This is a genomic window from Prevotella sp. P5-50 (genome assembly GCF_002251295.1).
Classification (GTDB): domain Bacteria; phylum Bacteroidota; class Bacteroidia; order Bacteroidales; family Bacteroidaceae; genus Prevotella.
The window spans coordinates 1-57,671 of sequence record NZ_NPJA01000053.1 but is presented as its reverse complement, the minus strand read 5'-3'; the positions used below and the strand labels follow the sequence as shown (position 1 = coordinate 57,671).

At 47.1% G+C, this 57,671-nt stretch carries 39 protein-coding genes (1 of these 39 running past the window's edge); 16 read left to right on the top strand and 23 right to left on the bottom strand.

All coding sequences use genetic code 11. The annotated features are described in order from the left end of the window. From CIK88_RS11880 to CIK88_RS11850, 7 genes are all read right to left on the bottom strand, one after another. A protein-coding gene (locus CIK88_RS11880; protein ID WP_094436690.1) for a CotH kinase family protein crosses the window boundary here: on the bottom strand, window positions 1-422 show its 5' end (the start). 2,032 nt of this gene lie to the left of the window's left edge; only the first 422 of its 2,454 coding nucleotides appear in the window; it begins with the start codon at window positions 420-422; its stop codon lies beyond the left edge, outside the window. A gap of 117 nt (window positions 423-539) precedes the next feature. Further along, complete coding sequence (locus CIK88_RS11875) at window positions 540-2,891, bottom strand: TIM-barrel domain-containing protein (protein ID WP_094389790.1); 2,352 nt, start codon at window positions 2,889-2,891, stop codon at window positions 540-542. Further along, window positions 2,891-5,248 carry a glycoside hydrolase family 2 TIM barrel-domain containing protein gene (locus tag CIK88_RS11870; RefSeq protein WP_094389780.1) on the bottom strand — a complete coding sequence of 786 codons (2,358 nt, stop codon included), beginning with the start codon at window positions 5,246-5,248 and terminating at the stop codon, window positions 2,891-2,893. The genes CIK88_RS11875 and CIK88_RS11870 overlap by 1 nt, the downstream gene beginning before the upstream one ends. Window positions 5,249-6,279: 1,031 nt before the next feature. Then, entirely contained in the window at window positions 6,280-9,282 is a 3,003-nt protein-coding gene (locus tag CIK88_RS11865; RefSeq protein WP_094389779.1) for a TIM-barrel domain-containing protein, read from the bottom strand. A gap of 37 nt (window positions 9,283-9,319) precedes the next feature. Continuing rightward, on the bottom strand, window positions 9,320-12,400 hold the full coding sequence (locus CIK88_RS11860; RefSeq protein WP_158214684.1) for a two-component regulator propeller domain-containing protein: 3,081 nt from the start codon (window positions 12,398-12,400) through the stop codon (window positions 9,320-9,322). Between the two features lie 135 nt (window positions 12,401-12,535). After that, complete coding sequence (locus CIK88_RS11855) at window positions 12,536-13,561, bottom strand: LacI family DNA-binding transcriptional regulator (RefSeq protein WP_094436686.1); 1,026 nt, start codon at window positions 13,559-13,561, stop codon at window positions 12,536-12,538. Window positions 13,562-13,823: 262 nt separating this feature from the next. After that, a complete protein-coding gene (locus CIK88_RS11850) occupies window positions 13,824-14,882 on the bottom strand; it encodes a DUF3810 domain-containing protein (protein WP_254046898.1) in 1,059 nt (352 codons plus the stop codon). 508 nt (window positions 14,883-15,390) lie between these two features. On the opposite strand from CIK88_RS11850, the gene CIK88_RS11845 reads away from it, so the two are divergent. Both CIK88_RS11845 and CIK88_RS11840 read left to right on the top strand, forming a co-directional pair. Further along, window positions 15,391-15,927: a DUF3237 domain-containing protein gene (locus tag CIK88_RS11845; protein WP_094436684.1), complete on the top strand. Its 537-nt coding sequence runs from the start codon at window positions 15,391-15,393 to the stop codon at window positions 15,925-15,927. A gap of 44 nt (window positions 15,928-15,971) precedes the next feature. Beyond that, complete coding sequence (locus CIK88_RS11840) at window positions 15,972-16,559, top strand: epoxyqueuosine reductase QueH (RefSeq protein ID WP_094436682.1); 588 nt, start codon at window positions 15,972-15,974, stop codon at window positions 16,557-16,559. 186 nt (window positions 16,560-16,745) lie between these two features. On the opposite strand, the gene CIK88_RS11835 is transcribed toward CIK88_RS11840, so the two are convergent. From CIK88_RS11835 to CIK88_RS11800, 8 genes are all read right to left on the bottom strand, one after another. Further along, window positions 16,746-17,357 (bottom strand): polysaccharide deacetylase family protein, encoded by a 612-nt coding sequence (locus CIK88_RS11835; protein ID WP_094389773.1) that lies wholly within the window; start codon window positions 17,355-17,357, stop codon window positions 16,746-16,748. Between the two features lie 37 nt (window positions 17,358-17,394). Then, window positions 17,395-20,772, bottom strand: a complete 3,378-nt coding sequence (locus CIK88_RS11830; protein ID WP_094436680.1) for a DUF2723 domain-containing protein — start codon at window positions 20,770-20,772, stop codon at window positions 17,395-17,397. Between the two features lie 89 nt (window positions 20,773-20,861). After that, on the bottom strand, window positions 20,862-21,314 hold the full coding sequence (locus CIK88_RS11825; RefSeq protein WP_094389771.1) for a YqaA family protein: 453 nt from the start codon (window positions 21,312-21,314) through the stop codon (window positions 20,862-20,864). Continuing rightward, window positions 21,290-22,228 (bottom strand): hypothetical protein, encoded by a 939-nt coding sequence (locus CIK88_RS11820; RefSeq protein ID WP_144007329.1) that lies wholly within the window; start codon window positions 22,226-22,228, stop codon window positions 21,290-21,292. Before CIK88_RS11820 ends, CIK88_RS11825 begins: the two co-directional genes overlap by 25 nt. Before the next feature lie 16 nt (window positions 22,229-22,244). After that, window positions 22,245-23,513, bottom strand: a complete 1,269-nt coding sequence (purD, locus tag CIK88_RS11815) for a phosphoribosylamine--glycine ligase (RefSeq protein WP_094436678.1) — start codon at window positions 23,511-23,513, stop codon at window positions 22,245-22,247. Between the two features lie 39 nt (window positions 23,514-23,552). Then, the gene (gene serB / locus CIK88_RS11810) at window positions 23,553-24,785 is read right to left on the bottom strand and encodes a phosphoserine phosphatase SerB (RefSeq protein ID WP_094389768.1); all 1,233 of its coding nucleotides are present in this window, start codon (window positions 24,783-24,785) and stop codon (window positions 23,553-23,555) included. Next, a complete protein-coding gene (locus CIK88_RS11805) occupies window positions 24,782-27,010 on the bottom strand; it encodes a DPP IV N-terminal domain-containing protein (protein ID WP_371591593.1) in 2,229 nt (742 codons plus the stop codon). The genes serB and CIK88_RS11805 overlap by 4 nt, the downstream gene beginning before the upstream one ends. Beyond that, window positions 26,997-28,550 (bottom strand): class I SAM-dependent RNA methyltransferase, encoded by a 1,554-nt coding sequence (locus CIK88_RS11800; RefSeq protein WP_094436674.1) that lies wholly within the window; start codon window positions 28,548-28,550, stop codon window positions 26,997-26,999. The genes CIK88_RS11805 and CIK88_RS11800 overlap by 14 nt, the downstream gene beginning before the upstream one ends. A gap of 127 nt (window positions 28,551-28,677) precedes the next feature. On the opposite strand from CIK88_RS11800, the gene CIK88_RS11795 reads away from it, so the two are divergent. The 9 genes from CIK88_RS11795 (at window position 28,678) to CIK88_RS11755 (ending at window position 39,238) form a co-directional block, all read left to right on the top strand. Continuing rightward, complete coding sequence (locus CIK88_RS11795; protein WP_094436672.1) at window positions 28,678-29,940, top strand: HAMP domain-containing sensor histidine kinase; 1,263 nt, start codon at window positions 28,678-28,680, stop codon at window positions 29,938-29,940. Window positions 29,941-30,276: 336 nt separating this feature from the next. Further along, window positions 30,277-31,134, top strand: a complete 858-nt coding sequence (locus CIK88_RS11790) for a hypothetical protein (RefSeq protein WP_094436670.1) — start codon at window positions 30,277-30,279, stop codon at window positions 31,132-31,134. Then, entirely contained in the window at window positions 31,109-31,825 is a 717-nt protein-coding gene (locus tag CIK88_RS11785) for an HAD family hydrolase (protein ID WP_254046277.1), read from the top strand. Before CIK88_RS11790 ends, CIK88_RS11785 begins: the two co-directional genes overlap by 26 nt. A gap of 12 nt (window positions 31,826-31,837) precedes the next feature. Continuing rightward, complete coding sequence (locus CIK88_RS11780; RefSeq protein WP_094389764.1) at window positions 31,838-33,166, top strand: inositol-3-phosphate synthase; 1,329 nt, start codon at window positions 31,838-31,840, stop codon at window positions 33,164-33,166. Continuing rightward, window positions 33,150-35,759: a DUF5686 family protein gene (locus CIK88_RS11775; RefSeq protein ID WP_094436668.1), complete on the top strand. Its 2,610-nt coding sequence runs from the start codon at window positions 33,150-33,152 to the stop codon at window positions 35,757-35,759. Before CIK88_RS11780 ends, CIK88_RS11775 begins: the two co-directional genes overlap by 17 nt. A gap of 277 nt (window positions 35,760-36,036) precedes the next feature. Next, the gene (locus tag CIK88_RS11770; protein WP_094436666.1) at window positions 36,037-36,792 is read left to right on the top strand and encodes a head GIN domain-containing protein; all 756 of its coding nucleotides are present in this window, start codon (window positions 36,037-36,039) and stop codon (window positions 36,790-36,792) included. A gap of 80 nt (window positions 36,793-36,872) precedes the next feature. Next, a complete protein-coding gene (locus tag CIK88_RS11765; protein WP_094389761.1) occupies window positions 36,873-37,598 on the top strand; it encodes a sugar phosphate nucleotidyltransferase in 726 nt (241 codons plus the stop codon). 27 nt (window positions 37,599-37,625) lie between these two features. Continuing rightward, window positions 37,626-38,579 (top strand): CDP-alcohol phosphatidyltransferase family protein, encoded by a 954-nt coding sequence (locus tag CIK88_RS11760; protein ID WP_094436664.1) that lies wholly within the window; start codon window positions 37,626-37,628, stop codon window positions 38,577-38,579. Between the two features lie 11 nt (window positions 38,580-38,590). After that, window positions 38,591-39,238, top strand: a complete 648-nt coding sequence (locus CIK88_RS11755) for a response regulator transcription factor (RefSeq protein ID WP_094389759.1) — start codon at window positions 38,591-38,593, stop codon at window positions 39,236-39,238. On the opposite strand, the gene CIK88_RS12440 is transcribed toward CIK88_RS11755, so the two are convergent. The 5 genes from CIK88_RS12440 to CIK88_RS11735 all read right to left on the bottom strand — a co-directional run bounded on the left by CIK88_RS12440 (window position 39,197) and on the right by CIK88_RS11735 (window position 44,333). Further along, window positions 39,197-39,346: a hypothetical protein gene (locus tag CIK88_RS12440; RefSeq protein ID WP_158214683.1), complete on the bottom strand. Its 150-nt coding sequence runs from the start codon at window positions 39,344-39,346 to the stop codon at window positions 39,197-39,199. The genes CIK88_RS11755 and CIK88_RS12440 overlap by 42 nt on opposite strands. 429 nt (window positions 39,347-39,775) lie before the next feature. Continuing rightward, window positions 39,776-40,879 carry a cytochrome d ubiquinol oxidase subunit II gene (locus tag CIK88_RS11750; protein ID WP_094436662.1) on the bottom strand — a complete coding sequence of 368 codons (1,104 nt, stop codon included), beginning with the start codon at window positions 40,877-40,879 and terminating at the stop codon, window positions 39,776-39,778. A 47-nt stretch (window positions 40,880-40,926) separates the two neighbouring features. After that, window positions 40,927-42,489, bottom strand: coding sequence for a cytochrome ubiquinol oxidase subunit I (locus CIK88_RS11745; RefSeq protein ID WP_094436660.1), 1,563 nt, complete (start codon window positions 42,487-42,489; stop codon window positions 40,927-40,929). Between the two features lie 77 nt (window positions 42,490-42,566). Next, entirely contained in the window at window positions 42,567-42,782 is a 216-nt protein-coding gene (locus tag CIK88_RS11740; RefSeq protein ID WP_094389756.1) for a DUF4492 domain-containing protein, read from the bottom strand. Window positions 42,783-43,046: 264 nt separating this feature from the next. Next, window positions 43,047-44,333 carry a GTP-binding protein gene (locus CIK88_RS11735; protein WP_094436658.1) on the bottom strand — a complete coding sequence of 429 codons (1,287 nt, stop codon included), beginning with the start codon at window positions 44,331-44,333 and terminating at the stop codon, window positions 43,047-43,049. Window positions 44,334-44,463: 130 nt separating this feature from the next. Between CIK88_RS11735 and rhaD the strand changes: the two genes are divergently transcribed. Continuing rightward, window positions 44,464-45,273 carry a rhamnulose-1-phosphate aldolase gene (gene rhaD, locus CIK88_RS11730; protein WP_094389754.1) on the top strand — a complete coding sequence of 270 codons (810 nt, stop codon included), beginning with the start codon at window positions 44,464-44,466 and terminating at the stop codon, window positions 45,271-45,273. A 460-nt stretch (window positions 45,274-45,733) separates the two neighbouring features. Here rhaD and CIK88_RS11725 read toward each other — a convergent pair whose 3' ends face one another. The 3 genes from CIK88_RS11725 to CIK88_RS11715 form a co-directional block, all read right to left on the bottom strand. Continuing rightward, the gene (locus CIK88_RS11725; protein ID WP_094436656.1) at window positions 45,734-46,189 is read right to left on the bottom strand and encodes a transposase; all 456 of its coding nucleotides are present in this window, start codon (window positions 46,187-46,189) and stop codon (window positions 45,734-45,736) included. A gap of 390 nt (window positions 46,190-46,579) precedes the next feature. Further along, on the bottom strand, window positions 46,580-47,281 hold the full coding sequence (locus CIK88_RS11720; protein ID WP_254046594.1) for a peptidylprolyl isomerase: 702 nt from the start codon (window positions 47,279-47,281) through the stop codon (window positions 46,580-46,582). 101 nt (window positions 47,282-47,382) lie between these two features. After that, complete coding sequence (locus CIK88_RS11715; RefSeq protein WP_094436654.1) at window positions 47,383-48,627, bottom strand: aminoacetone oxidase family FAD-binding enzyme; 1,245 nt, start codon at window positions 48,625-48,627, stop codon at window positions 47,383-47,385. Window positions 48,628-48,790: 163 nt separating this feature from the next. On the opposite strand from CIK88_RS11715, the gene rbr reads away from it, so the two are divergent. The 4 genes from rbr (at window position 48,791) to CIK88_RS11695 (ending at window position 56,277) form a co-directional block, all read left to right on the top strand. Beyond that, window positions 48,791-49,330 (top strand): rubrerythrin, encoded by a 540-nt coding sequence (rbr, locus tag CIK88_RS11710; protein ID WP_094436652.1) that lies wholly within the window; start codon window positions 48,791-48,793, stop codon window positions 49,328-49,330. A 202-nt stretch (window positions 49,331-49,532) separates the two neighbouring features. Beyond that, window positions 49,533-51,761 carry an exo-alpha-sialidase gene (locus CIK88_RS11705; protein ID WP_254046897.1) on the top strand — a complete coding sequence of 743 codons (2,229 nt, stop codon included), beginning with the start codon at window positions 49,533-49,535 and terminating at the stop codon, window positions 51,759-51,761. Window positions 51,762-52,703: 942 nt separating this feature from the next. Further along, the gene (locus tag CIK88_RS11700; protein WP_158214682.1) at window positions 52,704-55,256 is read left to right on the top strand and encodes a BspA family leucine-rich repeat surface protein; all 2,553 of its coding nucleotides are present in this window, start codon (window positions 52,704-52,706) and stop codon (window positions 55,254-55,256) included. A 766-nt stretch (window positions 55,257-56,022) separates the two neighbouring features. Next, window positions 56,023-56,277: a hypothetical protein gene (locus tag CIK88_RS11695; RefSeq protein ID WP_094436646.1), complete on the top strand. Its 255-nt coding sequence runs from the start codon at window positions 56,023-56,025 to the stop codon at window positions 56,275-56,277. Window positions 56,278-57,671: the final 1,394 nt, after the last annotated feature.

The window sequence follows — 57,671 nt, the reverse complement described above, 5'->3', positions numbered from 1 at the left end:
TCTGTTTTGCGTCCATAGGCAATATTAGGCGCAGGCTGTTTTTTCATTTTGGTCAGTTTATCGACCACTTTATTGTTTTTGAACAGATAGATTTCGCCGTTCTTTCCCGACTCAAGGCGGAAATCAGTATGCATACCCGATGCCGCCTTGTCGCAATAGATGAGTACGCGATATCCTTTGTTGATAAGTGATGCCGGCAAAGCCCATGCCTTTTGAGCATCAGTGGTAAGTCCGATACTGTAGTTAGAAAGCTGTTCGCTACTTTCGCCATTGTTGTATAATTCCACCCACGAATCAGGAAATTCGTTCATGTCGTCCATGATACAGTCGATATTAGACTGCATGACTTCATTGATGACCAGTTGTGCGTGCATCGGTGCCGCCATGGTCATGGCTGCAAGTGCCACCCATATTGTTTTCATAGCATGTACCTATAATTGATAATAAAGCGTTATCGTATATACCAAAGAGGAATTGTAGTTATAAAAAATACCGGGTAATGAAACATTGTTGATGTTCATCCCCCGGCTCATGAATAGTTATTTCTCGATATGTTGCAGTTCCTTATCGCCAGGGCGGAACAGGAGTCCTGTACATTTGGTAGCATCGGCCTTATAGGCTTTCAGCTCGACCTTGTCCCATTTGATATCGCCTGTGTTTTGTGCGACAGGTACATGGGGAATGAGTGATCCATCCTTGACGAGGATGACGCAGGGAATCTCAGCAGTTGGGATAGTCTGATAGCCCCCCTCATAGACTTTTCCTGTCTGATAATCAATCCACTTTCCACGGGGCAGATATACGGTGCGGCTTTTTCCAGTTTCGAGCATTGGAGCAACAAGAATCTGCGAACCAAACATATACTCGTCTTCCACAAACCATGCACCTGGATCATCGGGGAATTCCACGAGCAGTGCACGTACCATAGGCAGTCCGCGCTCAGAGCAATCCTTTGCCTGTGCATAGACATAAGGCATGAGTTTGTATTTCATTTCTGCCGACTGGCGGAATGCTTTGGTAAAGCTTTCGCTGATGAGCCAAGGTTCGGTAGGAGGTGCTCCATGGGCACGTGTATGGCTTGAAAGGAATCCGAATGGCAGCCAACGACGGTAGAGATCGTCGGGACTCTTGGTGACAAAGCCACCCATGTCATGACTCCAGAAGGAGAATCCGCTGAGTCCGAATGACAAACCGCCACGGAGATCGCCCAACATACCTACGCTACCAATCTCGTTGGTAGCAGCATCGCCACCCCAATGGAGCGGATAGCGCTGGCTTCCAGCCCATGCGCTGCGAGCCCAGATGACACCTTCATGGTCGGGAGTATTGTCGCGCACAGCCTGCCAGAGTGCTTTGTTGTAGCGCAGGGGATAGAGGTTGTGCTCATAGAATCCTGTTTTACCGCTGGCATAGATGCCATCGTATGGTGCAGCCTCACCGAAGTCACACTTGATAGCGCTGACTCCTTGTTTGATGAGGTTAGCGATTTTGCCTTGATACCATGCTACGGTCTTGGGATTGCTGAGGTCGAGCACCGCATCTTCATAGCTCAATGTTCCGTTGCCGTTGTGTACAGCCATGCCGCCATCAACGAGTTCACGGAAGTAGCGGTTCTTCGGTGTGAAGTAGGGCAACTGCCAAAGACAGGTATGGAAACCGTCTTTCTTCATCGACTTGAGCATGGCTACTGGATCTTTGAAACGATCTTTGGCAAACTCATAGTCGCACTGCCAATCTACGCCAAACCATCCTGTATCGAAATGGATAACATCTGATGGTATCTTGTTGGCACGGAGTTTACGGGCAATGTCGAGTCCTTCCTCCTGAGAGAAATAGGTGATGCGGCTCATCCATGTGCCGAAAGTCCAGAGGGGAAGCATAGGTGACTTACCAGTGACGTCGGTATAAGCATTGAGCACGTCTTTCGGTTCACCGAAGAAGATGAAGAAGTCCATCGTTTCGTCGCCCATAAAGAGGCGCTGTGCACCGATGTAAGAGGCACCGAAATCAGCTGTTGTAGGTGCCGAGGTGTGCATGAAGATACCATATCCCCGATTAGAGAAATAGAAAGGCACGGGTTTATACATGCCATCGGTCTCTGGTCCTTGTGGATCGACTACCGAGATTTGCACTTTCTGTCCTACTTTGTTGAGCGATGTGAAACTTTCGCCGCAACCGTAGATGCGCTCGTTTGGTGAGAGCATCAGTACGGGATTGATGCTGCGCGAATTGTCTGAACCGCGTTTGATAAAGTTGAAGGGCAGGAGTTTCACCTGTGTACTGTCGTTATCGATGATGTGGCGGGTCTGCGTGAGCAGTTTGCCCTGTCCGTCGCGCAGCACGATACGGAACGGATACTTCTGTATTTCGAGTGAACCGTTATTGTTTTTATAGACAATAGCTTGGTCGGTAGCTTTCACGTTCCAGCGTCCACGACCGTTTTTAGCCTGTTCGCCAGTTTGCTGTGCAATAAATTCCGGTGAGAACATGGGGTCGTTGGCATCGTCCATTTTCGGCTCGATGGGTGAAGTGAAGATGGTGACACGAAGTGTGCGGTTGTCTATTTTCTGCACTTTGATGCGCAGGTTGGGGTCGTTGTCATACTGTGTGTCGGGGAAATCGAGCATCTTCATGCGCACAGGCCAATAGCCATTGAGGTTGAAAGCCTGTCGCGGTGCGAGACGGTAGCGTTTCCAGTTGAGCAGTCCTTCGCCCTTGTTGAGGTCGAAGCCAGCCAGACTGTCAGCCAGAAAATAAGTGTTGGAGAGGTCAGAGAACTCGCCCGACATATCTTTTGCCTGGCATTGCAGATACTGTACACCTGCCGATGTCTGTATCTGCGCAACGGCTGCCATAGGCAGGAGCGCTGCTGATAATAAGATTTTCTTCATCATAATTTGATAGTTGCTGTTGGTAGTCCGTATGATTTAGCAGTCAGCGTGCCATGTCCGTCGAGTACGACGAAGCATCTGCCGAAGAATGCTTTGCGCTTATTGTCCTTGAAGCGTTCGAGTGATGTCTGGTTTCCGTTATCCACACCGATGATGGTGGCATCGGTATCGAAAAACACTTGGTTCTCTGCCCAAGGGCATCGGTTGCCGTTCTCATCAACCACTTCCACCTTGACGAAGGTGGTGTTTTTACCTTGATAATCGATGCTGAGTTGCAAATGATGGGGCTGTCCGGCAGTATGGATAGTCTGCTGGCGCACCTCTTTACCGTCTTTGCGTGCCACGACCTTCACTTCTCCGGGTTCAAAGGTTACGCGCCACATCACATGATACTGGTGGCTATCTGCCTTGCGGCGCACGCCATGACTCTTGCCGTTGATGTAGAGTTCCACTTCGTCGGCTTGATTGTAGTAGCACCACATATCGATTTGTTCGCCATCGAGCCAGTTCCAATGGGGGAAGAGATGCAGAACAGGGCGATTGGTCCATTCGCTCTGATACATATAATAGACATCTTTAGGCTGACCAGCCAAGTCGATGATGCCGAAATAACTGCTGCGAGCAGGATAAGAATAAGGTGTGGGTTCGCCGATATAGTCGAAACCGGTCCATATAAACTGTCCACCGACATAGGGAGTATGCTTCACCACATCCCATGTTTCCTCGTGAGTACTGCTCCATGAGGCATGCATGTTATCGTAAGACGAGCATTTGAACGAAGGATCGGTATAGGGCAACCACCATTCCTTAGGTGCTTTGATGACAGAGTCGCTGGGCATGGTGTAAAATCCCGTTGTCTGCAGGGCTGAAACGCTTTCGGTCATGATAAACGGACGACCGGGGAAATTCTTGGGTACATCCTTAATCCACTGATGATGATAGTTGAAGCCTACAATATCGAGTGCCTTACCCTTGAACAGGTGGTTGTCGGGTGATGGTTCGTTACATCCTGCGGTGATGGGACGTGTCGTGTCGTAGCGACGCACAATGTCAGCCAAATGGTCTGCCAACAATGTATTGACGCTGGTTTCGCCATCCTTGGCAAGGGTCGAAGCATCGTGTCCGGCATTGAGTATGAGGTTGGCTTGCTCAAGAGTCAACGTATCAGCATCGGCAGACGACCACTGTTCGAGCACCTCATTGCCGATGCTCCACATCAGTATGGAGGGATGATTGCGGTCACGCAGTATCAAGTCGGCAAGGTCGCGCTCGTGCCATTCGTCGAAGAAGCGTGCATAGTCGTTTTGAGTCTTACGGCGGCGCCACATGTCAAACGACTCGTCCATGACGATAAGTCCCATGGTGTCGCACATGTTGAGTAGTTCGGGAGCAGGCGGATTGTGTGATGAACGAATGGCATTCACACCCATTTCCTTCAGTCGCACGAGTTTGCGGTGCATGGCATCTTCGTTGACCACAGCACCCAAACAACCGAAATCGTGGTGTTCGCAAACCCCGTTGAGCTTCATGTTCTTGCCATTGAGCCAGAAACCTGTCTTGGCATCGAAGCGGAACGAGCGGAATCCGGTGTTGGTCCACACCTCATCGACCACTTTTCCACCTACCAGCACTTGCGTGCGTACCTTATAGATATAGGGGTCATCAACCGACCACAGATGGGGACGGCGCACTTTCAAACCAACTGCTCGTCCTTGGGCATCAAACACTTGGTTGCGCACCTTATAGGCTTTGCCCTGACTTTCCACATCAGCAGTCACGGAGATACGTCCGTCGGGATTGGCAACCACATGCACTCCCCAGTGTTTCACATGCACATCGGCGGTTTTGGTAAACCACACATGGCGGTAGATACCGCATCCGCTATACCATCTGGAATTAGGCTGATCGCTATTATCCACACGCACAGCCACCACGTTGCGACCGGCTATGAGATAAGGTGTGATGTCGTATTCAAACGAGCTATAACCGTAAGGGCGGTAGCCCACTTCCTTACCGTTGATATAGACACGGGCATTCATATACACTCCGTCGAACTCAATGAAGTAGCGTTCTCCTTGTTTTTTCTGCAGATTGAAAGTCTTGCGATACCATCCAATGCCGCCAGGAAGTGCTCCCCCACCCGCTCCTGATGGGTTAGAACAGAGAAAATCACCCTCCACAGCCCAATCGTGTGGTAGGTTTAGTGCACGCCAATGCGTATCATGATAATCGGTTTTTGACATTTGTGCCGAGTCTGCCAGCACAAATCGCCATCCGTTGTCAAAGTTCTGGCGGTCGCGTGCCTGTGCGGTCAACATACAGCCAATGGCACATGCCAGAATAAAGAATCTATACATAAGAAATTAGTATTGGTAAATCGTTGGGCAAAGTTAGCGATTTTCAGCAAGAAGACAAAGGCTTTCTGTCATTTTTTTACCTCCACCCAACGGCAACTGCTATGATTTTTCCAGCAAATTTATGAAGATGGATGGAAATGAGAACTTTCATTACCAGAAAACAACTTCTGTCTATCGTTGTATTAAGCATCATTTTAATTTGAATCTGCGCTTAACCATACGGGGCTGTTGAATGATATTGAGACGAATCAAGGATGTAGCGCACCAAAGGAGAAATCTAACAAAAACAGATCAATGAGCATCGGCGAACTTCCTTTATATTATGTGCGCGTATATGCGCACGCGCACGCGACGTCATAAAATTCGACCACTCGACCACCAGAATCAGATAAGTAACTACAGCACAACACCATAACGGGTGGTCGAACCTTCTGTTTTTTAGATTTTCGACCACCATTCGACCACCCCTGCAACGCCCTGAGGATACAAAACATAAACAATTAACTAACGCCATGAAAGGACAAAAGTAAAGCGTGATCCTATTTCCCTTATAAAAAGCTATCGTTTATCAACGTTTTTCCAAACCTTGATAATCTTTTTATCCAACGTTGGATAATACCCTTATCAAACGTTGGATAATACTTTTATCAAATATTGGATAATACTTTTATCAAATATTGGATAACATCTTTATCAAACGTTGGATAACATCTTTATCAATCGTTGAAAAGATCTTTTTCAAACGTTAGACAATACTTTTGCAAAACATGGGGTAATACTTTTGCAAAACATGGGGTAATACTTTTGCAAAACATGGGGTAATACTTTTGCAAAACATTGGAAATGCCTTGGCAAAATAACGGGCAATATCTTGTACATGGTAAATGGAACATTTAGGCAACTTGTATATAGAAGAAGGGCGATGTCAGTACGATGGTTATGCAGGTGGTCAATGGGTAGTCATTGGGTATTATATAAGACAAGAAGGGTGTGCCGTATGGCACACCCCTCCTATTGCAATATCTTTAAAATCAGAGTTTCACGCTAACAGCCTTACCGCTGTACTGCACCATTTTACCCTCAGGATTGTCGAGGTTGAGGTCGCGGGGCTGGTCTTTCTTCACGAGTACTACATTGAAACGACGGTTTTTCAGCATACCCTTGAAAGCACCATTGCGCTTGCCGAAGCTGACAGTTTTGTCGGCATCGTTATAGGCAATCTCGATGGTGGCATACTTACCCTTCTCGTAGTTGTAGTTGGTTCCCTCGTCTTCGTAGAGTTGGAACGATCCGTCCTGACCCTCATAGACATAGAGATTGATGAGTTCGGCAGGTTTCTCGTCGCACCACTCCATGGCAGGACCAAATGGAATGATGGCACCTTCACGTACGAAAACAGGAATCTTCTCGTAGGGTGCATCAACTACCAAATGCTGACCACCATCATAGTGTTCGCCAGTATAGAAATCATACCAACCACACTGTTTGGGGAAATATACGCTACGGTTGCGAGCCTTGTAGTAGCCAACAGGACAAGCCATGAGCGCAGGACCAAACATCCACTGGTTGCCGATATTCTCCACTTCCTTATCGCCATTGAAATCCATAACGAGTGCACGCATCAGCGTATAGTCTTTGAAGTGAGCCCATGCAGCCATGCTGTACATATAAGGCATCAAGCGATAGCGCAACTGGTCGTAATAAACAAACGACTTATAGGCAGGATGATTGTCGGGAGCGATGTTCCAGATTTCGCGAGTAGGCCACTGACCATGCGAACGGAACAAGGGGATGAAGGCTCCAAACTGATTCCAGCGAGCCTGGAGTTCACGCCATTCCTTCAAATCTTCGTTCTCTTCACCTGTTTCGTTGAAGAGTTTCTGAGCCGCAACATAGCGGTTTTCTACACAGAAGCCACCTTGGTCCATTCCCCAGAAAGGCACACCCGACATAGAATAGTTGAGTCCGGCTGTCATCTGAGCGCGCATATCCTCCCAACGGGTGCCGATATCACCACTCCAAGTGGCTGTAGAATAGCGCTGTTCACCAGCGAAACCGCTACGGGTGAGCAGGAACACACGAGGTTCGTTGGCTTTACCCTTCCATACCGAACGCTGTCCGTTGTAGATAGCATCGGCATTGACGGTAGAATAGGCATTGAAATATTCGGTAGAAGTGCCGAGGGCAGTAGGTCCGCAAAGTGCTTTGCGATACCACATCGGAGTGCAGTCGCGCACATTAGGCTCTGAGGCATCCATCCACCAAGCATCGATGCCAGGCACACCATTCTTATTAAACTTGCTATAGAGATGGTCGTCCATCTGTTTCCAGAACAGTTTGCGAGCTCCCTCATCATAGGCATCATACATCGAACCACGGAAGCCAAGCCAGTCGTGGATATCGTCCTTGACAGCCTGACGATACATCCATCCCTTCTCGTCGAGTTCCTTATAGTGTTCGGTGGTGTCGTAGAACTTAGGCCATACACTAATCATGAAGCGTCCGTGCATAGCGTGAACAGAGTCGAGCATAGCCTGTGGGTTGGGATAACGGCTTGCTTCAAAGTCGTGAGCACCCCAATCGGGCAGATTCCAGTAGTTCCAGTCCTGCACGATATTGTCGATAGGAATGTGGCGACGACGGAACTCTGCGAGGTTATCCTCGATGTCCTGACTGCTCTGATAGCGTTCGCGGCTCTGCCAGAAGCCGAGCACCCATTTCGGATAGAGCGATGCTTTTCCTGTCAAAGTGCGATAGCCGCTGATGACATCATCGAAATTCTGACCTGCAATGAAGTAGTAATCCATATCGCGCGCCATCTCGCTCCAGATACTGAGTTGCTCACGCTCTGTCTTATTGCGAGGTTGTGAGACACGCAGTCCGCAATAGGAATCGCCACCATCGGGTTGCCACTCAATGCGCAACTGTGCCTTCTTACCCTTGGTCAGTTCGGTGCTAAACTTATAGCTGTTGGGGTTCCATGCGGTACGCCAACGCTCAGGCACCACCTCCTTGCCATCGATATACACCTTGATATAACCGGCATAGTAGAGGATAAACTGATAGAGTTGCTTCTCATTCTTGCCAGCCTTGGCACAACGACCACAACATTCAGGCTCGATAAATCCTTCGTATGTCACAGTGGCACCTTGGAGATTGAAGCCCTTGGGGAGGTTCTTCAGACCACCATTATCGGTCTTGTTGGCAATTTCTGAAGTTGGAGGACAAGCATACTCATAATAGATGCTATCCTCATCGCGCACCAGTTTCTTACCATTCTTATCGACGTAGGTACCAGTCAGATGACCTTCTTTACCGCGACGGTCGTAGAGTTTGAAGGCACGGTTCAGCTGCAAATAGTCGTTGGGATTGCCAAAGCGGCAATAACTGTAGCTGTCCCACAGGATACCATAGTTCTTGTTGGAGAGTACGAAAGGAATAGAGACCTTGGTGTTATATTGGAACAGGTCTTCGTTTTTACCTTTCATATTAAATTCCTCAGACTGATGCTGTCCCAATCCATAGAAGGCTTCATCGGAAGGACTGTCGAAAAGCATCTGCCAAGTCAGTCCGTGCTTCATCTCTTCGGTCACTCCACCGATGTTGCGTACTCCGTATTCGCGCTCAGGGACTGTGAAGTTCTGGAATTTCTTGCCATCCTTAGCCTCTTTAAGCAGTTGTTTTCCTGTGGCATCAAAAAATACGATCGCACCCGTTGCCTTATTGACTACGGCAGTCACATTCTTCGCTTTGACTATTACAGACTGCTCGTCCTCACTTATCGTATAGTTTTTTTTTGCGGGAGCTATCTGCGGTACAATCATCAGACTGGGTTTCTTGACAGGTAATGCACTCTCGGATGTGGCGCGCACACGGATGATGTTGTCGTTCATCACCTCAAGACAGATAACTTTGGCCTGACCACCATCGGGTTTGACCATGACCTTGTTGCCATTCTGCTGCACTTCTGCTGCAGCCATTGTCAATGCGGTCATTGAGAACGCACCGACCATGAGGGTTTTAATAATATTCATTTGATCATTTAGGGTTATTATATACTACTTTTTTCAATTATTTTATTTCATCGTCAGCATGGTCGTCGTCCATAATTTCAGCTTCTTCCACCATGCCTTTTGCTGGCAAGTCGATCACCATGATGGTTCCGCCACCAGGGTTGTCCTTCACTTCGATGGTTCCACCATGTGCCACTATGATGTCTTTGACAAGAGCGAGTTCGAGTTCGTCAACACCTGCTGTATGGTCAAACATATGTGGTTTATACTCATCAGCCACTCCGATACCATTGTCAGCCACTTGGATCTGTACGTTACCATTGTCCTTTCGAATGAGCCCAACACTAATGTGGCAGTTCTTGGCGGCAAATTTCTGTGAATTGGTAAACAAGATGTTGAGCATGCGCTTGATCAGAACGACGTCAAACTCCATAAAGAGTTCGTCGATAAGCATGACATTGCTAATCTTTACACCCTTGTTGCCTTTCACATATTCAGCACATTGCTTCTTAATCACTGCTACAAGGTCGGCATATTCCGTATGCATCATAAGGTGGCGCACAGGTTCTTCAACAACAGCATCTCCTGTTGCTGGCTGTTCTGCTGCCATCGATGCTTTCATCTCTGCCATCCATTGGCGCTTCTCCATCTCAAGGCGCAATGCGAAGGCGGCTTGGCGTTTAGCCTGACGACGCATATAATTCTTGCGCCACCACCAAATGCCAAAGGCGGCAACCAGCAACAGCATCATGATCATCCACCATGAACGCCAGAACGGAGGCTGTATAATAATGGTGAGTGTTGCCTCTTCACTACCAATGGTACCATCGTCGTTGAGCATGCGTACGCGCAGGGTATAAGATCCTGAAGGCAGACTCATATAAGTAATGTTGGGGTTGGCTTCTTCGGTTCTAATCCAGTCGTTGTTCACACCATCGAGGCGATAGAGGAAGCGCGAGCGGTGATGGATTTCGCCATTGGAACTTCCCAACTGAATGGTAAACTGGTCGTTGTATTTCAAGCGAACGGCACGACAGATGTTCAGTGCCTTACGTAATATGATGCGACCGTCAATCTTTTCACCAACCTTTACGTCCTGTTCAAAGAGTTTCAGGCCGCTGAATACGGGATATTCCTTATACTTCTCTTCGCGCATCAGCTTCGGATTGATGACATCAAGACCTTCCTGACCACCCACCAGGATAAGTCCATCGGCAGTCTTACAGATGGCACGCTGGTTGAACGGACCGTTCTGGAGACCGTCGTTGCTATTGAAAGTGCGGATGATAAAGTTCCATTGTCCGTCTTTTTGCTGCGGGATGACGTTTGATACGCCATGATCAGTCACCAGCCATACCGTGTGGTTGTTGTCTTCCACCATGGCATTGACGGTAGAACCAATGAGTCCGGAACGCATATCAATCAGATAGACAGCATTGGTCTTCGTGTCCCAGATGGTTGCACCCGATGAAGAGCCCTGCCAGGCAAGTCCCCGACTGTCCTCCATAGTACATATTGAGGATTCGGTAATACCGATGCCCTCTTTATTGTCAATAATATTGCGATTGATAATCTTGCCAGAAACGGGATTCACAATCGAATAGAAATTGGAATGGGATACCATCAACCAGTTTTTCTTCGTCAAATTGACAGTCGAGATATAGTCTGATACCAAGATAGAGTTATGGCTGGTGATAGGTGTGTCAAAGCGTCCTGCACGGGTTAAGCGCTGAATACCGTTACCCAATGTGCCAATCCAGATATTGCCCTGACGGTCTTCACATATCGACCAGATATTGTTATTGGCCAATTCACCCGGTTTACCCGATGAGCGGAAATTAGTGATAGCACCACCACGGAAACGTATCAGTCCACCTTCATAGGTTCCAAACCATACGGTACCGTCACGTGAAACCAACGAACTGACCATGGTATTGGTGGCAATGCCACTGTTGTTGCGGTCGAAAACAACCTGTTCGCCAGTTTTACGATCCATGCGAATGATACCCGCATCATTGGTTCCCAGCCAGAAGAAGGATTTATCGGAAGTGATGGTGGTGATATTTCCCAGATCAAGATGGCGGAAATTGGAGAGTCCCTCTTTAAACATATTGACGCCATTCATATAGGTACCAATCCAAATACGACCCTGCTGGTCGCGATAAAGAAAGCGGAGGGTGTTTTCGCTGATAGACGTACCGTCGTTTTTCTGAGTCAAGAACTGGCGCACCTCATGCGCTTGGCGGTCAACAAGAAAGAGTCCTGTATGGTCGGTAGCTATCCAAACGCGCTTTTTGCTATCCGAACAAATATCCCAAATGCTCAGTCCGTCAGGCAATTCCACGCCCCAGCGTTTCGCCAGTTCTTTATAAGAAAGAATCCAACGTCCTTTCGACTTCACAAAACAGCCTACCACGGTTATCATCCAGAGATTACCATCGGCATCGGTACGCAACTTACATTCCTGATTGTTGAAGAGTCCTTTCTCACGAATATAAGCATCTTTCCAACTAATCCAGTTTTTCTCTCTGTTGAAACAGAACACCTCACCATTGTGTGAAGATACCAACAAGCTCTTGCCTATCTCTGCAAAACTCGATACACCAAAGTCGGAATTGAACTCTTGGCGGCCATAACCGAAATTAAACTGCTTGGCTTCTTTGGTATAAGGATTATAATGCCAGAAACCAGTATCATAGGTTTTTACCCAAAAATGATGATGCTTGTCTATATAAAGGCGCTCGATACCACCCGCCACGCCGTGTTGCTGCAACCAACGCTCAGGATGTCTGTCACATGACTCGGTTACTGGGTCGAAGATGGTATAGTTCATACCCTGCTTCAACCATAGTTTTCCATCGTATGCCTCATAGATCTCATCCACATAATTGTTGCGTAGCGTAGTGGTATCTTTGGCGTATGAGTAGAATGTCTTGATACGATATCCGTCGTATCGATTAAGGCCATAGGGAGTTCCTATCCATACAAATCCCTTGGAGTCGCGCTTCACACAAAGAATCTGTGAGTTGCTCAGTCCGTCACGGGTATCAAGTCGGCTAAACTTAATGTCATCAATAGCAGCACCGACTGTCAGCACAAAGCTGACCATCAGCGTCAGTAACATGATCATCCTTCTCATATTTACAGTCATTAGCATCAATGCCAGAGGCATTTATTTTAGGTTTTACGAGTTATATATAATATGGTGCAAATGTACTCTTTTTTATTGAAAAGACCAAACATAGTCAGCCTTTTTTGGTCCTCGACCTACTACTTACTGCGGTTTTTTAGCCGAGGTACCACGGATGACCAACTGTTGCGGCACAATTTTGTGATATACGCCTGTATCTCCTGCAATATTCTTGAGCAGCAATTGACAGGCTGTTGCACCCATTTGGTGAGCCTGATCGACGATGGCTGACATTTGCGGCGTGACGTATGCAGCATGCACGTCATCGGTAAAGCCGATGAGTGCCACATCGTCGGGTATGCGCAATCCTGCCTCACGAATGGCATTGAATGCGGCAAAGGTGATGATATCGTTGAAAGCCACTATGGCATCAGGTTTCTGCTCTTTAAGTAGGGTAACAGTATTGGAAAGTACGGCATCATAATCTATCGATCCGCATTTCACAAGTTCACGCTCGATGGGAATCTGATTTTCACGAAGTGCTTCAAGATAACCATGTTTACGACGCTGAACCATATCGAGGTGGTTAGGACCGCCGATAAAGGCTATGCGACGACTACCGGTATCTATCAAATGCTGAGTAGCCATCTGGGCGGCTTGGTCACCATTGGCTGTGACACACGAGAAGCGCTCTTTCAGACAAGTACGACCAAAGAATACCAAAGGAATGCCCATCTCTGCAATCTCCTCAAAGTGGCTGTAATCAGTAGTGGATTGTGACAAACAAGCTATAATGCCCTCCACATGGAGATTGATAAAGTTGTCGATGGCTTGTGTTTCAATATCAAATGATTCATGGCTATTGGCACTAATGACGCTATAGCCCGATCGTTTGGCCTCATCTTCTATGCCATCGAGTACCGCAGCATAATAGTGGGTCACCAAATTGGGCAGCACCACGCCAATAATCTTTGGAGCTTCTTTACGCAAACTCTGTGCAAAAGGGTTGGGGCGATAGTTGCGTAGTTTGGCTAAAGCCTTCACCTTTTCCTGCATTTCATGGCCTATTTCCGAAGAACTGCGCAGGGCACGACTGACTGTAGCAATACTCACATTGAGCTCTTTAGCCAGGTCCTTCAACGATGTTCTATGTTGCTTTCTATTGTTCATTGCTGCAAAAATACAAAAAAACTCGCAATGGCGCAAACGTTTACGTGTGTTTTTTCATTCATTTTCTGTTTTTTATCATAAAATGTACATACCTTTGCATCAGCAAACAGGAAATAACTTTTGTGCATAACAAAGAAAGAGTAATGAATAGTTGATAATAAGTTAGTTAGAAAACAGAAACTGGGACTGTCGCGAGACACACCCAGTTTTTTTTGTATCAGCCATTACCTATCCGTCTATAACACATTGTTTTATAGTCTATTCAACGGCGTTGCATCTGTCCTTGGCGTTGCTCCCATGAGAGTATCAGCGCCACCACTTGCGAATAACTCTTCCGTCCGCCATCAACCCGATTGGTTCTCAGATAAAACTCATAGACCGCATTTTGCAAGTTGCCCAACCAGGTACTGTATTTCGAACGCCAATAGTTGCGGTCGGCAGATGCCATCTGCCTGATTTCCGGTCGTACATATTGCAGGAAATCTTCGGCTGCCTCATCACCAAGTACAGCATCTACACTACGCAACACATGAAAGAAGATGGCATAATAGCCACAAAAGCGCATCGTGCGGTCGGCAGATGATGTACAAACCTGATAGGCATAGAAATTGGCTTCACCCTCGTTGGTGATGCCAAGTAGATGAGCATACTCGTGGGCAAACGTGGATGGATACTCGTGGGCACGCAAATCGCCATTGAGCGTAAACTCGCAGAAGAAAGGACCCATACTGCCGGTCACTCCTACCTTGGAACTCAACGAAGTGAAAAGCATGGTCTTGGCTTGCGTATGAACATGGAAAGGGGCATGGACACCCATATTCTGCTGGGCTAAACGCTTATAACCTGCCACCACCAAAGACGGCACTCGCAGAGTATCATAAATGACTGTTTTACTATAAGTGGCATTCAAACTATCGGCATAACGCCATGCAAAATGTCGCAGTTGATCATTGTTGGCTTCATAACGGGGTGTATGACTTCGATGATAAAAATCAGACTGGGCATAGTTTAATCCCCATGCCAGATAGAACCACACATAGACACACAACAGATACTCACCCACCCCAGCAATGGCATAGCCCACAGTTTTATTCTTCCGACGAACAGCATAGAACGGAAATGCCACAATACCGATGATACTCAAGGCTATAAACAAGTCGCCTATGGCAAAGGGCACATATCCTGACAAGAATGTCAAAACGGTAGCAACACATGGATAGACCGCTTGGGCATAATAGTCACCCAACCCACCTATACCTTGTACGGCAACAACGATTACCAAGAATACTACGAGTATCTTTCTACGTCTATTCCACTTCATATTTTATCGCATCTTTCAGAAAGATGCAGCAAAGATACACTTTTCTCTTCAATCCACAAAGGATGTTTATCGCTTTTTCTTCTATACTTCAGCTATCGGGAATGATACTATCCTACCGACATAAAACACATCCCGAACGGATCCCGAAGGCATCCCGAAGGAAAACAGCACCAATAGTATCGTCCATAAACAGGAATAGCATTGTCATTTGCAATAGCCATAAAAATATCAAAAGGCAACACCCACCATCACGATGGACATTGCCCCAAACCTAAATTGATAATTATGATTTGTGTTTATGAAAGTCGGTATTGTGGTCGTGCATCTCTTCAGTCGTCTATAGAAATGATTTTTGATTGCCGGTGCAAAGGTAGCAATTATGGCGCCACATCATTTTAACATAACGGAATATCGGCACCTCATGTTTTGGTGCAAATCTGCCATTAGATTTGGGTATAAAGAAAAAAGATAGTAACTTTGCAGACCAAGCAACAATTAAATGGTGACAATGAAAAAGACTATTCTATACTTGATGACAACAATGGCTTGGCTACTGATGCTTGCCACGCCACTAACGGCCATGGCTCAGGAACCAACCATGCCACAACTCACTCACGTACTGACATTACATGTAGCATGTTCGCCAGCACAAACATTGGGAAATACAGCTATGGGCAAACGCATCGTCATACCGATTATAGGCGGACACTTCGAAGGAACACATCCCAACGGCAGCAGTTTCAAAGGAGATGTCTTGGCAGGCGGTGCAGACTATCAACTGGTAGATACCATACGCAACCGTACTCATCTTGAAGCCATCTACAACATCCGTACAGCAGATGGAGTGATGATTCATGTGCGTAACGAGGGAGTTCTGGCCAACCCTATCCTTCCCAACGGGAAAACGGGTTTCTACTTCAACACAACACCTGTGTTTGAGGCACCCACCGAGAGTTGTTATGCTTGGCTCAATGACGCAACCTTTGTTTGCACACCATTTTTCGAGCAGAACACTATCGGCTTGAAAGTTTGGAAAGTTAATTGACGGACCATAGAATTGTTGCTGACACAGACATCCTATACTACACAATGAAAAAAAAGAAAAACGATATCGAAATTCCAGAAGGCATCAACCGCATCATGCTACATGCCTGTTGTGCTCCATGTTCTTCAGCCATTGTAGAATGGATGCTGGCACACGATGTGCACCCAACTATCTTCTACTTCAATCCAAACATCTGGCCACATGAAGAATATGAAATCCGCAAAGAAGAAAGCAAGCGCCACGCCACTTCACTCGGCATCGAGTGGATAGATGGCGACTACAATCATGAAACATGGCTTGCGGCTATCAAAGGGCTGGAGGGTGAACCTGAACGGGGAGGCCGCTGTCTGCAGTGTTTCCGTATGCGACTCATTGCCACTGCCATGGAGGCACAACGACGTGGTTTCACCACGATTGCCACCACCCTTGCCACATCACGTTGGAAGAGTCTTGACCAAATAGCAGCAGCAGGAAAAATGGCAGAAGAGGCTGTGCCAGGCATCCACTTCTGGGCGCAAAACTGGCGCAAAGGAGGACTGCAGGAGCGTCGCAACGAACTGTTAAAGCAATACCAGTTTTACAACCAGCAGTATTGTGGATGTGAATTCAGCATGAGAAAAGAACAGGAATAAACCATATTCTGTATGGTCCGAACATGGGCATCCATCACATTCAAAGATGCGGTGGTGTGCTGCAAATCCTACATTTACAGTCATATATTCTGTTTTTACAGCATCGCATGTGCACCTGCGCACATACGCACGCATGAGTATGCGTGCGCGTACATGTTATGATTGTACAGAAACAAAAAAAGGTGTTCATTCGAACACCTTAAATTCATAGCCTTGCTCACGCAACCATTCTATACTTGCTGGCAATGCCGTTTTCAGTTTATCAATACTCTTGAGAGAATCGTGGAATGTGATGATGGAACCGTTGCGAGCATAGCGTTTCACATTAGCCAACACATCTTCTGCCGTCATCCACTTGGAATAGTCTCGCGTGACAAGATCCCACATCACTATGCGATACTTTCGACCTAAGATGGCATACTGTTCCCATCGCATCCAACCATGTGGCGGGCGCACCAAATCAGTATGAAGATAGGCATTAGCCTTTTCTACATTATAGCAATACTGATGGATGCTATGACGGAAACCACTAATATGGTTGTGTGTATGATTACCCACCCGATGACCTTCGTCGATGACACGCTGCAACAATTCGGGATACTTACGAGCATTGTCGCCCACCATAAAAAAGGTGGCTTTGATGCCATAATGTCTAAGCGTATCAAGAATAAATGGCGTGGCCTCGGGGATGGGACCGTCATCGAAGGTCAGATATACTGACCGTTCGTGACGGTTCATCCGCCAAGTGGCTCTGGGATATAGCCACCTTAGCCATATTGCCGGTTGTTCTATTATCACTTGCAGTTAATACTTTTCATATTATCACTATCCACGATCAGCGATCTATGCCCTGTGCACCGCCACGCTCCTCAAAGGTGCGTATCATGCGGCTATACTGCTCGTAGTGTTTGTTGAACCATTGCTGATCTATCTGCTGAGCCACGAGAAGTATCTGCTGCAAATAGTAAGCATGGGCATAAGCATTATTCTTAGAGAAGGCAAACTGCTCAGCATTGAGGTTGTTGTACCAATTGAGGTATTGCTGAGAATTGTGCCACATCTCATTGAGCACCTTGATGGCTTTCTGCTTCTGACCTACCTGATACCATCCTTCTGCAATATCAAGCGAACCCGATGAGAATTCATGCGGGATATTATATGAAGGAAGCATCTTGTCAATGTAGGCAAGAACTTCAGCGGCACGCTTCTTGTCACCTTCCTCGATGAGTTTGTTGGCCAACTGCGACATGATGCGACGATGGCTGTAGCACATGCGCATCACAGTCTCATCGATATATATGCCCTTTTGGTTGAGTCCACCAAACTTGAAACGATGCATCACGTTATCATAGGTGCGCTTCGTATCGAAGTTGCGTGCGCCTTGAGCATTGGTAGTGAATGGTGTGATACGATATGCCAATCCTTCAGTCACCACATTGTTGCCAAGGTTGATATAACTACTCTCACCAACTGTTGCAGCCACGTAGATGGGGCGTTTCCAGTTACACTCAGCCAACATCTCCAGAATCATCAAGTCGCCTTTGTAGAGTGCACTCTTGCCTGCAAGCGAGATAACCATGCGGTCGGGAATGCTATCACTTGCCATCATCATACCACTCTTGCGTACTGCCTCCTTGTCGATAGTCATATAGAGTGTGTCGGTTGGAATGACGTGGAGTTCTGAATTTTTGGAACGTGCCCAATACTTCAATACATTCTTCAACTCAAATGGGTCATCACCAAACTGTGCTTTGGCAGTTTCGGGATCTTGCTTATAGAAATCGAGAACAGCCTGCTTCATATGAGGATCGATGGGCACATACTCGTTGGTACCAGTAACATACTCCAAACGATTCCATTTAATGGGAATGCCAGGAGAGGTATAAGCAGGACGACGCATCTGGTCTATATACCAATCGGTCTGCAGATACGACAGGTTGCAAACGCGCGCATCGGTGCGCACACCTTCTACATCCTGATTGTACCACAAGGGGAATGTATCGTTATCACCATTGGTATAGATGATAGGATTGCCCTCATTCTGCAGCGACATCAGATAGTTTTGTCCAAAGTCACGGCACGAATAACGACCACTTCGGTCATGATCATCCCATGTCTGACTACCCATTTGTATGGGAACAGCCAATGCCACTACAGCAATAACTGCGGCAACCAACACATTTTCTTTCTTCAGCTTGCGGTTCAACAGGTCGATGAGAGCTGCAACACCCATACCACACCAGATGGCAAAAGCATAGAACGAACCCGCATAAGCATAGTCGCGTTCACGTACCTGCTCAGGATTCTGATTAAGGTAAATGACAATAGCCAAACCTGTCATGAAGAACAGGAAGAACACAACCCAGAACTGGCGGATGCCCACTGGTTCTATATCTTCTTTGTCGCTACCGGGCACACGACGTTTGCGAGTGTACCACGACTGCCAGAAGAGTCCGATAAGACCGAGCATCAATGGCATCATATAGAATACATTGTGGCCTTTGTTGTTTTTCAACTCATCGGGCAATGTCGATTGGTCTCCCAGACGCCAGTTGTCCAACCAACTGAAACCACTTATCCAGTTGCCATGTTCCAATTCGCCCTGACCTTGAATATCATTCTGACGGCCTGCGAAATTCCACATGAAATAGCGCCAATACATGAAATTACACTGGTATGAGAGGAAGAAACGAATGTTCTGCAACATGCTCGGCATCTTCACCGTAACCATCTCGCCACAACGATCGTATGCTTCTTCACTTCCATCGGGCTCTTCGCCCAACCAACTACGATATGAAGCAGCCTTACCTGAATCCCACATACGCGGGAACAGCATATTCTGAGCATATACATAGTCGTCCTTAGTACGTGCTACGAAGTATTCATCCTTCTCGTCGGCAGATGCTTTCTCCTTGCGCTGCCAAACAGGTGCGCCCTTTGTTGAGACTGGACGGCAATAATCGCCCGCCTTCTCCAAAGCCACCTGTGAGGTATAAGCCTGACCGTAAAGCAACGGACGCTGTCCGTACTGGTCACGAGCCAGATAGTCGCCAAGGGTAAATATATCCTCTGGAGAGTTCTGGTCCATTGGTGGATTGGCTGCCGAACGAATGACGATGACAGCATATGACGAATAACCAATGAGGAGCATCATCATGCAGAGCAGAGATGTATTCTTGATACGTGAGGTGATGAGCAACTTGCCTTGGCGCTTATATTGAAGTACCAGCCAAATCAGAGCCAATACAACAATGCCGATAAGCACTGCTGACCAGCCATAGCCAAAGAAAGGAATACCCAACATGGCTACAGACAACAGGAATGCTATATTCTGACGTTTCAGACTTTGATCCTTGTAGGACTCATAGATCGCCCATACCAATGTGGCAATAAGCAGGATGATATAAACAATCTCACCTGTATTGAACGGACAACCAAACACGTTGACAAACAACAGTTCGAACCATCCACCCACACGAACAATACCTGGCACAAGACCATAGAGCACAGCGCCCAAGATGACTACTGATATCACCAAAGCGGCAATAGAGCCATACAGATCTTTACGTGAATCGGGCTGGGGACACTTGCGATAGTAATATACCAGCACGATGGCAGGCAGACACAACAAGTTGAGCAAGTGAACACCAATCGAGAGGCCTGTCATATACATGATAAGCACCAGCCAACGGTCGGAATGAGGCTCGTCGGCATGTTCTTCCCACTTCAGGATCAGCCAGAATACCAAAGCGGTAAATGCCGAAGAATAGGCATACACCTCACCCTCAGCAGCTGAGAACCAGAAGGTATCGCTGAACGTATAAATCAGCGCACCTACCAGTGCCGAGCCTTCAATGGCTATGGTTTTGGCGGGTGTCAACTCGCTCCAATCCTTGACCAACAAGCGTCGAACAAGATGCGAGATAGACCAGAACAGGAACAGAATGGTTACTGCCGAGAGCAATGCGCTCATCGTATTGACCATACGTGCTACCTGCGAGGGGTCGCTGGCAAATTGTGAAAACAGATTGGCGGTAAGCATGAAGAACGGTGCACCCGGTGGATGTCCGACTTCGAGTTTATAGCCCGTAGAGGTAAATTCGGGACAGTCCCAGAAAGAGGCTGTCGGTTCAATAGTAGAGCAATAAACAAAGGCGGCAATCAGAAAGGTGACCCACCCCAGTATATTGTCTAACAGTCGAAATTGTTTCATTGTGTATTATTAATTATGATCTTAATTACCTAATAAAATACAAAAGTACAATATTTCTATCGAAGCGCCGTATCTTTCAGCAATTTTAACTAGATAAAGATGCTTGCACCATAGATGAGCAACACATAGCGTAGTAACTTACCTATGCTGATGCTGACCAATGAGATGACTATATTGGCACGCATCAAGCCAAGAGCGATGGTAATACCACTGCCCAAAATAGGCAGAAAGGCAAAGAATCCCATCCATGCACCACGGCCACCCATGAAACGCGTAGCCTTGTCGATACTCTCTTTCTTGACGTGGAGATACTTCTCTATCCACTCCAAACGCCCCATGCGTCCAACGCCATAATTGAAACATGATCCCAACACATTACCTATCGTACCATAGACTATAAGGCCTATAGGGTCAAGCCCTGCCGCCATCAGTCCCACCATGACAGCTTCACTGGAAAAAGGGAAGAACGAACCAGCCACAAAAGCAGCTATAAGCATTCCCCAATAACCATAACTAATCAGAAAAGTAGTGATGATGTCCATAGATTATAAATTGTCAGAAGTACAGCCATGAATAGCAACACCTGGAAGGTGATATTAGTGATACGGGTATGGGTAAGTGCCAGATAATGGGCCAGCAAGGGCGACACAAATACAATAAGCATGCGAGTAAGAATGTTGTAAAGCGTTGGCTGAAGCAACAAACATGCAAACATCAGCAATACCGACCAACTGAAGACATGGTAAAGTTGACGCACACGTATGCGGTCGAGATAACTTGTGCGAATATAATGCACTATACCTATTACACTTATCAGCGCCAATAGCAACAGCACAGCAACCTGACTCCCATCCCACGCGCTGAAGTCAAAGGGTTGACTCCATTCTGTCAATGCCATGAAATGGTCAGTTATCTGGTCGATACTCTGTTGATACACCGACCAGCATGTCCAAAACCAATAGGGAGTGAGCAAGCCAAAGAAGCCGGCAAAAAATGTACGCCACGACAAAGAGTGAAGCACAACACCATGCATCAACAACAGTAATGGTATCAAACATACTATCTGGACAAATGACAAACTGGCAAGTCCTATACACAGATAGGCATAATAGGAACTTCCCACCGATGTGCCATCTTGATATGTTCGGAAAATCATCAGCAAGGCACCAACCACACACACTTGTACCCATGCACCTTCGGTTGAAGCAAACAATGGACATGCCACTGCCGAAAGTACCAAGAAGACACACGACACCATACGTGAATAAATACGGATGAGCGCATTGCTGTTGTTCAACTCTATCATCAGATAGGTCGAGACAACAAAGCACGCAAAAGATGCCCACCAATCTCCTTGTGTGAGTCCTGCCAATAACCACACCCCTGTCACACAAAGTACGGTGACAGGTAGTGTGAGTTTGCTTTCTGATATTCTATTCTGCAGTAGTTTCGTCATGCTTGAGAGCTATCGCTTAAAGGTCTGCACCTATATCACGACGGAAATACTTGTCGGTAAACTGAATTTTCTGGGCTTCTTCAAATGATTTCTGCAGAGCCTCGGCCTTGTCCTTACCATAAGACGAAACGGCAATTACACGTCCGCCATTGGTTACCACCTGACCATCCTTAAGGGCAGTTCCGCTATGGAACACGATACTTCCCTCCACTTGGTCAATACCGGTAATAGGATAGCCTTTCTTATATTCCTGCGGATAACCACCGCTAACAAGCATAACACATACAGCAGCTCGTTCGTCAAATGCTATTTCGCGCTCGTCGAGATTGCCTTCAGCCACTCCCTCAAACAAATCTACGATATCGCTTTTCAATCGCAACATGACACTTTCGGTTTCTGGGTCACCCATACGGCAGTTGTATTCGATAACCATCGGTTCCCCTTCAACATTGATAAGACCGAAGAATATGAATCCCTTATAGTCAATATTTTCAGCTTTCAAACCTTCCACAGTAGGACGGATAATACGGTCCTCCACCTTCTGCATCCACTCCTTAGTGGCGAAAGGTACAGGTGTTACACTACCCATACCACCAGTATTCAAACCGGTATCATGTTCACCAATGCGCTTATAGTCCTTGGCTTCAGGCAGAATTTTATAGTGATCGCCATCGGTCAGCACGAACACCGAGCACTCAATACCACTCAAGAATTCCTCAATAACCACTTGCGAAGAGGCATTGCCAAACATTCCGCCAAGCATTTCTTTGAGTTCCTTTTGTGCTTCTTCAAGTGTAGGCAGAATCAAGACGCCCTTGCCTGCACAGAGTCCATCTGCCTTCAGTACGTATGGAGCTTGCAAGGTTTCGAGGAAACGCAATCCGTCTTCAAGATGTTCCCCGTCAAAAGTCTGATAGCGTGCAGTAGGAATCTGATGACGTTGCATAAATGCTTTTGCAAAGTCTTTCGATCCTTCCAGTACTGCACCTTGTTTAGAAGGACCTATCACTGGGATGTCCTTGGTGCGTGAATCGGCTTTCAACTCATCATAAATACCTTTTACCAATGGGTCTTCTGGACCTACGATAACCATATCTATGGCTTTCTCTACACAGAAAGTCTTGATGGTTTCGAAGTCATCAGCCTTCATGGCCACATTCTCACCACAGTTGCCAGTACCGGCATTGCCTGGGGCGATGTAGAGTTGCTCACATTTCGGACTTTGGGAGATTTTCCATGCCAGGGCGTGTTCACGTCCGCCGCTGCCTAAAAGTAATATTTTCATATCTTGTTACACCTTAATTATATTAATGGAATGGTTATTTTATAACTTGCCTTGCTCGCCAAGGTAGGAATCTTTAAATCCAAGGAAATAAAGCACGCCGTCAAGTCCAATGGTATTGATGCTTTGCTTGGCATTGGCAACCACGCGCGGTTTGGCATGGAATGCGATACCCAGTCCTGCTTCTGATATCATGGGCAAGTCGTTGGCTCCATCACCTACGGCAATGGTCTGTGCAAGATTGACTTTCTCTACCTGAGCGATGAGTTTGAGGAGTTCCGCTTTCCGGTGTCCGTCAACTATATCCCCAACATAACGTCCAGTCAACTTGCCGTTATCGTCAATCTCCAGTTCGTTAGCATAGACATAGTCAATACCATATCGACGTTGGAGATATTCGCCAAAATAGGTAAATCCTCCGCTGAGGATGGCAATCTTATACCCGTAACGCTTGAGGATAGTCATCAGTCGGTCCACACCTTCTGTTATTGGGAGATGTTCAGCAATATCCTTCATCACGCTGACATCCAATCCCTTCAACAATGCAACGCGTCTGGTGAAGCTCTCTTTGAAGTCTATTTCACCACGCATAGCACTCTCGGTAATGGCGCGCACCTCTGCACCTACTCCTGCCCGATCTGCCAGTTCGTCGATACATTCAGTTTGTATAAGTGTCGAGTCCATATCAAAACAGATGAGCCGTCGCATTCTGCGGAACATATCGTCGCGTTGGAACGAGAAATCAATTTCCATATCTTTCGACACCTGCATGAGTTTGCTTTGCATCTCCTTGCGGTTGTTGGGTTCGCCACGGAGAGAGAATTCGATACAAGCTCGCACATGGTTTGTTGGATTCTTGATGCTCTTTCTACCTGTCAGTCTGAGGATGCTGTCGATATTAAGCCCCTGCTCGGTGATAATCAGCGATGCTGCCTCTATCTGCCGTGCATCCAACTGGCGTCCCATAACTGTTAGGATATAACGGTTTTTGCCTTGATGTCCCACCCAGTCTTCATATTCATCGTCAGTAATAGGCGAGAATCCGATGTTGACTCCCAGTTCTGTGGCTTTAAACAAAAGTTCTTTCATGACTTGTCCGGAATGTGCTTCCTTCAAGCGCATGAGTATTCCCAGCGAAAGTGTTGAGTGGATATCGGCCTGACCGATATCGAGAATCTGCGCATCATACCGAGCAAGGATTCCCATGACTGAGGCCGTCAATCCAGGGCGGTCCTGACCTGTGATGCGCACAAGTATCTGTTCTTCTTGGTTCATTTCAGATAATCTTCAAAATACTGTGTAATACGTTCATGCAGATGCACGCTCTGATGTCCCCGCATATTGTGTGGTTCGCCCGGATATACAAAGAAGTCGGGCTGTGTTCCTGCTGCGATACATGCTTTAAGGAAAGTGAGGCAATGTTGTGGCACTACTGTCACATCATTAAGTCCCTGTATGATTTGCAGTTTTCCTTTGAGATTCTTAGCCTGATAGAGCAATGATGTTTTTTTGTAACCTTCCGGATTGCTTTGTGGAGTTCCCATATAGCGTTCGCCATACATCACTTCGTACCAATGCCAGTCGATAACAGGGCCGCCAGCCACACCAACTTTGAAGACATCGGGATAATTGCTCATCAACGAAATGGTCATAAATCCACCAAAACTCCATCCGTGTACACCGATTCGGTCTGCATCCACATAAGATAGTGTCTTTAGGAATTCCACTCCCTTCATCTGATCTTTCATTTCTTCCTGTCCCAGTTGATGGAATGTAGCCTGTTCGAAATCCTTGCCACGATGTTCACTTCCGCGGTTATCGAGGATAAAGGTGATGTATCCTTTGCCTGCCATATAGCTTTCCCATCCACGGCTACTATAATGCCAACGTGCATCGACGTTGTGTGCATGAGGTCCTCCATAGACATATACTACAGTAGGATATTTCTTGTTAGGATCAAAATCCGCAGGTTTCACCATACGGTAATAGAGATCGGTAACGCCATCTGCTGCTTTAATGGTACCACAACTGAACTGCGGAATAGAATATCCCATCCAAGGATCTTTTGCCTGGAAATAAGAAACGGCCTTTGCCTTAGTGGTTTGCACGATTTCTATACGACGTGGAACGGTCGGAGTAGAATAGTTATCGAGGATATAGTTGCCGCTTCCGCTGAGTTTGGCATTATGCCAACCCTCGCCATTTCCTAATAATGTTCGTTTGCCGGTCTTTACACTTACCGCATAGATATTCTGTTGGATAGGACTCTTTTCGTTGCTGGCAATGATGATGGTCTTCTGTTTGGCATTAAAACCTATCATTTCCAGGACCTCCCACTTGCCAGCGGTCAGTTGACTGACTTCGAGTGATTCGGTATTGCCGGCCATTCTGCTACCGTGCTTGCCAAGTGAACAAAGGTACAGGTGATTATATCCATCCTGACGACTCTGCATGATAAATGAGTTAGCATCCCATGGCAAGAAGACGATGGGATGTAGAGGTTCCACATACTTCTCGTCGGTTTCTCGATAGAGTTCAGCAGTTTTATTGCCTGTTTCTGCACTATAAGCGACCAGGCGACAGTCGTTCTGCTTGCGGTTCAATTCAAACATATAAACCGTTTTGCTGTCTGGACTCCATGCCACATTGGTGAAATAGCGGTCTGTGGGATCGCCAGCCTTGAGATAAACAGTCTTTCCTGTAGTAAGGTCATACACACCTACAGTCACCTGATGTGAAGTCTCGCCAGCCATAGGATATTTGTCGGGAGCCAGTGTGGCGATGCAGGAACGTTTTTCTTCTGGGTCGAAACCGATTTCCGGGATATCCACTTGTGGATAATCGGTCACCATCGACTGGTCCATTCTATAAAAGGCCAGTTTGTTTCCATCGGGACTCCAGAATGTTCCTTTACTGATGCCGAACTCATCACGATGCACAGCCTGTCCATAAACCACTTCTCTACTGCCGTCGGTTGAGAGTTGCACAGTCTGTTGCTTATGGTTGCAGACAAACAGGTTGTTGTCTTTCAAGAAAGCATAGGCTGTCTGTTGAGCATTGGTTTCCAACAGATTTTCACCGTCTTTCAACTCGAAAGAGCTGACCAAGGCATGTTTTTTGAAATCGACCATATAGGTTTTGCTACCTTGGCTAATCACCACAACGCTCTTGTCTGCGAATGGAAATTCTGCATTATATAGCGTACGAACCTTAATATCCTTTGTTGGTGCTATCCATTGGTTAATCTGGCTGACATCAAAGAGACGGTTTTCTTTACCGTTAGCTTTATCTACCAGATAACAAGCATCCACATCGAGGCGAACGAGTTGGTCTCCCCACCATGCAGTCCACCGGTTCTCCGGCACCATATTCCGATAGTTTGTACCACCGAAATTAAGGTCCTCAAGTGTAAAATTCTTCTGTGCGTTCATTGGAGATACAGTCATCAACATAGTCATGCAGACCATCAACGCCTTACTACAATATTTAATCATTGTCATCTTCGAATCTTCTTTTGTTACGGTCAAATCCACGTCCACCGCCGCGTTGCTTTTTACCTCCACTTCGGTCAAAGCGCTCATGCCCCCCACGGTTCTCGCTCTTGCGATAGGGTTTGCGGTCATCGCGCGAATAACGGTCATCACCACAATCGTCACGTGAATAGCGGTCGTTGCGTCCGCCACGTTTCTGGAAGCGGTCGTCACGGCGGTCATCACGGCGGTCGCCTTTAAATTCGCGTTTCTCTAAAGAGCGGAATCGGAATGTGCGTATGTCTGCCTCTTCGTTTTCTTCTTTCTCGTCAAGTCGTTTTTTGAATTCACGATTCTGCTTGAAGCGGCGTTTCTCAGCCATCTGACGTTTCTCTTCGTCGGTTTTGACGGTACCGCCTTCTGCACGGAAGTCTTTCATCTTTCCGTCGAATATCTGATATTTGCGGAACTCACATTCCAAGCTGCCATTGTAAACGGGAATCTTGATGCTTGGCTTAAGACCGATCTGATCGAAGCACTCCTCACGATAGCTGAGTATCCAAGCGTCGTTGTTGAGGAATTGATGTTTCAGGCGTTCGCCAATCATCTTGTAAGTGCCAAGCAGGTCAGGGGTAGAGATGCGTTCTCCGTATGGCGGATTGGTAACAATAATGCTTTTCTCCTTCGGTTGTGTGAAGTTTTTGAAATCAGCCTCCTCTACGGTAATATCGTTGAGAAGTCCAGCAGCACGCACATTAAGGCGCGCTGTATTGACTGCCTTGATATCAACGTCATAGCCATAGATATGGTGAGTAAATTCTCTTTCGCTGGAATCGTCATTATAGATGCGGTCGAACAGATCGCTATCGAAATCGGGCCATTTTTCAAAAGCATACTCCTTACGGAATAGTCCTGGAGCCATATTGTGGGCAATGAGTGCTGCCTCAACGAGCAAAGTACCGCTTCCACACATAGGATCGATGAAGTCGGTTTCGCCTTGCCATCCTGTCATGAGAATCATACCGGCAGCCAACACCTCATTGAGCGGAGCTTCTACCGACTCCTGACGATAGCCGCGACGATGGAGCGATTCACCACTTGAATCGAGCGACAGCGTACATTTGTCTTCTGCGATATGGATATTCAGACGGATATCAGGATTTGCCACCGAGATATTGGGGCGTTTTCCTGTCTTTTCGCGAAATTGGTCAACAATGGCATCCTTCACTTTATAGGCCACAAACTTAGAATGGCGGAACTCTTCCGAGAACACCACAGAGTCAACGGCAAACGTTTTGTCTAAGCCGATGTACTCTGACCAATCGATTTTTTGCACCTCCCGATAGACATCATCAGCCGACAGAGCCTTGAAATGCTTAATGGGTTTAAGAATACGGATAGCAGTATGCAACTGAAAATTGGCACGATACATCATTTCTTTATCGCCCATAAAGGACACCATGCGGCGTCCTATTTGCACTTCGTTTGCGCCCAGTTGCGTCAATTCCTTCGCCAAGACGGGTTCCAATCCCATAAAGGTCTTGGCGATCAGTTCAAATTCTTGTGTCATTATGTGTATTTATAAATATGGTGCAAAGTTAACTGAAATGCCGCAAATTGCAAAATAATTCCCGTTTTTTTTCATTATTCTAAATCTTTTATGTAATTTTGCCCATCGCAATATTGCCAATTCCAATATGACAAACCTAACAGACACCATATTTCTATCTATCCGTTCATGGCTGACAGCCGATGTTCTTGCATGGATTATAAGCATTCCACTTATTATTTTTTTGGCAATTTCTTGGTTTGTGCTGACACGCAGAGTCAAACGATTAAAGACTCAAGTAGAGGCCATGTCCGACGAAGTTGGCAACATTGAATACGACTTGGTGCTTAAAGCAATGAAGCTCTCCACTTGGCGAGTTGACGTACCTTCGATGACCATCAACGTAGAGAGCGACTATCGTGAAGGTAAAGACCTTTTCATACCGCAAAAGGGAACTCCTGTAGAAAAGATTTTCAAACACATCGCCACCGAACAAGTGCAAGCAGTTCGCAACGCCTTTCTCAACCTTGCGGCAGGACGCGAGGAAGAAACCTATCAGGAATACCAAATGACTAATGCAGCAGGAAAAAAGTATTGGGCTGCCATGTTTGCCACCATTGAGAAGCGGGATCTGAACGGGCGCCCACTAACCATAGTAGGAGCAACCACATGCATAGACACCACCAAGCAGGCGGAACAAGAACTACTCGAAGCTCGCAACCACGCCGAAGAGAGCGACAGACTGAAATCAGCATTCCTTGCCAACATCACTCACGAAGTACGCACACCTCTCCACGCCATTGTCGGATTTAGCGATATTCTACCTTTGGCACAGAGCGATGAGGAGCGCCAGAATCTGATAGACCTCATCAAGCAGAATAATGCACATCTGCTACGCCTATTCGATGACATGATGAACGTCTCCAAACTGGAAGCAGGAAGCTACCAAACTATAGAAAATACAGACGTCAGCATAGTGGAAGTCTTGCGTGAGATTGCCGACAAATACACCACACCATGCAAAGAAAAAGGATTAACAATTGTTGTTGATAATACAAACAACCACCTATTACAAACCGACCACGACCGCCTAAAGGAAATTATCAATCAATATGTCAGCAACGCAGTCAAGTTTACCGAGACTGGAGAAATCCGTTTGGGCTACACAAAGAAAACCGATCGCATCAGCATTTGGGTAAGAGACACAGGCATCGGCATTCCTGCTGACAAATGCAACGACCTTCTTTTCGAACGCTTCGTGAAGGTCAACGAATTTGTTCCAGGCACGGGAATTGGCCTAAGCATCTGCCGCAATTTGGCAAAAAGTCTGAAAGCCAAGGTTGGAGTAGAATCGGTCATGGGCAAAGGTTCCATATTCTGGATTGATTTTTTCAACGAGAGAAAAGAGTAAATTGGAGACATCATATCGCCTTGACATGCTTACCGCCACCCTTCGGGATGCCGTCGGGATGCCTCCGGGATGGTTTCTGAATAGCTTCGGAACATTTTCAAACCGATTCCAAAATCGTATTTCCCTACGCAACAAGACTCCGAAATCCATCATCACGTCCTTTTTGCAGCCAGCCCCCGTTTATTTGCCAACAAACGGCAATAATCGCCATTATTTTGTAAGAAAATAAATAAAAAAGGCAAAACTTTACGTAGAAAACAAAAAAATGTTCAAAAGTTTTCTATATTTGAATAATAAGGAGTATCTTTGTATGCTTTTTAATGCGTAATATAAAATATGTACGACAGTCAAATAGTCATGATAAGCCGGGCCCATCGGTATTCGCCCAACAGCGTAGAGAAGGACACGGCCATATTACATGAAGTCGGTTGCAGATTGCTCGACAAAGGGCTTCGTATAGCAACATATTCGGAAGACGAGAAAGAAAAACCGCTTCCTCAAGCAGAGGTGTATGTGACCATGGGACGCGACGAAACGGTGCTGCAAGAGCTTAAAAGAAAGCAACAGCAAGGCGCCATCGTCATCAACAGTCCGGAAGGCATTATCACCTGCTGTCAGCGCTACCAACAAATGAAGATGCTGGAAAGCGCCGGAATAAATGTTGCACCGCATAAAGGCAACAACGGTTATTGGGTCAAACGAGGCGATGCTTCGGCACAGACATCAGCGGATGTACTGTTCCGCCCAGACTACGAAAGCGCCATGACCACGGCAAATGAGATGAAAGCCAAGGGGATAACGGAAATTGACATACGGGCACACATCACCGGAGACCTTGTGAAGTTTTACGGTGTCACCGATACAGACTTTTTCTGCTACTACTATCCAGGCGATGATGGGCAAAGCAAATTCGGCGACGAACAGCGCAACGGCAAGCCCGCCCACTATCCGTTTGACAAAAAACAATTGCAGCAGATGGCCAACCAAGCCGCAACACTACTGCAGACAGGCATCTACGGAGGTGACTGCATCATACAGCCAGACGGAACCCCCGTATTGATAGACTTCAACGACTGGCCCAGTTTCTCAAGATGCCGGACCGAAGCAGCCCAAGCCATTGCAGAACACATCGTTCAGAAGGCAGGACTGCAAACAATAAAAAAAGGAAATGACAGAACTGACAAACATGCTTAAGACGAAAGGCTATATTTTCGACTATGGCGGAACACTCGACACCGGAGGCTGCCATTGGGGAAAAGTACTGTGGCACACCTACCAACAGGCAGGCGTACCCGTGACCGAAGCCCGCTTTCGCGATGCATACGTGCACGGCGAGCGGACATTGGCCAAGAATCCTATCATACAGCCAGACTACACATTCCGTCAAACCCTCGACTCTAAGCTGCACATCGAGATGGAATATCTCGACTGTCTGAACTACCACGACCAAGTACTCGACCTGCTTTATACCGAGGTGTGCAGACACACCGCAGAAAGTCGTGCAGTACTCCTGCAACTCAAAGAGCGAGTGCCCATGGTACTGGTGAGCAACTTCTACGGCAACATCTCAACCGTACTCCGCGAATTCGGATTCGATGGCATCTTCGACCATATCATAGAGTCGGCGGTGGTCGGCGTACGCAAACCGGACCCACGCATCTTCCAACTCGGAGTAGAAGCCCTCGGCATGAAAGCCGACGAAGTAACCGTAGTAGGCGACAGCATCGACAAAGACATCATCCCCGCCCATCGGGCAGGATGCAATACCGTATGGATACGAGGCGAACAATGGACTGATGACCCAGTAGATGAATCACAGGCCAATCTCGCTATCGACAATCTCACAGAACTGTTAGACAACAATAATATAAAATACATATATTAAAAACTAAGTGTAATGAAACAAACTAATGTTAAGCCTGCTGAAGGCAAATTGGGAATTATGGTAGTTGGCTGCGGCGCCGTTGCCACTACATTCATGACTGGTGTACTCATGACTCGCAAGGGACTGACCAAACCTGTCGGCTCCATGACGCAGTATGACAAAATTCGTATCGGCCGTGGCACAGACAAGAAGTATCTGCACTACAAGGATATCGTTCCCCTCGCCGATCTGAACGACATCGTGTTCGGTACATGGGATGTTTACCCCCAGAATGCCTATCAGGCTGCCATGTACGCTGAAGTTCTGAAAGAGAAAGATATCGAGCCCGTACGCGACGAACTGGAAAAGATCGTTCCTATGAAGGCCGCTTTCGACAAAAACTACGCTAAGCGTCTGGATGGCGACAACGTGAAAGACTGCAAAACACGTTGGGAAATGGTTGAAGCCCTGCGTCAGGACATCCGCGACTTCAAAGCAAAGAACGGCTGCGCACGCATCGTTGTTATCTGGGCTGCCTCTACCGAAATCTACGTACCCGTTGACGAGAAAATCCACGGCACACTCGCAGCACTCGAAGAAGCTATGAAGGCCGACGACCGCGAGCACATCGCACCATCTATGTGCTATGCTTACGCAGCCCTCACCGAAGGTGCACCCTTCATCATGGGCGCTCCAAACACCACCGTAGATATTCCCGCCATGTGGGAACTCGCCGAAAAGACCAAGATGCCTATCGCAGGTAAAGACTTCAAAACAGGTCAGACACTTGTTAAGTCAGGCTTCGCTCCTATCATCGGCACACGTTGCCTCGGTCTGAACGGATGGTTCTCTACCAACATCCTCGGCAACCGCGACGGTCTCGTACTCGACGAACCCGCAAACTTCCACACCAAGGAAGTCAGCAAGCTCTCTACTCTTGAGACCATTCTGAAGCCAGACGTACAGCCCGACCTCTACGGCCACGGCAACGATGAGGATACTCAATACTACCACAAAGTACGTATCAACTACTATCCTCCCCGCAACGACAACAAGGAAGGATGGGACAACATCGACATCTTTGGATGGATGGGATACCCCATGCAGATCAAGATCAACTTCCTCTGCCGCGACTCTATCCTCGCCGCTCCACTGTTGCTCGACCTCACTCTGTTGAGTGACCTGGCTGCACGTGCAGGACGCTTCGGCATCCAGCGCTTCCTGAGTTTCTTCCTCAAAGCACCTATGCACGACTACACTCAGGGCGAAGAGGCTGTCAACAACCTCTACCAGCAATACACCATGTTGAAGAATGCTATCCGCGAAATGGGTGGTTATGAAGCCGATGAAGAAATCGATTAAACTCTATTTTATAATATTAGTAATGTCCTTGTGCCTGCCCACGCAGGCACAAGGATTGCTTTCAGGATACGTCATCGACGCTCAGACCAAAGACAGCATACCCATGGCGAGCGTCGTTTATAAAACCCATAAAGAAGCTGTTGTATCAAGTATCGAGGGCCGCTACACCATTCAGAAGAGGGTTGGCTGGGCCTTGACCTTTAGTGCCGTAGGCTATATTTCACAGACGATTCAGATTACTGACCGCACCCCCATGCGGCTCGACATCCGTCTGAAGCCCGATACAAAGATGCTAAAGGGAGTCACCGTCCGTGCCAAGCGCCAACGCTACAGCCGCAAAAACAATCCGGCAGTAGAACTGATGCGCAAGGTCATCGAACACAAGAAGATGACCGACCTCGCCAACAACGACTTCTACCAATACAATAAGTATCAGAAGCTCACCATGGCGGCCAACGAAATAACGCCGGAAATGCTCCAGAACCCTAAGTTCAAGAACAAGAAATGGCTGACCGACCAGGTTGAGAACTGCCCCTATAACAACAAGTTGATATTGCCCCTATCGGTAGATGAGACCGTCACCAAACGACTTTATCGCCGCAGGCCACACGATGAAAAGAACATCATCATCGGACAGAGTTCTACAGGAATAGGCGATCTTTTCCAAACTGGCGATATCATCACGACGATGCTGAAAGATGTGTTCACCGATGTAAATATCTACGACGACCAGATCCGACTGTTGCAATATCCCTTCACCTCACCTATTGGCAAAGGAGCCATCGGCTTCTACCGATTTTATATAGAGGACACCGTCAAGGTAGATCGCGACAGTTGCATCCATCTGCAGTTTCTTCCCAACAACCAGCAGGACTTCGGATTCCGTGGCGACATCTACATTTTGAAGGACTCGTCCTATCAGGTGAAACGTTGCCAACTGACCATTCCGCGGCGCAGCGACGTCAATTTCGTAGAAAACCTTCGTGTCGATCAGGAATTTACCCAGTTGCCCAATGGCGAATGGGTACTCTCTGTTGATGACATGATTGTGGAGATGAAGATTGCAAGTTTCCTCCATAAAATCATTGTCATACGTAACACACGCCTCACAGACTATGCTTTCGATGAGTTGCCCAAACAGCTCTTCAAAGGCAAAAAGAAAGATGTGCGCGAGGCCGATGCCATGATGCGTGGCGATGCTTTCTGGGCTCAATACCGTCAGGTGGAACTAACCAAAGGCGAGAATTCCATGGATGCCTTCATCAAAGGACTGCAGAACATCAAGGGCTTCAAGTATATCATCTTCGGTGCAAAGGCACTCATCGAAAACTTTGTAGAGACCGGCAATCCGTCGAAAGTTGATATCGGACCTATCAACACCATGATATCCAACAACTTTGTTGACGGTATGCGACTGCGTGCTTCTGCCCAGACCACAGCCTATCTCAACAAGCATTGGTTCTTCTCCGGCTACTATGCCCACGGCATGAAGTCACACAAGAACTACTATAAAGGCGAAGTGACTTACTCGTTCAACAAGAAGGAGTATCTCCCACGTGAGTTCCCTAAACGCACGCTGAGTTTCACCTCTACCTACGATGTGATGTCGCCCTCAGACAAGTTCATGCATACCGACAAGGACAACGTGTTTACTGCATTCAAGTGGAGCAAAGTAGATGCTATGATGTTCTACAACCGACAGCAGATCACCTTCGAACGTGAGGAAGACTTCGGTTTCAAGACTACTTTCAGCATCAAGACCGAAGACAACGAAGCCTGCGGTAATCTGCGTTTCACTCCTATGAACGAATACACGGCATGGAAAAATATTGCTGGCAACGGTGAAGATAACATCATTTCACCCTATCCGACAACAGCAGTTCAGCCATCTCACCATATTCGCACAACAGAAATACGTGCCGCTCTGGAGTATTGTCCCGGTGCCACCTATATCAATACCAAACAGCGCCGTTTGAAGATCAATCTTGATGCACCGGTGTTCTCTGTCAGCCACACCCTGGGTCTGAAGAATGTATTGGGCGGTGACTACAGCTACAACTATACCGAAGCAGGCATTTACAAACGCTTCTGGATGAACAGCTGGGGAAAGATTGACTGCTATCTCAAGGGTGGAATACAATGGGAGAAAGTGCCGTTCCTGCTGCTCTGCATGCCTGAGACCAACCTCTCATACATCATTCAGGACAACACGTTCAACCTGATCAACAACATGGAGTTTCTCAACGACCGCTATGTTTCTGCCGATATCAGTTGGGACCTCAACGGTAAAATCTTCAACCGCATCCCATTGCTCAAAAAGTTGAAATGGCGTGAATATATCGGCGTGAAGATGCTGTGGGGAGAACTCTCCGACAAGAACAACCCCAACATGCAGACCGACAGTCCTATCGTGATGGCATTCCCCATAGGTTCGCATATCATGGATCCCCATCGTCCCTACTGGGAATTGGCATTGGGTATTCACAATATCTTCAAGATCATGCATGTGGAATATGTGCGCCGCCTCAACTACAACGACCTGCCGAGTGCCCACAAGCACGGCATCCGTTTCATGGTGCGCATGACTTTCTAACCGCTATCGACAGTACATTTGCTGCATACACCACCTATCAGGGCTGGATTCCTACGATTGGAAATCCAGCCCTGATTGTCATTCTGCACCTATTCCTTTGATGGAAAATCCATTTCTATTTATCATTTCCACCCTATATGATTATCATACCCTTGCTGTCTGACCCATTCCATAAAATCACATTACTTGCGAAAAAAAAAATCGGTTGCCTGCAACTTTTCCACACTATGTATCGTCAAAAGGTCAGAAACATCACAAAAACAAAAAATATTAGACTATGAAAAAAATCATGTTTTTAATGCTGACTGCCATCGTCACCATGACATCATGCAAGGAAATGAAGATTACCGCCGACTCGCAATCGCCACAGGTTACCACCATTCGCAACGAAGTGAAAGACTTTGAAGCCATTGAGATTTACGGTTCGGTCAATGTTGTTTATCAACAAGCCAATACGTATCATGTATCAGTAAAAGCCCCACAGTCGCTTCTTAAGAATGTAGAGACCTCCGTTTCTGACAAGCGGTTGAAGATTATGATCAAGACCCCCAACACCTTTTTCAACGTCGGCAATAGCGACGATGTGACCGTTACCGTCAGCTCTCCCGACCTTGTCGGCATCTTCTTGAAAGGTTCTGGCGATTTCAAATGCAACGGCCATATCGATACCGACAATATGATGATTGATCTGCGTGGTAGCGGCGATATCGACCTTCAGAGCCTCATCTGCGACAATCTGAAAGTGGTTCTTTCCGGAAGTGGCGATATCGATCTCCCCAATGTTACGGCACGCAACACCAATCTTTCCCTTATCGGTTCGGGCGACATCGACATCACGCAGCACCAAGTCATCGCCACACACATGGATTTGAAAGGTTCGGGCGATATCGAGTTGAAAGCCGTTGACTGCGGAACCATCGAGAGTCAGGTCATCGGTTCGGGCGATATCAACATTGAAGGAACAGCCCAAAGGGAGCGCCACGACGTCAAAGGTTCAGGCGATGTATATACCAACAAACTGGTATTAAGATAAAAAACGACAGTATATTGCTCGTTTTTCACGAATAATGTGTAATTTTGCGCTTGCAAAGTTACACATTATTTATATATAAGATGAAATATGCAATAATTGCGGCCGGCGAAGGCAGCCGATTGGCAGCCGAGGGAATTGACTCTCCCAAACCGTTGGTCAAGGTAGGCGGCGAGTATCTGATAGACCGTCTGATACGTGTTTTCATGGATAATGATGCAGAAGAAATCGTTGTCATCTGCAACGATCTCACCACTTTGGTAGCTCAACACTTGGTAGAACTGCAGCGCGACGGACTGAAAGGACGCCCCATTCCTCTGCGCTTCTGCGTTCAGAGCACTCCCAGTTCGATGCACAGTTTCCATGTCATCAGCCCCTATCTCTCCGACAGTCCTTTTGTATTGACCACCGTCGATACCATTTTCCGCGAAGAAGAATTTAGCAACTACGTGAAAGCCTTCCGTCAACAGATTGCCGACGGACATACCGATGGCGTGATGGGCGTCACCGACTACATCGATGACGAAAAGCCACTCTATGTCGAAACCGACGATACGCTCCGTATTCTCAATTTTCTCGACCATCAAGAGCATCCCCGTTACATCTCCGGCGGCATATACGGTCTCACCTCGTCAGCCATCGAAACACTTAATGGCTGCATGGAACGTGGCGAAAGCCGCATGCGCAATTTCCAGCGTGCCCTGCTGACCGACGGTCGTCAGCTGACGGCTTGGGCATTCTCCAAAGTACTCGACATCGACCATGCCGATGATATCAAGAAGGCAGAAGCCTTCCTCGCCGGTCAATAACAGATATTTCTCATTCACAATACGATTATGACAAACGAACATAAAACCTTCCGCGAACTGCTTCGTGCATCCTTCAAGTCAGACGATACCGAAGAGTGGCTTGATGTGCATTTCACACGTCCTATCGGTTTGGCGTTTGCGCTTTTCTGGAACCGTTTCGGTGTACATCCCAACGTCATCACCATCATTTCCTTCTTCCTTGGTGCTGCTGCCGGAGTGATGTTCTATTTCCCCGACCTCTATCACAACATTGCAGGAGTCGTTCTCCTGATGTTAGCCAACTTCTGCGACTCTACCGACGGACAGATGGCGCGCCTTACTGGCAAGAAAACCCTTGTAGGCCGTGTGCTCGATGGACTATCCGGCGATGTATGGTTTCTCTTCATCTACGTAGCCATCTTCCTTCGCACAGGTAATATGTTTTATGACGAAATAGGCTATTCTGCCTACTTCATAGCCTTTGCCATTGCCGCTTGGGCAGGTTTCGGCTGCCACTCCCGTCAGAGTTCCTTAGCCGATTACTATCGTCAGATTCATCTTTTCTTCCTGTTAGGCAAGGAAGGCAGCGAGCTCGACAACTCTGCCGAACAGCGTAAGATAGCCGAGTCGATGCCCAAAGAGCGTTGGTTTGCCCGCCTATTCTATTCCAACTATGCCGGCTACTGCAAATCACAAGAAGACCGCACTCCTAAGTTTCAGGCATTCTATGAGCAGTTGCGCCAGCGTTATTCCAATCCTGCCACTATTCCGCAATCGTTGCGCGACGAGTTCCGCCGAGGTTCTCTTCCGCTGATGAAATACACCAATCTGCTGACTTTCAACAGCCGTGCCATCATTGTCTATCTGTCGTGTCTGCTGGGTGTGCCCTACGTTTATCCTATTTTGGAGATTACGGCCTATGCCGTGATGTATGCACACATGCGCCGCAGCCATGAGCGCCTGTCCGAACAGATGACCAAGCGACTTGCTTCCTTCCAATAGTTTCTTGCCCCATGAACTGTCACATCATCCTTGCCGACAATCAAGACATCACCCGTGCGGGCATTCTGTATGTTTGCAGTCAGGCCGACCAGTGGTCAACGGATAGTGCTGAAGACAAATGCGGACTTATTGAATTATTGAAAAACGATAGTGAAGCGGTGGTTGTGATGGACTATACGCTGTTTGACGTCAATGATGTTGACGAGCTCGACATTCTGCATCTTCGTTTTCCCGATGTGCAATGGGTGATGTTCAGCACCGACCTTTCCGGCGATTTTGTACGCCGTTTGCTGGCGCTGAGTCCCCGTTTCAGCATTTTGCTCAAGGAATCTCCCTTGCAAGAAGTGCGCGAATGTCTGTCTGCCGCCTGTCGCCATCAGCGCTACATCTGCCAGCGCATGGCAGAAATGCTATTGGCGCCAAGTCAGGAGAAGCAAGAGGAAGACATTCGCCTGACGCCCACAGAGACCGAGATCCTCAAGGATATTGCGCTCGGTCTTACCACGAAAGAGATTGCCGAGCGCCGTTTCTCCAGTTTCCATACCGTCAACACCCATCGCAAAAACATCTTCCGCAAGTTGGGTGTCAACAATGCACACGAGGCTACCAAGTATGCGCTACGTGCCGGCCTCGTCGATTCTGCCGAGTATTACATCTGAGTATTCGCCGCATATCTCATCCGCCCTTGAGCTACATGCATCTGACTGTTGGTCTGTCACCAGCTGACTTAACTCTTGCAGTCCATCGGCAGCAATAGTCTGTGGCATGCGCTTTTGCCGTATAGGGTTTCGACCGATGTTGAAAGTGGTGCTGCCACAGGTCGTGCAAGCGTCGCTTAACAACCTAACAAGCAACACCTTACATTCCTATAGCACATACTTCTAAAGGCAAATCAATTTGTTTTCCTCAGCAATTCAATTTGTTTTGCTCAGCAAATCAATTTGTTTTACTCAGCAATTCAATTTGTTTTGCTCAGCAAATTCATTGAAATTACTCAGCAAATTCATTGAAATTACTCAGCAAATTCATTGAAATTACTCAGCAAATTCATTGAAATTGCCGAGCAAGGGAATATCTGAACCACATCAACAGACCATTGCCGAGTGAGCCAAGCAATAGGCAAACACCTAAAAAAATATATCCGCAGCAAAGCCACGGATATATTAGCATGTTTGCAAAGCCTATCGGCAACGTCGCTATTTTCTGTCCATCACGCGCCAAACGTAGGCTATATAGCAGAAAACAAAAGGCACGAGGAGCGAAACATAAAACATGGTGCGAAGCGTAAACTCGCTGCTGCAACTGTTGGCAATGGTCAGTGAGCACTGCAAATCGGCATTCGACGGATAGTAGGCTGTATTGCCCCACCCTGCCACCAACAGCAGCGACAACACCACAAGCACCACGCCAATACCGGCAGGCCATATTCCTTTGACATAGGTGGCACTGAAAATGGTGCGCGCCACGCCATAGAGCAACAGCACAACACCAATCACCGTGAGCACTGCGAGCGGCCACAACTGGAGATAGTTGTGCAGATATTTCATCGGTTCCATAAACACAGCACCCGTGGCAGGGTCAACGGCAAAGCCATCCTTCAGTAGCGTGCGCACAAAGAAAGCAAGGAAAAACACCAGGAATGGTATCGTACATCCCACCAGTCTTACTGAACCGCGCGAACGGATATCCTCGTCATCAACATTGTTCATGATATACAGGATGCCCAAGATGCGCGCCAAGAACATCACGGCAAAGCCCAATGCAAGGTTCCAAGGGTCGAGCAGTGCGTCAAGACCTGCCGAAGCGTTGGCCCACCGACTGATGACCGGTGCGCCAAGATCGGTGAGCGATGCTTTCTCGACCATGAAGTTTGACCCATTGAAGAAGGTGGCAACAGCCCCACCCAACAGCAGCGGACCCACTATGCCGTTGATCACAAGAAACCACTGATAGGTGCGCTTGCCGAGCAGATTGCCTTTGCAGTGCTGAAACTCATAGCTCACAGCCTGCAACACAAACGAGAAGAGAATAATCATCCACAGCCAGTAAGCTCCGCCGAAACTTGTACTGTAGAATAATGGGAAGGAGGCGAAGAATGCACCACCGAAGGTTACGAGTGTGGTAAACGTGATTTCCCACTTCCGGCCAGTGGACTCCATCACTTTGCGCTGTCCCTCTTCGGTACGTCCCAGACTATAGACCAGCGAATTGGCACCCTGCACAAAGAGCAGAAATACGAGCAATGCGCCAAGCAGCGACACCACAAACCACCAGTATTGTTGAAGAAATGTATAAGTCATAACAGTGTTCTTTTTTAGTGTTGGAAATTGAATATTGGATGTAATCTCTATTCTTGTGCCGACTTATAGTTCTTGATGACACGACACATGATGCTGACTTCTGCTATCAGCAGAACGGTAAACAGCACGAGGAAGATGAAGAAGGTCAGCGAAACGCTACCTGCCTTCAGGTCGGAAACTGCGGCTACCGTGGGCAACATATCCTGTATAGCCCATGGCTGACGACCCAGTTCTGCCACTATCCAACCTGCTTCGCTGGCAATATAAACCAGTGGTAGCATCGCAACAGCCGTTATCCAGAGCCATCTGCCACTCCTGGTGATGTCTTTTCGCCATGCCACAAAACCTATAACGATGAAGAACAGCAACAGCAGACTGCCCACTCCTACCATGACGCGGAAGGCGTAGAAGTTGATGGGGATATAGGGCACGAGTTCTGCACGGTCTTTGATGTAACCATAACCAAAGTATGGCATGTCGGCCTTCAACTGTTCTGCGAGTTGTGGCAAACGGCTGTCGTTGGCATTGGCAGCTTTCACTTTGCGGTATTCGGCAAGCGTGGCAATGGCATTGCGACCACGCTCCATCTTCTCCTCAGCCGACAGTTCGCGCGTACCGTCCTTGCGCGTATAGCCGTTGAGCAGATCGTTCACTCCAGGCACATATCCGTCGGTGGAATGAGTGGCAAGGATAGAGAGTCCGTAAGGCACAGCTATGCGCAAAGGCATCTCGCCTCCCTGGGCATAATCGGGTTGAGCAAAGGGATTGAGCGCACCGACCACGGTCAGTCCGACACCCTCACCACCATCGTAGAGTGCCTCCATAGCAGCAAGTTTCATGGGTTGTTTCTCTGCCACCATTACCGCAGAACCATCGCCTGTATGTATGGCAGCCAGCGAAGCTACCAGTCCCACGATGCTTGCCACCTTGATGCTTTGACGTGCAAGTTCCTTCTCTCTGCCACGCAACAGATACCAGCAACTCACGGCACAAACAAACACAGCACCCACAATCCATGTGGAAGTGACGGTGTGGAAGAATTTATCAACAGCCATCGGCGACAGTGCCACCTCCATGAAACTCGTCATCTCGTTGCGCACAGTATCGGGATTGAACTCGCAACCCACAGGATACTGCATCCATGAGTTTGCCACAAGTATCCACCATGCAGATATCGTAGCACCGATACCGGTAAGCCATGTGGATGCAAGATGGAATCCGCGCGACACTTTGTCCCATCCGAAGAACATCACTGCCACAAACGTACTCTCCATGAAGAAGGCTACAATACCCTCTATGGCAAGTGGAGCGCCGAATATGTCGCCTACAAACCAGGAATAATTGCTCCAGTTGGTGCCAAACTCAAACTCAAGTATGATGCCTGTGGCTACGCCCATGGCAAAATTGACACCAAACAAACGCTGCCAAAACTGCGACAGTTCGCGCCAAAATGGTTTTCCCGTACGGTAATAGATGGTTTCCATAATGCCCATCACTACAGCCAAGCCCAATGTTAGCGGCACAAACAACCAGTGGTAAATGGCTGTCAGAGCAAACTGGGCACGCGACCAATCAATGAGTGCGGGGTCGATTGTCAGAAGATGATTCATAAACTTTAGTTTTTTTATTATTGATTATTTTTCTATTTGCTTGCTTCACTGTCAGGCTGTATTGTCAGCACAGATCCCTACCGGCGCGTCAGTTCGCCTGCCACAAATGTGGCGCGGTCGCCGTTTTTGGCTTGTCTGCCCACCACATCGGGGAAGAAAAACAACTTCAACACGGCGAATATCACAATGAGTTTGATGATGATAACGGTCCACAGCGTGCGACCTATGGTCATGCTGCGAAATCCATCTCGATAGAATCGATACACCTTATATATAATATTCTTGTCTGACATGCAGGATAGTAGTATTTTTAATTGCCAATGACTCTGTTGGAGCAATTATTTTGCAAATATATGAAATAATCTGGGAAATCTACAAAAACTGGGCTGTTTTTTTTATTCATAAGCTATTTGATTGACGTCCACCGACACGCTGTAGGATATTGCCACGACTACATGCAACAGGTTTTGCGACCTATATGAAAAGAGGGTAAACAAAAAAAAATCGGAGAGCGGCACACTAACCGATCTCCGACTTGTAAGTCTTATCACGTGCGATTACCACGTCACCTTGTCGCTCAGGCAGAAATCGAGCGCATCGGTAATGGCTTTGCGATCCATGTGCTGACCGATAAACACCAGTTTCTGCATGCGGTCGCCATACATCGGATTCCAGTCGCGACGCAAGTCTTCGTTCATCGCCATCATGTCGCGCAACTCGTCTTCGGGCATGGTAGCATACCATTGACCGGCTCCCTGAAGTCCCATCTGGCGGCCTGCCTGCTCAAACACATAACAGCGGTCGGGCTCATCGACAAACCAGCAGATGCCTTTGCAACGGATAACGCCCTTGGGCCACTGCCGCGCAACAAAATTATCGAAGTAGTTGATGTCGAAAGGTTTGCGGGCATAATACACAAAACTGCCAATGCCATACTCTTCCACTTCGCCGCCTTTATGGTCGTGGTGGTGGTGATGATGGTGGTGGTGATGTTCATCTTCGTCGTCATCATCATCGTCATGATGGTGGTGATGATGTTCTTCTTCGTCGTCATCATCATCGTCATGATGGTGGTGGTGATGTTCTTCTTCGTCGTCGTCATCATCTTCATGGTGATGTTCTATCTCGTCAATCCACGCAGCCGACGTGGCTACGGCATCAAAGTCAAAACCGTGGGTGTTCACCAGTTTATCCAAATCCACGTCACCATAGTCGCATGTGATAATCTCTGCCTTGGGTTGCAGTGCATGGATGATTTGCTTGATCTTCTCCAACTCCTCTGCCGACACCTCAGAAGCCTTGTTGAGCAGGATGGTGTTGCAGAATTCTATCTGCTGGATAACCAGGTTTTCAATGTCTTCCTCACCAATATTCTGGCTGGTCAGCGCCTCACCGCTGCCAAACTCATCGCGCATACGCAATGCATCGACCACGGTAACAATGCTGTCAAGGCGCAGTATCGCGTCTTTCGTATATTCCGGACCCAAGGTGGGGATGGAGCAGATGGTCTGTGCGATAGGTGCAGGCTCGCAAATACCACTCGCCTCTATCACGATATAGTCGAAGCGCTGCATGGCAGCAATGTCTTTCAACTGTTCCACGAGATCCATCTTTAGCGTACAACAGATGCAGCCATTCTGCAAAGCCACAAGGCTGTCGTCCTTCTGATTGACCACACCGCCCTGCTGAATGAGGTTGGCGTCGATGTTCACCTCACCAATATCGTTGACCACAACAGCAAACTTGATGCCTTTCTTATTGGTCAAGATGCGGTTCAACAAGGTGGTTTTTCCGCTGCCCAGATAACCCGTGAGCAGCAATACAGGTAATTCCTTCTTATTCATCGTCGTTTTGTATTTGGTTTCTTCGAGACGCAAAATTACTGAAAATATATGAAATATCATGAACAAATAGCGTTAAATATCAGAAAAATGACTACCTTTGCACCATTCAAACTACAAATCTACAAACAAAATGAAAAGTATATTGGAACAACGTCCTGCACTGACACAGGAAATTGAGAAGATTGCAGAAGTGGCAGGATACCTCTGGCAAAACGGATGGGCAGAGCGCAACGGTGGAAACATCACCGTCAATGTCACCGAACTCGTTGATGACGAAATCAGGCAGATGCCTCCCATCAGCGATGCAATACCCATTGGAGTGACTCTCCCTGAACTTAAAAATACCTATTTCTATTGTAAAGGTACGGGTAAGCGCATGCGCGATTTAGCAAGAAAGCCCATGGCAAACGGTAGCATCATACGCATTCTCGACGACTGCGCATCGTATGTAATCATTGCCGACGAGCCCGTCATGCCTACCAGCGAACTGCCAAGCCACCTCACCGTACATGCACAGCTCATTGCCACAGGCAGCAACTACCGTGCTACGGTACACACCCACCCCATCGAACTGGTGGCAATGAGCCACAACCGCGAGATGCTGGGCAAGGATGTGCTCACCAATCTGCTCTGGTCGATGATACCGGAAACCAAGGCTTTCTGTCCGCTCGGACTGGGCATTGTGCCTTACGAACTGCCGGGATCTAATACGCTCGCTCAGGCCACACTCCATCAGTTGGAAGACTATGATGTGGTGCTTTGGGAGAAACATGGTGTCTTTGCCAAAGGTATCGACGTGATGGATGCCTTCGACCAGATTGACGTTCTCTCCAAGAGTGCTAAGATTTATGTCAACGCAAGAGCCATGGGTTTCATGCCCGAAGGTATGAGTCAGGAGCAAATGCAGGAGATGAGTCGCGCATTCAATCTGCCGAAATAACAATAAATAAAAACACAAGTCCACCCCCGTTCCATCAGAAAGAGGGTGGATTTGTGTTATAGACTCATTGAAATGGTCTTATAGGATTTTACTTTTGTCCTTTCAGGACGTTCGGTAAAATAACCCCACACACCCACAGGGTGTTACCCTGGGCTAAGGAAACCATTGGGCCTTCAGCCCGTTGTGGTTGTGTGATTATTACCCACGACACGTTTTGCAACGTCGGATTGTTGCAGATGAAAAACATCACGAATGGTGTGTGATTATTACCCACGACACGTTTTGCAACGTCGGATTGTTGCAGATGGAAAACATCACGAATGGTGTGTGATTATTACCCATGTACACGTTCTGCAACCAACGCCCCGAACGGGGCAATATTTCCATAGCCCAGGGTAACACCCTAGGTTTTTATGCCTCTTTTACCTATACGCCCTGTAAGGGCAACAGTAAAATCAAGCTAGTCAGAGAACACATACTTCTCATCATATTCTATGTTATATAGCTTCAAGAATTGCTTGTATTCCTCTTGGAATGTTGTCTTCTTATGATGCGCTTTCTGGTTTTTGATGTATGCTAACGTTTTATCGACTACAGATTGACTGACCGATAATGCTGCATATCCCCCCTGCCACGCAAACATTGAATAATGTGGTGATAATGATTTAATCCATCTGCTACTATTGCGCTTCAATGTTTCCAAGAGATTTGCAATAGAAATCTCACGCCCTAATAGACACAATACATGCACATGGTCACCTGTGCCATCAACCCAAATATTTAGACAATTTGCATCGTTGACGAGTTGCCCTATATACGCATGCACCCGATCGAGATCATCATCAAGAATACATGGGCTAGATGCCTTGATGTGGAAGATAATATGCAAATAGATTTTGCAAAGTGATTGTGACATATGATTTTTACTTTTGTCCTTACAGGACGTTTATTAATTTGTTAACATTCACATCCGCAGGGCGTTGCCCTGGGCTAAGGAAACCATTGGGCTTTCAGCCCGTTGTCCTTTGTTTATGCGGTCATTATATTTCCATCCGCAGGGCGATGTCCTAACTAAGAAAACCATTGGGCTTTCGGCCCGTTGTGGTTGTGTGATTATACCACATGCACACGTTCTGCAACCAACGCCCCGAACGGGGCAATATCTTCATAGCCCAGGGTAACACCCTGGGGTTCTATGCCTATTTTTACCTATACGCCCTGTAAGGGCAACAGTAACATCAGCAGGGCTAAGAAAACCCATTGGGCTCTATGTTGCGCCGGATTGCAGATTCACAACCGTAGCATATCACTTGCGAATAGTAGCCCGGAGAATAACCACATCCTCCAACGGACGGTCACCATGGTCGTGATCCACAGGAGTCTGTTGGATGCGATCAACCACATCCAGTCCTTCGATGACCTCGCCAAACACAGTATAACCGCCATCCAGATGGGGCACACCACCATATTTTATATAGTTCTGTTGCATCACTGAATCGGGAATGACATAAGCTCTGCCCTCACGGCGAAGTTGGTCGGCATAGTATTCCATCTGCCGAGGCGAGAAATTGCGACCCCACGTGATGTAGAAATCATGCGACGAGGAGGCAAACTCAGGATTGGTATCATCTCCCTCGCGCGCGGCACAGAGTTGTCCGCGACGATGATAATGCGCCGGATAACGGATTTCTGCAGGCACACGGCGCTCCACATCATACTGCACTGTATCGCCGGCAGACACTTGACGGGCTTGCGGATTGCCGGCTTGAATCATGAAATTACGAATGACACGCTGAAACGTGCAGCCATTATAATAGCCCGTTCGCACCCGATCCAAGAAATTGTCGCGGTGTAAGGGGGTGTCGTTGTAAAGCCGCAGAACAATGGTACCCATGGTGGTTTCCATCACCACCTCATGTTGCGTAGTGTCGGCAGCGGTCTGTGCCGATAGCGTGGCGGTGCCGGTCAGCATCAGCATCATCCACATCAGTGTTTTCTTCATATTCATCTTCATATTTGTTTTAGACCGCCCCACTGCCCCATGACCAAGGGAAGGAACGGCCGGTTGTTTCTATTCTTACATCTCGTTTGCCTCCGACAGACTGTCGGTCAATGGCACTTCTTGTTGATGGCAACGGCAACGGTATGCCCCATGGTCCAAGCTGCCTGCAGGTTGAAACCGCCTGTGACGGCATCTACATCGAGCACCTCACCTGCAAAATAAAGACCTTCATGCTGCTTACATTCTAAGGTAGAGAGGTTGACATTGGAAAGGGCCACACCTCCACAGGTCACAAACTCTTCCTTAAACCTACACTTACCTGTCATCCGATAGACATCGGCAGTCAGCGTATTCACCAATCGATTGATCTGTTTCTTCTGAAGTTCTGCCCAACGCTGTCCGCCACGTATCTGCGATCGGTCAACCAACAGTTTCCAAAGTCGGCTGTTCAAATGGGGCGGATACACAGTAGATACCTGTTTGCGACCATGTGCCACACTCATCTCCCCTATCATGGTCTCCACTTCAGGGAGCGTCATCGCTCCACACCAGTTGATGCAAAGGTCGTGCTGATAACCACAGCCGTGCAAATGGCGTGCTGCACGACTCGACAGTTTCAGTACGGCAGGGCCGCTCATGCCCCAATGAGTGATGAGCAACGGACCTTCGCCTCGGAATTTAGTACCGGGAAGGGCGGCGGTCGCATGTTCTACCACGGTTCCCGTCAACTGGGTCAGAGCGCGGTCGGCAACACATACGCTGAAGAGCGATGGCACTGGCGACACCATTTCTAAATCCAAACCGGCAAGCATCTGCAGACCCTGCATCGTCGGACTGCCTCCTGTCGTCACTACCGCCATGTCGGCAGTAACGGTTGGTTGCCGAACGTTATCGGCCGGTGAGAAAGTCAACCGATAGCACTCATCCTCATGGGCAATAGCGCTGACACGATGACCTAACTTCAGCGTCACGCCCAACTGACGCATCAGCGACAACAGCGTATCTACTATTTCCATCGCATACTGCGATTTGGGAAACACACACTCATCGGTTTGCGTCACTAAGCGCACTCCTTCGCGCTCAAACCATCGGCAGACATCGGCAGCAGAAAAGCCTTTCAGCAGTCGCTTCATCAGTTTTTCACCACGCGGATATACTGCGGCAAGGTGTTCCACTTGCCGGAACGAGTTGGTCAGATTACACCGTCCACCTCCTGTCACTGCCACTTTGGCCAACGCCTTACGGCCGCCTTCATAGACCGTGACATCTGCGTGAGGCAACAGGCGCTTGACCGCTATGGCACAAAAGCAGCCCGCGGCACCGCCTCCTATGATTGCTATCGTTTGTTTCATTATGCGAAGATACTAAAAAAATGGCAAAACATGTGTTTTTTCATGTTTTTTCCATTATTTACCATTCGATTTCTTTTATTTTCAAACAACCTATTGGAATAATCCGTAACTTTGCATCATGAACAATAAACATCAATGATATAAACTAAACACAATAAAGACTATGACAACAAAGTATTCTGGAACACAGACTGAGAAGAATCTCGAGGCCGCATTCGCTGGCGAGTCGCAAGCACGTAACAAATATACCTATTTCGCATCAAAAGCAAAAAAGGAAGGTTTCGAACAAATTGCTGAACTCTTTCAAAAAACTGCCGACAACGAGAAAGAGCATGCTAAAATGTGGTTCAAAGAACTCAACGGCATTGGAGACACCGCTCAAAACCTGGCAGCTGCTGCAGAAGGAGAAAACTACGAGTGGACTGATATGTATGAGGGATTTGCTAAAACCGCAGAAGAGGAAGGCTTCGCTGACTTGGCAATGAAATTCCGCCTGGTGGCTGCTATCGAGAAACGCCACGAAGAGCGTTATCGCGCACTGCTTCACAACGTAGAAATGAAGGAGGTGTTTGCTAAGAGTGAAGTGAAAGTATGGGAATGTCGCAACTGCGGACACATCGTAGTTGGTGAGAAAGCACCAGAGGTTTGCCCTGTATGCGCTCATCCTCAAGCCTACTTCGAAATCCACAAAGACAACTTCTAAGCGTTGACAACCTATCATCTATATACCATCCGGCAGATATTCCTTTTCTGCCGGATGGTTTTGGTTGATAGGCCATTTGATTGAATTACAATACCAGAAAAACAGTTTTTTTGCATTTATTACACAAAGTTTTGTGGTTTTCTTCAGAATAATGACTACCTTTACAGTCCAATACTAATAACCCTACATGATATTCAGGAATATGAAGAAACACTTTCTGTTAACCATCGCTTGCCTGTTGACAGGCATGACTGCTTCAGCACAACAATACCAATGGAAGAATGTACCTATCGTCGGCGGAGGATTCGTAGATGGGTTTATTCTTCATCCGACTAACCCTGACGTACGCTTCTGCAGAACAGATATGGGAGGCGCATACCGATGGGATGCGGTCAACAAAGAGTGGATACAGATGCTCGACTGGGTGTCGCTCGACAATCAAAATCTGCAAGGGGTGGAGAGCGTGGCTATCGACCCCAACAATGACCAAAAGGTGTATCTGGCCTGTGGCACATATACAATTAAGACGGGAAGTATTCTGAAATCAAACGACGGAGGCAGATCATTCATCGAGGTGAAAGTGCCCATTGCCATGGGAGGCAACGAGAACGGACGTGGCAACGGCGAACGAATGATGGTTGATCCGCTCAATTCACGCAATATCTACTTCGGAACACGGCTCAACGGACTCTGGAGGTCGGTTGACGAAGGAATGACATGGAAGCGCGTGGACACTTTTCCTGATGTCACAGAACAGACGGACTTCTCCAATCCCCAAAACCGCATGAACAGAGGCAGCGGCATCATTGCCGTTGTATTCGACAAAAAAGAGAAGAAAGGCAACGATACAAAGAATATCTTTGTGGCTGTTTCGCTCAAAGACCGACAGAGCATTTTTGTCAGCCGCGATGCCGGAAAGAGTTGGAAAGCCGTTGACAATCAACCCGTCGGACTGCGCCCCACCCACATGGTCATGGCTGCCGACAGAAAACTGTATATCAGTTATGCCGATTCGCCAGGACCGTCACCCATGACCGATGGAGCACTGTGGGCTTACGATATCAAGAAGAACACATGGACGGACATCTCTCCTTTGAAATTCGACAAGGGCAAGAAATCGGGATTCGGATATGCGGCAGTTGCTGTCGATGCACACCATCCGCAACATATCATTGTAAGCACACACGGACTAGGGAAGAAATACGGCTACGGTGACGAGGAAATGTTTCGCAGTACCGATGGCGGTAAACAATGGATACCACTCTTCAAACATGGTTACAGATACGACCATAGCAAAGCTCCTTATACGAAGATGGCACCGCTCCACTGGATGTTCGACATAGAGATCGACCCCTGCAATGCCGATCATGCCTATTTCACTACTGGTTTCGGAGGTTGGGAAACGTTCAATCTCTCTGCTGGCGAACGACAGGGCGACACCATCGTGTGGAGCATTGCCACTAAGGGAGTTGAGGAAACTGTACCCCTCGAACTCTATGCTCCTCCAACGGGAGCAAGCATAGTAAGCGGTGTGGGAGACTACGGCGGATATACGCATTTCGACATCACCAAACCAGTACCGGAGGGCATGCACTACGCTCCATATTTCGGCAATACCGACGGAGTAACTGGCGCATGGAACAAACCTGACGTCATGGTGCGCGTGGGTGTCATCTTCAACCATCTATTCGACATTCCACCTATCTCGTATTCCGAAGATGGCGGACGCACATGGAAGCCATGCGCAAATGCTCCTGTAGAAAAAGCGGAGAGCGGACACATCGCTGTCAATGCCGATGCCTCGGTATGGATATGGACGCCACGCGGTGCCCTACCCTCATTCACTACCGACAAAGGGGAATCGTGGAACACATGTCAAGGTCTCCCCAAAAACATCAAAGTCATCGCCGACAAAGTAAATCCACAACGCTTCTATGCTGTCGATGTGATCAACAAAACACTCTATACCAGTATAGATGCGGGTAGAACCTTCACTTCAAAACCGCTCAACATCACATTGCGAACCACCGAAAAGAAAAAACGGGGCGACAATCGGGGCGGTCAAGATCGCATATACGCCATGCCCGACCGCGAAGGCGACTTATGGCTTGCCGCCTACGACGGACTGTATCATCTCAACGCTGACCTACAGGCCGTGGGTGCCATGCCTCATGTCAGCACCCTCTATGCTTTCGGTTTTGGCAAGTCACGCATAGAAGATGGCTATCCCACCCTATATATAATAGGTGTAGTAGATGGCGTCTATGGTTTCTTCCGTTCTGACGACTCTGGCAACAACTGGGTGCGCATCAACGATGACAACCACCAGTATGGTCTTGTCCTCCACATTTGCGGAGACATGCAAGAATACGGTCGCGTCTATGTGGGTACACACGGAAGAGGACTCGTATGCGGTTCTCTCCGCCAATAGCACACGGAAAATGTCACACGGACGACACGGATCTTTTAATATCTTGCCGTAGACAACTAAAAAATCCACGGAGCACACGGAGTACACGGAATCACGGAACAAGCAGCCCCGGGCTGGAAGCCCAACGGCTTCCTTAGCCCAGGGCGACACCCTGCGGACACAACAAAACATTTTACAATCGTCCTGTAAGGACAAAAGTAAAATCCGTGCGACTAAAACATCCGTGTGCAACCTTAAGAGGCTTCACCTACCATACATCTTTCGTCATCCAGCTGATGGTGATAAAAACGGCAAAAGCTACAAATAATAATATGTACATAATCTATATTTAAATTGTTGATAATCCAATGTGGTTTCGTTTAACCCCATTTTCCTTCTATATCATAGTAAGGTTTTCGCCTCCAAAATTACACATTTTTCTTCAATCCACAAACTATTTCCACCTTTTATTCCATTTATATAGGTATATTTGAGGCTAAAACGATAATCCATAGTTTTGCTTTATCGAAACTGTCAACTGTCAAACTGTAACGCCTGGGATTGATGGCATGGACCTGTTCCTGTGACATCACTTTCTACTTGAAAAGTGAATATTTTTAGGATATTATTAAATATATTTGTCTAATTCCTTGGACAATTCAATATTTTTTTTTATTTTTGCGCCAAATTGAGAATGAATACTAACCGCGCAATTTTTTTTAAGTCATGAACATTAAACCAGATTTTTGTAAAATCTTAAGGTTGGTTGGCGTTTCAATCGCCTTTACAACACTCGGTGCTTGTGTTGATACAATGCACCCTGGCGTGAATACTGAAGGTAATGATTCAATTGAAGTTCCTTTGGATTTTGACTGGAACATGTCGCAAGACGTGGATATACAGCTTATAAGCAATGTAACGACTCGTGCGTATATATATGAGGACGAGAACTTAGAGAAACTAATGTGTACCACAATGCTTGAGGCTGACAAACTGGAAACAGTATCTCTCACTACACTCAAAACGTTTGAAAACCTATATCTTGCCTACCTCGACAAGGATGGCAAGACAGTGGTGCGCACCATTGACATCGGTAAAAAGCAGGTTCTCACTCGTGCCGCCAACATATCGGACGAGATTACTGACGCGTCAGAGGCGCTGACGCCGTTGGGAAGCGACAAGACCGTGGTGTTCTCACCCAACAACTCGGTGTATGGCACAGTGCTCTTTGAGGACATGTATCCAGAAATGGGCGACTACGATATGAACGACTTCGTGCTTGGCTACAGAAAACAGTATGGAAAGTCCGATACTTCGGAGACCCTGGAAATCACTCTTCAGATACGTGCCATAGGCGGCCAACTGCCGTTTGTGCCTGGAGTTGAGGTAAAGGGTGTGGATGTGGACGGACTCGAAGTGAACTGGCTCTCGTCGGATACGCGCCTTTCGGTGGAGAACGTATCGGAATCTGATGCCAGCGGCACTCCTGTTTTCCGAGTGAACGGAGTACAGAACATAAAGAAAGGCAACGGCTATTTCAATGTTAATCTGCCAAAGATATCACAGGAAAGCTTGCCTTATGTCACCATCATACTCACACGACCGTTAGACGGCAATCCACAGTTGAACATTAGGGACAAAGACCTCAACTTCTTCATCTATAACACACAGAACATGGTGGAGATACACGAGAAGAACACTGCAGTAACCCGATTCGCATCAAACACTGACGATAGCAGTTTCCACAATGGAGGACTCGTATGGGCGTTCAGGGTGGAAGGCTATATGCCTCATACCATTGAGGGATATAAGATTAACAAGGTGTTCCCGAAGATTTCAAATTGGATGACAAGCGGCGGCGCAACGGATTCCGACTGGCTCTCCGACTTCGACTCAGAGTCTGTCATTGACTATGCTCAGGGCGATGTCCCAAGTTCTCCTGACGTTCAGAATGAACCATACATTAACGTTAAGCAGACTCTGGTGGAAGCTCCAGCAGCCGGAGGAAGGGTGGAAATACCCATTGAAGCCAACTGCGACTTTGACGTGTGCTTCGGCGAGCAGGGATGGATATACGATTTCTCCAAGGAGGATGGGAAACTAATACTCTTCGTATATGCCAACTATAACGGCTCGGACAAGAGTGCTAACGTCACCCTAACCCCAACCACCAACATCAGCAAGAAGTTTACATTCAAGCTTAACCAGAAGTCGGAGGCTTATGCCGGAGCGCTGATACAAGCCAACGACGGATTCAAAAAAAATATAGAGAGTCTCGTAAAAGCTAACGGAGGAGTGATTACCGACGTAAAGAAGGTGAACATCATAGGCCATAGCGACAAATATAAAGGTTTTACAGGAAGTAGTCTTCCTGCCAATGTGAAGAGGATAGCAGGCAATGATAAAAATTTGCCGCATAATGTTTACATGGAATGGGATGCCGCCAACGCCACCATCACCGTCTCCACTCCCGGAGCAATCGTAAGCACCGGCAACACTTGCTCTAAAATGTTTAGTAATTGCTCTGGCTTGGAGGAGGTTGACCTCTCGGGACTTGACATCTCGCTCTGCACCAAAATGGAACAAATGTTCATTAACTGCAAGAAGCTAAAGAGCGTGGACCTCACTCCGCTCAACACTTCAAAAGTGACCAATATGTCCGGAATCTTTACTCTATGTGAGAGTCTTGAGTCTGTAAACGTGAAGGGATTGAACACGTCCAACGTCACCTCGATGAACAACCTGTTTGACCGTTGCTATTCGCTCAAGTCTGTGGATATCAGTTCGTGGAACACTGATAAGGTTACAACCTTCAACCGTATGTTCTGGAATTGTCAGAAGCTCACCGATGTGAAATTTGATTGTAGCAAGACATCGTTGGTGGAATGGGGGGTTAAGGAGATGTTTACTAACTGCTATCTGTTGACGACAGTGGATATGTCTTCGTTTGACTTCCATAATGCCAATGATTTCACATCAATATTCAGCAATTGCAATAGTCTTCAGACGGTTGTGTTCGGCAAGAGCAATACGTCGAATATCATCAATATGAAGAATGCATTCGCTGGTGTAGGCGGCAACGGTGAGTTCACATGTGTAGATGCCGACTTCTCTTCTGCCACCACAATGGACAGCGCATTCAAGGGATGCACTGCCACTTCCATCAACCTTTCCGGCTGGAATACTACGTCAGTTCAGAACCTTAGCAGCACATTCGCTAATTGTGGAAATGCAAAGAAGATAAACATCTCGGGATGGAGCGCTGACAATGTAACAAGTATCGGCAGTATGTTTAATAGTGCATATATAGAAGAAATCGACCTCGGACCCAATTTCAATGTGCCTTCCAATGTCAATATCGACTATTGGTTCTATTGCACTTCCAACAAGTCGAAGAAGGCAACATTAAAGTGTTCGCGTGCCACATACGATTTGATACAGGTTTTTACCAACACTACTGGAGGTCGCAACAGCAAGTCGTTCCTCACCCAGTATTGCACATACAGCGTATATTAATTTTTTTCGTTGACGAGTTGACAAGTTTCAACTCGTCAACTCGTTTTAATCACACTCCACTCAATTACGCTTGTGGTGTGTTCGTTCATACGACGTAAAAAATAATCTGTTGTGGAGATTATTTATTCACAGCATCTGCAACTTCATTCCTATCGACAGTCAAAGGATGTCGCCCAGCGAAACCTTGCTGTCCATGAATGCTGAACGGATGTAGAGGTCGCACGGATTTTTACTTTTGTCCTTACAGGACGATTGTAAAATGTTTTGTTGTGTCCGCAGGGCGTCGCCCTGGGCTAAGGAAGCCGTTGGGCTTCCAGCCCGGGGCTGCTTGTTCCGTGATTCCGTGTACTCCGTGTGCTCCGTGGATAAAAGATTTCCGTGATTTCTGTGATTTCGACATCATCCAGACATGATATGATGCCTTCATCAAAGAGGAGTTGGACAAAAGAGGGCTTCCGTGAAATAATGGATTAAATTGATGCCAAAATCCATCGTTCTGTAAATATATCGAACTTGCATTATGTTTCATTTGTAAAGTTACAATACCCACATTGCACAAAATGATAATATTGAGGGTTCTTGTAAGGCTTTACATGATTTTTATGGTTTGACCTGTGGTTGAGCCTATAAAGATGGGCTGTTGGGCTTATGGTAGGGTGTTTTGGGGTGGACTCTGGATTCTCTCCGTCGGTTATTTGGGGGATAACAAGGGATTAAAAACCCGTGGAGGGAGTTTAGGCGTGGTTGGACCATAGGATCCGTCGGGATGGACGAAATGGTTTTATTCGCCGAGAAAATGCTCAGTGTGGGAAAGGAAGTGCAGGATTCCACCTCGGCAGGTTTGAGGCAAAAGGCATTTTTCTGGTTTGTGGTTGCTGAAGGGTACTTTGCCAGCCATAAGCCAGCCATGACGATGGCTTCTCGTCGATTTTTCGATAGTTTCTCGACCGACATTCGTTGCTCTTTCGTTCGTTTTTCGCTTGTTCCTCGTTCGGTTCTCGATCGGTCTTCGATAGACTAACGAATAACGAACGAGAGACGAACGAGAGACGAACGAGGACCTAACGAGAAGTTAACGGGAACCGAACGAGAAGCGATCGGGAAACCGTGGTCTTTCTGTCGGGACCAGATGGCGTGTTGAATTACTTGTTTTGTAAACATAAGCGGCTTTTTAGTTGTTAAATTATTTATTTGATTTTTTGGTTTAAAGGTTTCTTTCTTGTTTTGGAAATCATCCTCGGCTTGAAACACAAAGATACAACATGACACCCCCGAAATGCAAGAGTTTTGGCAGTTTTAATCCAATATTTAATATTATTTAACTTTATTATAGATATTTTTATCTTCGACTTCGCATAGTTTTTTTTTATAATTCTCTCCTGATAATATAAGCCAAGCGCATATCAAAGCAAATAAATCAAAGACGAAAATGCACTCGAACACCTTCCTCAGAGCGTTTCTTTAACTTTAATTTTTTCCGCTTTCTCCGTGTTCCGTGGATAATAAATTTCTGTGATTTGCCTTTGGCTTATTCTGACGCGACTCAACAGAGTAAAACCGAGCTTTCACTCTGTCTTCGCTGCTCCAGAATATCTGTGTGATATTAAAAAGGGAGGGAACTTGCAAATAAAAATCCGTGACATCCATGTAATCCGTGAGACATTTTCGGAGCCCAACGCAAAAATATGGTTTATGGAAACTGTTATACTGTTATATTGTAACGCTTGGATGATTTTTTGCTTTTCCCAAACTGTCAACTGTCAACTGTAACGCTTAAGATTGCAATTTCAATCATACATTTCATTTCCACATCATTGGTATTCTCCCTTTCTGTTCCTTGTACCTCCTATCATTGTCCGCCAATTTTGGGACTTAGTGCGGAGTTAGTTATGACTTACTTATGAGGCAACCATGAAACAGGGGGATGTAAAAGGGGAACAGATACTGTTTCACTTGTTTTCATTTTCCGGGGCATACCCGTTCAGCTTTCCGGAGTTGCAGTCTGCAGCCATGTCATGAATACAGGTCAATGTCATTCCAAAACTATCCGTAGTCAATATCATCATTCACAAGCGTTACAGTTGACAGTTGACAGTTTCCTTAAATGGATTTTTTAGTTGCCTACGGCAAGATGTTTTGGAGTAGCGAAGACATAGTGAAAGCTCGCTTTCACTATGCTGAGTCACGACAAAAAATAACCTATGGTGTAAATCTTAACGAAAATCTTAAGAAAAATCTTTAACCAGAATCTTTCCATGTACTCTGTGTGCTCCGTGGATCCGTGTACCCTGTGTGTTCCGTGGATCCGTAAAGGGAGGAAACGAAAAAAGCACCTTGCTTCATTGCTGAAACAAGGTGCTTTGTAAAAGATGGCGGCCTCCTACTCTCCCGCATTGCATTGCAGTACCATCGGCG

Coding starts and splice junctions, on each gene's coding strand:
- CIK88_RS11760 (WP_094436664.1), top strand. CDS start 37,626: ATGACAAACGAACATAAAACCTTCCGCGAACTGCTTCGTGCATCCTTC.
- CIK88_RS11705 (WP_254046897.1), top strand. CDS start 49,533: ATGAAGAAACACTTTCTGTTAACCATCGCTTGCCTGTTGACAGGCATG.
- CIK88_RS11800 (WP_094436674.1), bottom strand. CDS start 28,550: ATGACACAAGAATTTGAACTGATCGCCAAGACCTTTATGGGATTGGAA.
- rhaD (WP_094389754.1), top strand. CDS start 44,464: ATGAAAAGTATATTGGAACAACGTCCTGCACTGACACAGGAAATTGAG.
- CIK88_RS11820 (WP_144007329.1), bottom strand. CDS start 22,228: ATGACGAAACTACTGCAGAATAGAATATCAGAAAGCAAACTCACACTA.
- CIK88_RS11795 (WP_094436672.1), top strand. CDS start 28,678: ATGACAAACCTAACAGACACCATATTTCTATCTATCCGTTCATGGCTG.
- CIK88_RS11775 (WP_094436668.1), top strand. CDS start 33,150: ATGAAGAAATCGATTAAACTCTATTTTATAATATTAGTAATGTCCTTG.
- CIK88_RS11750 (WP_094436662.1), bottom strand. CDS start 40,879: ATGACTTATACATTTCTTCAACAATACTGGTGGTTTGTGGTGTCGCTG.
- CIK88_RS11740 (WP_094389756.1), bottom strand. CDS start 42,782: ATGTCAGACAAGAATATTATATATAAGGTGTATCGATTCTATCGAGAT.
- CIK88_RS11735 (WP_094436658.1), bottom strand. CDS start 44,333: ATGAATAAGAAGGAATTACCTGTATTGCTGCTCACGGGTTATCTGGGC.
- CIK88_RS11840 (WP_094436682.1), top strand. CDS start 15,972: ATGAAAAAAAAGAAAAACGATATCGAAATTCCAGAAGGCATCAACCGC.
- CIK88_RS11765 (WP_094389761.1), top strand. CDS start 36,873: ATGAAATATGCAATAATTGCGGCCGGCGAAGGCAGCCGATTGGCAGCC.
- CIK88_RS11700 (WP_158214682.1), top strand. CDS start 52,704: ATGTGTACCACAATGCTTGAGGCTGACAAACTGGAAACAGTATCTCTC.
- serB (WP_094389768.1), bottom strand. CDS start 24,785: ATGAACCAAGAAGAACAGATACTTGTGCGCATCACAGGTCAGGACCGC.
- CIK88_RS11805 (WP_371591593.1), bottom strand. CDS start 27,010: ATGACAATGATTAAATATTGTAGTAAGGCGTTGATGGTCTGCATGACT.
- CIK88_RS11720 (WP_254046594.1), bottom strand. CDS start 47,281: ATGAATATGAAGAAAACACTGATGTGGATGATGCTGATGCTGACCGGC.
- CIK88_RS11715 (WP_094436654.1), bottom strand. CDS start 48,627: ATGAAACAAACGATAGCAATCATAGGAGGCGGTGCCGCGGGCTGCTTT.
- CIK88_RS11785 (WP_254046277.1), top strand. CDS start 31,109: ATGACAGAACTGACAAACATGCTTAAGACGAAAGGCTATATTTTCGAC.
- CIK88_RS11865 (WP_094389779.1), bottom strand. CDS start 9,282: ATGAATATTATTAAAACCCTCATGGTCGGTGCGTTCTCAATGACCGCA.
- CIK88_RS11870 (WP_094389780.1), bottom strand. CDS start 5,248: ATGTATAGATTCTTTATTCTGGCATGTGCCATTGGCTGTATGTTGACC.
- CIK88_RS11745 (WP_094436660.1), bottom strand. CDS start 42,489: ATGAATCATCTTCTGACAATCGACCCCGCACTCATTGATTGGTCGCGT.
- CIK88_RS11875 (WP_094389790.1), bottom strand. CDS start 2,891: ATGAAGAAAATCTTATTATCAGCAGCGCTCCTGCCTATGGCAGCCGTT.
- rbr (WP_094436652.1), top strand. CDS start 48,791: ATGACAACAAAGTATTCTGGAACACAGACTGAGAAGAATCTCGAGGCC.
- CIK88_RS11850 (WP_254046898.1), bottom strand. CDS start 14,882: ATGAAGTGGAATAGACGTAGAAAGATACTCGTAGTATTCTTGGTAATC.
- CIK88_RS11825 (WP_094389771.1), bottom strand. CDS start 21,314: ATGGACATCATCACTACTTTTCTGATTAGTTATGGTTATTGGGGAATG.
- purD (WP_094436678.1), bottom strand. CDS start 23,513: ATGAAAATATTACTTTTAGGCAGCGGCGGACGTGAACACGCCCTGGCA.
- CIK88_RS12440 (WP_158214683.1), bottom strand. CDS start 39,346: ATGCCACAGACTATTGCTGCCGATGGACTGCAAGAGTTAAGTCAGCTG.
- CIK88_RS11780 (WP_094389764.1), top strand. CDS start 31,838: ATGAAACAAACTAATGTTAAGCCTGCTGAAGGCAAATTGGGAATTATG.
- CIK88_RS11755 (WP_094389759.1), top strand. CDS start 38,591: ATGAACTGTCACATCATCCTTGCCGACAATCAAGACATCACCCGTGCG.
- CIK88_RS11855 (WP_094436686.1), bottom strand. CDS start 13,561: ATGAACAATAGAAAGCAACATAGAACATCGTTGAAGGACCTGGCTAAA.
- CIK88_RS11790 (WP_094436670.1), top strand. CDS start 30,277: ATGTACGACAGTCAAATAGTCATGATAAGCCGGGCCCATCGGTATTCG.
- CIK88_RS11860 (WP_158214684.1), bottom strand. CDS start 12,400: ATGAGAAGGATGATCATGTTACTGACGCTGATGGTCAGCTTTGTGCTG.
- CIK88_RS11830 (WP_094436680.1), bottom strand. CDS start 20,772: ATGAAACAATTTCGACTGTTAGACAATATACTGGGGTGGGTCACCTTT.
- CIK88_RS11770 (WP_094436666.1), top strand. CDS start 36,037: ATGAAAAAAATCATGTTTTTAATGCTGACTGCCATCGTCACCATGACA.
- CIK88_RS11845 (WP_094436684.1), top strand. CDS start 15,391: ATGAAAAAGACTATTCTATACTTGATGACAACAATGGCTTGGCTACTG.
- CIK88_RS11695 (WP_094436646.1), top strand. CDS start 56,023: ATGGACGAAATGGTTTTATTCGCCGAGAAAATGCTCAGTGTGGGAAAG.
- CIK88_RS11725 (WP_094436656.1), bottom strand. CDS start 46,189: ATGTCACAATCACTTTGCAAAATCTATTTGCATATTATCTTCCACATC.